Origin of the sequence: Alginatibacterium sediminis, from assembly GCF_003610775.1 — a bacterium.
Taxonomy (GTDB): domain Bacteria; phylum Pseudomonadota; class Gammaproteobacteria; order Enterobacterales; family Celerinatantimonadaceae; genus Alginatibacterium; species Alginatibacterium sediminis.
Map to the genome: position 1 here is coordinate 1 of NZ_RAQO01000004.1, position 57,671 is coordinate 57,671.

Here is a 57,671-nt window from a genome sequence, read left to right on the forward strand (position 1 = left end):
GAGGTGGTGTTGCATCAACTTATTATGGCTGTCTTGTTAATACACTTTGATGGCTGTCTTGTTAATACACCGTCTGTGATTTAGCAAAGCAGCTAAATTCACGGGGAATAACAATTTCATTGTATAAATCTAAGGTAACCAGAGTCGAAAAGGGCGATTGTGTTAGAGGTGGTGTTGTATCAACTTATTATGGCTGTCTTGTTAATACCTGTTAATACACTCCAGCAACTCATTATGGCTGTCTTGTTAATACATGTGATTTAGCAAAGCAGCTAAATTCACGGGGAATAACAATTTCATTGTATAAATCTAAGGTAACCAGAGTCGAAAAGGGTGATTGTGTTAGAGGTGGTGTTGCATCAACTTATTATGGGTGTCTTGTTAATATTATGGCTGTCTTGTTAATACATTAATACTTTCACCAAATCCTACATCAAGACCCACACGAGGTTGAGAACTATGCTCAGCTTACGCCAGTATCATCATATTGATGTTTAATTCATCGATATTTTCAGCTCAAATCCCGTGTATTTCAATGAAAAAACTTTTTAAGGTTTTGTATGATATTTGATCCATAAATGAGATCTAGAGCGAATATCTGCTGTTTGTTTGTTGTTATAGTATTGTAATGCAAATCGGTTATGTCACTAATAACTATGCATATTATATATGTTGTGCTTAGTCGGGCGCGAGTTATAGTCGTGTCTTTAGACATGCTTTTTTGTAGAGGGTTGTCAGAAAAGGAACTAATTGACATCTATCGTAATCGGATTTGTTGACCTTAAATATACGTTTACAAATTTCTTCGATTTAACTTAGTGTCAATTGTATGTTTCTGAAGTTGTAGCTGAACATCACCACATTGCTTACAAGGAACATCGTTAAAAGTACGTACGATAAATTTCCTTTGAAATAACGGATATTCATAGAGAGTGCTTTGCTTATTGCAACACTCAAACTCAAGTTACAAACTTGTAATCTAGTAGGAGTTAACAATGCGTTCTAGTTTTAAAACAGGCCTAGCTACGGCACTTTGTTTGGCGTGGGCATCAACTGCTTCCGCCACTGTTGAATTTAAGCTTGGTCACTTTGGTGCAGAAAATCACCCTTCACACATCGCAGCTATGCAGTTTGCTGAACAAGTTGAAGCGCGAACAAAAGGCGAAGTTGAAGTTGAGTTATATCCTAACAATGCTCTTGGTAGTCCACCAGAAGTACTTGAACAAGTAATCATGGGCGTTATCGACATGAGTCTTTCTGGTCAAGACCAACTGGCTAAACACGTACCTTTATTTGACACAGTAAGTATTCCTTTTTCGCTTAGTAATGCCGAACACGCTGATCGCGTTCTAGATGGACCTTTTAAAGAATGGGCCGCACCTGAACTTGAAAAAGTCGGTTTGGTCTACCTATCGAGTTGGGATTGGGGATTTCGTCAGTTAACAAACTCGGTTCGCCCAATTTTGACTCCTGCAGATGTTAAAGGTTTAAAAATACGTACTCCACCGGCGATGACCTATCAAGCCGCAATGCAAGCGATTGGTGCGAATGTACAGACCATTTCATTTAGCGAGCTGGTTATGGCGATGCGTCAAGGTGTTGTAGATGGCCAAGAAAACCCAATTGGTGTGATTTACAGCTTAAACCTTTATGAATCTCAAAAATATATCTCAATTATTAACTACTTATATAGCTCAATGGTTCATGTAGTTTCAACCGATGCATGGGGCCAGTTAAACGAAGAGCAACAACAAATTGTTCGTGAAGAGTCTGACTCGGCTCGTTTACTTATGCGTAAGTTAATGCGAGAGGAAGAATTGGCGCAAATCGAAGATATGCGTGCCAAAGGAATCGTCATAGATGAACCGGAGCTTGCTCCTTTCCAAGATATGATGGGCCCAGCTTACGAGCAAATTAAGAAAAGAGTGGGTGAGGAAAACTTTGATAAATGGATAGCAATGACTAAAGCGGCTATGTAGCACAGTGCATTAGAAGTTGTATTAAAATTGATTTCGCCCGGAAGGGCGGAATCTTTGTTTTTATTAATGGATTAAGTGACGAAATCTGAATTTGCGGTCTAAGTTTCGTTGGCATTAGTTGAGCTAAAGGCTTTCGTTGCGCTCACTACTTACTGATGTAAGTGAGCGTCAGAAGTGGCTAGAGACAGCTTTTTACGAATGCTCTTAGCACAGCGAATGATGTCGTTAACTCGCAGCGCTGATCATCTAGCTCTAATTCATTTGCCTTAACATTGGGTAATACATTGTATGTTGACCTTAGCTATATTCGGCGTTTTAATTTTCCTGCTTTTAATTAATGTCCCTGTTGTGGTTGCCATTGGCTTAACCTCAGTCGTGTTTTTTGTCGGTCTAGGTGATGCACGCCTTTTAGCCATGTTGCCCCATCGTATGTATTACGGTACAACTGGATTTACCTTGCTCGCCATACCTTTCTTTATTTTGGCTGGTAATTTAATGAACACGGGGGGAATCACCGACCGTATTTTCCGCTTTGCCCAATCGATGGTTGGTCATGTCGCTGGTGGTATTGGCCAGGTCAATATTGTTGCCAGTGTCATTTTTTCAGGTATGTCAGGTTCGGCAGTTGCAGATGCAGCGGGTCTAGGTCAGATCGAACATAAAGCCATGGTTGATCAAGGTTATGATCCAGCTGACTCAGCCACGCTTGTTGCCGCTTCTTCGGTGATTGGACCTGTTATTCCACCGAGTATCCCCTTTGTTCTTTACGGCTCAATAACCAGTGTGTCAGTGGCTCGCTTATTTTTGGCCGGGTTTATACCAGGCATTATGATGGCATTGGGCATGATGATCGCCTTAAGTATTTTGGCGAAGCGGCGCAACTATCCACGTGCTGAACATAAAGCATCAGTTAGAGAGCGATTTTCCGCTTTCAATGGTGCCTTTTGGCCTCTCATGGCTCCGGTCATTATTGTTGGCGGCATCATGAGCGGTTATTTCACACCAACCGAGGCGTCGGTTGTGGTTTGTGTTTATGCTGCAGCGCTTGGCTTTTATTACAAAGATTTGAAGCTAAAACAAATACCTAGCATTATTTATAAATCAATCGCCCAATCAGTTAGCTTGCTGTTCATTATCTCTTCCGCCAACTTTTTTGGATGGTTGATTATTCACCAGAAAATCCCAGATAGTGTGATTGAAACCTTAGTTGGATTTGGTGCAACTCAGTCCATTGTAATGTGGATCGTGATCGGAATCGTATTAACCATGGGCTTATTTCTAGAAGGAAATGCCATTTTCCTTATCACTCTGCCTTTGTTTATGCCAATTGCGACAATGTTTGACATAGATTTAGTTAACTTTGGGGTCGTAATGGTATTGCTCATTATGATAGGAAATCTGACGCCACCGGTCGGCATGTGTTTGTTTGCCGTAGATAGTTTTGCCAAAGTGGGGATGCCCGCTTTAGCCAAAAGAGTATGGCCCTATTTGTTAATGATTCTACTCATCACGCTATTGATCGCCTTTGTGCCAAGTATTTCGCTGTTCCTACCCAATCTCATCATGGGAGAAATGTAATGATTGCTTTGCTTAAAACTATCGATGTTTGGGTTCAAAGAATTTTACGATACATTGCGATGACCATGTTTTCGGCACTGGCAATTCTGCTGATTGCCAATATTTCGTTACGCCTTATTAATGACCTAATCCAGTTTTTAAATGGACAAGGTTTGGAGGGGGTCGCTACCGCAATCCAAAGTGTTGTTACCATAAATTCTTTTTACTGGTTCGATGAAGTGATTGAGCTCTGTTTTGCTGCTCTGGTTTTTTATGGCGCCGCCGGGCTATGGTGTTCAAAGCAGCACTTTTCTGTGGGTGACTGGATAAGTCCGCGCATAAAAAATGAGAATTTAAAACAGTTTTATAAATTGGTGATCGTGCTTATATCTGCGATATTTATGGCTATCCTTTTTTGGTATTCGTTAAAATTGACACTTAAAACGAATCAGGTCACAACCGCATTTCAAATAAAACAATGGATCCTCTATTCGTGCGTGCCAATATCCTCGCTGATCATGCTAATTTACTCGATAGTAGACATCATTGTAGAGAGCAAGAAATTTTTCCAAGAACCGGTTCAACCATAAAAGACTTAGCTGCGGGGCGGGTGATCTGCAGCTAGTTTGGGCTCCCTTGGAATATCTGGCCGGTAAAGGGACTTCGCCGGTATTCCCAAGCGCTCAGCGACTTCATGAACTGAATAGCCGCGCTCAGTGACCTGTTTTACTGCTTCAGTTTTAAACCCTTGGGTATAAGGTTTGCCTTTGTTTATAAACACCTCTCGTTGAAGTATTAAGAAGAAAAAAATCTACGCGAGTGAGAGCGTAGATTTTTATTGAGCAACTCGTGAAATCAAACCGTTATTTGCGAACGATCATTTGCTCTCGTTCTGGCCCAACCGAAACCATGACGATAGGCACGCCCATTAATGCTTCAATGCGATTCACATAATCCTGTGTGCTTTGAGGAAGACTCTCGAATGTACGACAAGTTGTGATGTCTTCATCCCAACCCTGCATTTTTTCGTAAACAGCTTGCAGCTCCGCTGTTTGGGGCCAAATTGGATTCTCGCTGTGCTCTCCTTGGTAAGCAACACAGATCCTAAGGTCCTTCATACCGCTTAAACAGTCAATTTTAGTCAGTGCAATTTCGGTTGCAGCTTGCAGCTCAATCCCATTTCGAGTTGCTACAGCATCAAAGTACCCCATATCTCGTGGCCGGCCTGTAACTGCTCCATACTCATTCGAACTTTCTCGGAAGTTGTCTTGATCTTCCATTGCGGTCACTAAGGTTCCGGTACCCACGGACGAGCTAAATGATTTAGCGACTGCAATAACACGTTCAGGCCTCAATGCGGGTAAACCGCTGCCAATACCGGCATATGCAGCCGTAACATTTGATGAGGTTGTCCAGGGGTACTCGCCATAAACTAGGTCGCGACCAGCGCCTAATTGTGCTTCAAATAGTAGCGTAGCGTTGCTTGCTTGCAGCGCTTTAAGGGGCTCTGTGACATTGCAAATGAATGGGCGCCAAGACTGCGTAATGTCTAGTAACCATGCTGTAAGTTCTGCAGCACTTTGCGTGTAATCACAATCAGGGTATAAGGCTTTTAACTGAGGCATTTTCCAATCGAGCATAAATTGGATTCGCTGCTCGAGTACGTCAGGCTGATTTAACCAACCGACTAAAATTCCTTTCTTCATGACACGATCGCCGTAGGCCGGTGCAATACCTTGACGAGTAGAACCGTAGGCTGCATCACCGAGCCTTTGCTCTTCCAATGTATCTTCAAGTGCATGCAGAGGTAGGCACAAGGTAGCACGATCGGAGATACACAAATTCACATCCACTCCGCTTGCCTTTACGCCTTCGATCTCTTCGGTAAGTGCCGCCGGGCTAATCACCATTCCAGGACCCAGTACAGCAATACAATCCGGATTGAAAATGCCGCTTGGTAGTTGGTGCAGTTTGAACGTACCGAAGTCGTTAACAACGGTATGACCCGCATTATTGCCACCTTGAAAACGAATACTGGCAGAAGCGTCTGAAGCTAAAAAGTCAACAATACGGCCTTTACCTTCATCCCCCCAATTGGCACCCACAACCACAATAGACGACATAATATTTCTCCAAATTGATGAAGGCATCATCCTAGAACTGTCGACCTAATAAGAGAAATTAATTATAGTAATCATCTTGATAAGAATTTCATATACATGTGGTTCGAACCGATTTACTTGGCTCACAGTAAAGGTGAAACGATGCTAGATATTCATTGGCTCAAAACTTTTGTTACGTTGGCACACTACAAACATTTTGGAAAAGCCGCAATCGCCTTGCATATGACACAGCCCAATGTCAGTTTGCACCTTAAACAATTAGAGCAGGCTACCGGCGTTAAGCTCATTGAGCGAAGCCCATTCCACTTAAATCAAGCGGGTGAACGCTTACTTGAGAGTTGCCAGAGAACGCTTCAAGAATTACAGGTTTGCCAAGCGGATCTTAATGCTCTAAATGACTTGGATAAAGGCACGATTACTATCGCGGCCAGCGACATTATTTCTCGTATGTTACTTATTGAGGCATTTAAGCTGTTTAAAGTACAGTACCCAGGCATTGATATTGTGCTATTAAACACGACCTCATCACAAGCGTCTGAACTGGTTAGAAATGCTGAGGCTGACCTAGGCTTTGTCATCTCCCAAAACCAGACGCAACCCTTACATTTTGTCGAACTAGAACAGGTAAAGTGGGTTGCTATAGGTACCGGGATTGAGCTAGACGATGATGAAGATAAAGAGTTAACCCTAATCTTGCTGGGGCATGACACCCGTACTAGAGATCTCATTGATACCGCGTTGCCTATGCTCAATCTCTCAAATTATAGAGTGATGGAGGTGGGGAGTGTCGATGCTCAAATTGATTGGGCTGAAGCAGGTTTTGGGGTGGCGATTGTTCCCGAGTTTGCACTTTCACCAAGGCGTCATCTCTCGTCAAAGGTCACACCTTTACTTGATTTTCCTACGACCGATTTGGGTTACATTGTTCGGCAAAACCAGATTTTATCCAAAGCAACCAAGCAGCTTCTGCATTGGGTGAACCAAAGGATATCCTTACTACAAGAAAACGGATACCGATAATAGAACTGTAGCGGCGTACTACCGACTTTGATCAGCAGATTTGAGTTAACTTGTGTTATTTTGGTTTATCAAATGTCCAAGTAGATAGATTCGCTCAGTGCCTTTTGAAATGGAAATAACTAGAACGGAATAGATAGTTCAGCGCTATCTCATGTTTGCCCATTATTCTGTGATTAAAAAACAGGTATGAATAACAATTTCCAATGTGAAATATGCGAGCCTACAAGAGGGACCCTTGTTCAACTTATTCCCGTTTTATCGCCTATAATCGTCGCAGAAATCTGCTACATTTTTTATGGTTTTTTACTTAAGAAATCGCCATTTTCTCACCACTGTTTTTAACTGATGTCAAGAAATATCGTGACAAACTAACGTTATTGTGCGATATTAATCACACTTAAATCAATTGAGATTCTAGCCACAAACACACATCAGGATGATAAAAATATGACTCGCTACAAAAATCTGCAATACAACCTTACTGACTACAACAAACAAGCAAAACAGAGCCCACTGACGAAAAATGTTAGAGAGTGCATCTTAGCTTCAGCATACGTTTCCGCCTTCGCAGGCACCGTTGTTCTGTTGATGTCTTAGCTTTTTAGATTCTTAGATTTCGTTTAAATTCAAAGCCTTTAATTGAATAAACAACGTGATTGAATCAAATTAGTGCTAGTCCTGTCCCGGTAACAGGGACGACTAACTTAATCAAATAGAATATGAATTCTCTGCGGCATGCTCAGTACGAGTGATTCGGAAATCTAACTAACCCTATGCCTTGTTTCAAATATCTTCAACAGACTAACCACATCTGAACGGCCTTCAATTTGATCGGTTGTTAAAGTTGCCCAACACTCTTTCCAAGTTGCACACTGTGTATTACTCCTGCGTCAACTGCTTGGAATAACAGACTTTATTGAAATTCAATTTCGAGCTTTGTCCGTACATGCATTCGGAAGATAGTTGGTAGAGATCTGAGCGCTATGCTGCCAGATGTATATTAGAAAATAACAAAAATAACCAGACACCCACGATAGTGCTAGCAAGGGATACCAATTCGCCGATTGCAAGTTACTGAATAATCTTCAGCCCATTTGGGTAATAAAGGTTTGATCGTCATCCACAAACGCCACAAATCCGCCGTTATAGATAAACACCCGCCCGCGCCCCTCCACTAAGCAGGCAAGCTGTGGGTTCAAATCTTCTTCGGTGTATTGGCTTTGAAAAGTTCCGGTATCAGTGATTTCGCCGCTGAGTGTCGGCAAAAGTCCATAAGTGCGCTTGGCTTGATCAATCAGGTTTAATTCGCTGTCGGTAGAGAAGCAAGAGGGGATCGCACCAGCGTCTTCGATAAACATAGTTTTCAGTTCTTCAAAAGCTGTAATCACAAGCCAGTCGATGCCGTTAACATGATGGATAAACATAGAGTTTCTCGGTAATTCTGATGCGGAAATTTTACCACGAGCAGGAGCAAAACGTAGTAGGTATTTAGTTGCTAAAGGCGGTAATTCTGTGCCATCTCCGGACATTCGCTAGGCCGACTTGAAATACGTTTTTGCCCCAAAAAATTTTACGCTTTCTAACGAGCAACGCAATCACCCATGTCTCTTTGCATACCAAAACTAATGGTTTTATTAAGTGTTTCTGCATTGCTTTCAAAAGGAACACTTATTAACTTATTATGGGTGTCTTGTTATCCTTAAGCTCGTCTGGGCTAAACAAGTACTTAACTTGGTTCTGTAAGTTAACCAGAGTATGCAGTGCTCCAGAAGACGTTTTCGGTGAGTTCGCTAATCCGACAGTTTTTCTCAAATGAACATAGTTTTCCCAAATGAGTTGATGTTCTTCACTAAATACATGAGGGGCATTGCGACCAAACATGTAAAATGGGATCTCAGTGGTTCGCATTGTTAACTGGCCTTCATACTTTGGATTAACTTTAGACTCGCAGAAGTACTTATACTTCTCTTCCCAAGAATATATGGCGTTAAAGCCTTGGCACCAAGATGTCTCAAATGCGTTCATAAACCCTAGTGAGTAGATAGCCATATCTGGGTGTGTAGGTTCGTCGTAGACAACCTTGGCATCAACGACTTTAACGCAATCGTCGATCAGCTTTTGATTGCGCTTAAGGAAGTTCTGTCTAGCAATAAAGGTTTCATCGTTAGACAACTCAACATTTGCCATCATTGGCGCGACTTTTGGAATGCCATTAAGTTTAATTTTAAATACAGGTTTAGCGCGAGGGTACCCTGCTTCTTCGCGTTGGTCTGCAGTCATCCCGAGAATCGTTTTCAAAGAACTTTCTGATAACTTAATATGGGTGTCTTGTTATCTTCAAGAAGTAGCACGAGTATGTTGATCTATAAAAACGAGCATAATCAACAACGCCTGCATGGCATGGGCGCGGCCAAACGACAACTAAACAGCGCTTAGCTTTTTCTAACTTCAGTCTACTCGAAACTCTAACTAGCTTGAGTCCACTTACTGTAGCTGAGATACAGCAAATGAGGCTAAATTCAGGAAGAGTGACGATTTCCTAGTCCAAATCAGAGGTCTTCATGGTCTAAGAGGACGATTGTTTTTGCGGTAGTGCTGTACTTACTTATCATGGGTGTCTTGTTATTTTATTATTTTATCGCCAGTCTCAGTCGGAGGAAAACCTTTGTCATTTTAGAGCCTTGAAGTCTTTATATTCTTTAGATTCATTACGGTCGTTGACTTCTTTAGGCTTGTGCGTGATAATGCCATAACATCGTAACTTTCGTTATTTAATAAGGAGAAAAAGAATAAATGGCTTACAAAACGTGGATATTCATCTCTGAAACTACTCAAACATTTTTCATGACTACACATGTGAATTTTGAAGGTATGACGATTAAGGCGATACAGCGTGATATTCTTACCTGGAACCGTCAAGAAGACCTTCAAAGTGAGCTTGATGCTCTTTCTGCAGCAAGTGACTTTAGGGTGGAATATGATGAAGTGAAAAACGTCGACGACCTTCACGATATCAAAGCGCGTTACGTTAAAAGTGGTTACGCCTGTCTTAATAGACGCATTGTACTTACAAAGAACAATAAATCGGTCTAGCAAACGCATTGCAATGAACGCCTGAACACCGGCATCGCACAACCTAAGTTAGAAAGTTAACCTCCAACTTTCGAGCTTAGGTTTTATTATGCTTATCTTTGTGTTGATACAGCTAAGAAAATTAGGACCGCACCCGCAGAAATCACAGGAATAATATTCAGAGCTTCAGACTGGCCCATTGAATGATTTCCTAGTTCCGATGTAATCGCCATAGCAAGGAAAAATATTCCAAATACAGACCCGTAGACTAATCCAGCTTTACTGAATAAATTGATGAATTTCATTAGTTTATCGTTCCAGATTTTAATTTTAGAGCATGATAACTTCTTTAAAAACATCATTGAAATTAGCACCTGTCGGTTTTTCGCATACGTTCACAATTCAATACAAACTACACAGCATAAAATAACAAGACACCCACAATAGTGGCACACTCGGGATGATGGTCTAGGCTTAAATGATTACTTAATCAATAAGAGTTCTGTGATGCTAAGGCCACTTAAAGAGCACGTGAGTTTATCGGATACGCCTTACTACCATTGTATTTCGCGCTGTGCGTCGAACGTATCATGGGTGTCTTGTGTCTTGTGTCTTGTGATTTGTGATTTGTGATTTTGGGATTACCAGACCTATGCGAATTCGTAATGGAATGTATTTTTATCTATCTACTCAAATTCAGTAGTATTCGGCAGGTCATTTGATTGTTAGGGGAACTGCTCAATATGAAATATTTAATAAGCTTTATTGTGGATACCGGTATCGTTATTGCACTTGCATTTGTTGGTTTTGAGATAGTGTTTTTCATTACCGGGCTTTGGTTTATAGCCTTGCTACCTGCAGTTAGTTCACTTTTTTGGTGGGTTAGGCGAGGTCGTTCTTACGCAAATCTTTTGCCATATCCAGCGACCAAGTAGTCAAAAAATTTTTCACTTAACCATCGCCTAAAGATAACAGGGTTGTGTTACCGCCAATGGCGGTGATGTTGTTGCTGATGGTCTTTTCGGTGATAAAGCGAGTGAGGTAGTGCGGACCACCTGCTTTGGGGCCGGTGCCCGATAGACCTTGCCCACCAAAAGGCTGCACCCCAACCACTGCTCCAATTTGGTTGCGGTTGATGTAGGCGTTGCCAACATTAACGCTATTGGCAATCTGAAGCGCTAAACTCTCGTTGCGGCTATGGATCCCCAAGGTGAGGCCAAAACCGGTGGCATTGATTTCATCGATGATCAATGGCAATCGATTGGCAGGGTAGGTGATGACATGCAGCACCGGTCCAAAATGCTCCTCTTTAAGCTGCGCAATGCTGTCAATTTTGACCGCTGTTGGGCTTACAAAATGTCCTTTAAGATCGCTTGGTATCATACTTTGGGCGATAAGCTCACCCTCTTTAGTTATCACATCAATATGCGTCTCTAACTTGGCTTTGGCGCTGCTATCTATCACGGGGCCAACATCAGTGCTCAGTAGTGATGGATCGCCGACTGACAGCTGCGCCATTGCGCCTTTGAGTAAGCTGAGCATACGCGGTGCCACGTCTTCTTGTATGTATAACACCCGCAGCGCTGAACAGCGTTGTCCGGCACTTTGAAAAGCGGAGTGAATCACATCGGTGATCACTTGCTCTGGCAGCGAGCTTGAATCAACCAGCATGGCGTTTTGCCCACCCGTTTCGGCTACCAAAGGCACGATTGCGCCGTCGCGAGCGGCGAGGGTGCGGTTAATTTGTTTCGCGGTTGCACTGGAGCCGGTAAAGCAAACGCCATTGATCCGTTCATCAGCACATAAAATGGGGCCAATCTGGCTGCCTATACCGGGCAATAGTTGCAACACATCACAAGGGATCCCAGCTTGATGCGCCAGCTGGGTGGCTCTAAATGCCACTAAGTTGGTTTGCTCTGCGGGTTTGGCTATAACGCAGTTTCCAGTGACTAAGGCGGCAGCAATTTGGCCTAAGAATATGGCTAATGGGAAATTCCAGGGGCTGATACATAAAAAGGTGCCGCGCCCCTGCGTATACAATAGATTAAGCTCGCCAGTGGGTCCGGGTAGGGTTGGATCGCTGGCCATCATAGTGCGAGCTTGCTGTGCGTAGTAGCGACAAAAATCAACTGCCTCGCGCACTTCATCAACGCCATCTGGTATGCTTTTTCCAGCCTCACGGGTACAAAGGCAGATCAGCTCGATTCGATTTAACTCTAGCAGATCGGCAAGCTTCTCCAGTGCTTGGGCACGCAGCTCAACATCGCTGGATCGCCAGGTCACAAAGGCTGCGGTGGCGCGAACCAATGCCTCTTCTATTTGCTTACTGTTGCTGTAAATAACGCTGCCCACAGCACTGCGATCAAAAGGGTTGGTGATCGCAACGGTTTTGTCACCGCTGCGTATTTCACCGCCAATCAGTGGCGCGGCATGCCATTGGGTTTGTGCAAAATGTACGGACTGAGCGAAGAAGGGCGCAGCTTCGCTGTGCAGATTAAAGTTGAGACCGCGCGAGTTGCGTCGGTCGTTAAAGATATGTTCGGGTGTGACAATTTTAGGATTGTTAAGGCTTGGGTATTGCTGCAACAGTGTCAAAGGATGGCTTACTAGGCTCTCTATTGGGGTGTTGGGGTCTAGCAATTTATGCACAAATGAGGTGTTCGCGCCGTTTTCTAGCAAACGGCGTACGAGGTAGGGCAGCAAGTTTTTGTGGGCACCGACCGGGGCGTAAATCCTTACCTTAAGCGCACTGTATTTTGTCAGTAAGGTGTCATAAAGCTCTTGCCCCATGCCATGGAGGCGCTGGAACTCAAAATCGCGATCCGCCGCCATCGCTAATATCGCGGCGCAGGTTTGGGCATTGTGGCTGGCAAACTGAGGGTAAATATTGCCACAAGTTGCGTCACTAAGCAGGTAGCGAGAACATGCCAGATAGCTAACATCTGTGCCGGCTTTACGGGTGAATACCGGATAAGCGCTGCTACCGTTTTGCTGACACCACTTTATTTCGCTGTCCCAGTATGCGCCTTTAACGAGGCGTACGGGGATTAGATCACCTTGCTCCGCGGCAAGGGTATTGATCCAAACCAGTACCGGTAGCGCTCGTTTGGAATAAGCTTGCACGACCAAGCCCAAATCGCCCCAGCCTTGGCAATCGCGGTGGCGGTAAATACGCTCAAAAAGCTCTAGCGACAGCTCTAAACGGTCGGCTTCTTCGGCGTCGATAGAAATGCCCACTTGCAATGCGCGTGCGTGGCGAACCAATTTAAGCACGGTATCGCGCAGCTCAACAAATACGCGGCTGCTATTGGCAAGCTCATAACGTGGATGTAGGGCTGATAGTTTGATTGAAATAGTAGGCGCGGGCGCTTGGCTAAGATTGATGTCTTGCGCACCTAGCGCACTAATAGCCTGGTAGTAGTCGTTAAAATAGTTGTCGGCATCGGCTTGCGTTAACGCCGCCTCGCCCAACATATCATAGCTGTGAGTGTATCCAACGCTACGATTGGCAGTACTGTGTTTGAGCGCCTCGCTAATGTCGCGGCCCAATACAAATTGCCCACCCATAAGCTTCATGGCTGCGTACATTGCTTGTCGAATGACGGGCTCGCCCATCTTGTTGATTAAGCGGCCCAGCATCGGTGCTGGCTTATCCTCGACAGTTTTGTCCAAGCTCACCAGTTTTCCGGTGAGCATCAAACCCCAGGTTGAGGCGTTTACCAGTAAGGAGTCGCTGCCTTTTAAGTGTTTGTTCCAGTCGGCACCCGAGAGTTTGTCTTCAATGAGAGCATCAGCGGTGGCTGCATCGGGAATGCGAAGTAGCGCCTCAGCCAAACACATTAAGATGATTCCCTCTTGGGTTTCGAGGCTGTACTGCTGCAAAAAGGCGTCAATACCAACACTGAGCCCTTTTTTGTCAACTTGGCGCACCTGCATCACTATCTGGTGGGCGTTCTGAGTTATTGCCTCGATATTGTCGCTGGGTACCAGCGCGATCAACTGCTCTAGGTAAGCCGCTTCATCGACACCATAATTGGCGCAGATCTGTTCAAAACACTCGTTTAGGGTAGCGCTGTGATTATTGGACTCAAGTACGCTGCTGGCTTTAAACATGGATTATCCTCAAATAATGGGCTGGCACGGATGCTCATTCATCTTATATTCAATATTGCCTTGATGAGGTAGTGAACTAACAAAATGTGAACCAGACCAGTTATCAGGATCGAGATTTTACTGATCTTGGGATTAAGCCGTCGACCGCGTCTTCGCTGGTTTTTTACCAGCAACTTATAAAGCGTCATGTTGATGTGAAAAATCGGTGATGTTCAACATACACTTCGCGTGATCCGGTCTACGATTGAATTAATTAAGCGTCAATGATTGATACGCTGACCGGGTTCGGACATTTCGTATTATTGAGTTGCTACATTGAAGCATTCTCACCGACGCCTCAGGTTTTAGGATGCAATACGAGTAGGAATAAGAAATGAAAGCAATTGTGTATGATCAATATGGTCCACCAAATGTTCTACGAGTGGCTGATGTACCTAAACCTGAGCCCAGCGACAGTCAAATTTTGGTAAAAATATATGCGCTGTCGATTAATTCCTGGGATTGGGACACCTTAACCGGCAAGCCTTTTGAGTATCGATTTGGCTCGGGTTTATTCAAGCCCAAAAGTTCCTTGATCCATGGCTGCGATATCGCTGGTGTGATTGAAGCGGTGGGCAAAAAAGTCATCCATTTTCAAGTCGGCGACGCGGTATTTGGTGACCTTGGTGAAGGTGGCTGGGGCGCTTTTGCCGAGTTTATTTGTGTCAGTGAGGATCAGCTCAGCATAAAGCCTGCGAGTATGAGCTTTGAGAAGGCTGCTTGTCTCGCCCATGGCGGTAATCTTGCGGTTCAGGGACTTGCCGATTGCGGGCAGATTAAGTCTGGACAAAAAGTACTGATTAATGGTGGAGGGGGCACTACTGGAACCCTTGCAATACAAATTGCTAAGTCCTTCGGCGCTGAGGTTACCGCTGTTGACCATCAGCTGAAGTTGGATTGCATGGTTGAGCTTGGCGCAGACCATGTGATGAATTTTACCAACCACGATTTTACCCAAAGCCCTACTAAGTACGACTTGATCTTTGATATGAAAACGAGTCGCAGACTGTCAAATTATCAATCGGTATTAACCGATAATGGCAACTATGTAACGGTTGGTGGAAAAACCTCTAAAATTCTCCCGATCGTTTTATTCGGAAAGCTTCGGCGTAAATGTAAAATGCATATGCTGGTGTACAAGCCCAATAAAAACAACAGCTATTTGCTTGAACTCTTTGAACAAAACCAACTGATCCCGGTCATTGACCGTTGTTTTTCTTTAGATCAATGCGTAGAAGCGTTTGCGTATTTTGGAAAAGGAGATTTTAAAGGTAATGTGGTGGTCACGGTGGCGGAACACGAGATCTAATCTAAATAGATTTTAACTAAAGCAGAGAAATAGGGCTTGTCGAGTCAATAGTTAAGGGGAACCACGTCGAGCTTTTCACTCTAATCCAGTGTGAGACTCGCTTTATGAATCACTATCATCTAAAGCCACACTGTTTTGCTTTGATCTTGGTTTTATATTACTCGCCGTTGTTACTGGCACAGCGTCTTTAGCTTGATCCCCAAGCTAGCTATAAAAATACCCAATGCACCCAAAGCCAGCCATGTCGACACGTGGAGCTTGCAGCCGACTTAGCCAATCCCGGTGATGAGATAGTACTTAAAGATGGTCAATACTAATTCGGTCATATTGGTTCGATTAATGGTGTGTTGGAGATCCCATTGTCATTTGAGCCACAATTATCTAAAGATTTGCCACACATTGCGCCGCCAGATGCACCTAGAAAAGTTGGGACGATATTAGCTTAACGGGTTGGGAAAACCAGAGCTTAAAGCCTTGCTTATTGGCGACAACAACTACCAACATCAAGCATGCTTTGCTCGCTTAGGCCAAGTTGAGTTTGCTAGCTTAGATGCTTAGCAAAATGTCCTGCCTAAATAGGGTGCTAAATAGCTCCAATTGTTTGGACTTAAGTGCTTGACTTGATGATTTATTCACCAAAACACAAGGCTAGCCCATCTTTAACAATTTATGACGCCAAAACTACCAATTGGAAGCTGTTACCCGCCTGTATTTGTGCTAAAGTTTGGCGCTTATGTTTTACGACTATTAGCTTTACAAGCCCGTAGCGCAGTTTTAAGCAATTTTGACTGTTTATTGGGCAGCCCTAGTGGGATGTAAATCCAAAGCCTAATAGTTGGATTCTTGCTGCTTGTTTGATCACGATAACAACAGCAATGATGAATGCGGCTTTACGCAAATTAAGCTTAATTTTAGCTGAAATATTGAAGGAACTATTCGTCTATGAGCGATCTTGCTAGAGAGATTACGCCCGTTAACATCGAAGACGAGCTTAAAAGCTCGTACCTTGACTATGCGATGAGTGTCATCGTTGGTCGAGCACTACCTGACGTCCGCGATGGTCTGAAACCAGTTCACCGCCGCGTTTTATTCGCGATGAGCGTACTCAACAACGACTGGAACAAGCCCTACAAAAAATCTGCACGTGTGGTCGGCGACGTTATCGGTAAATATCACCCCCACGGTGATAGCGCGGTATACGACACCATCGTTCGTATGGCGCAGCCTTTCTCTTTACGCTACATGCTGGTTGACGGTCAAGGTAACTTTGGTTCAGTTGATGGTGACTCTGCAGCGGCAATGCGTTATACCGAAATTCGCATGGCCAAGTTTGCCCATTCACTACTTGCCGATCTCGATAAAGAAACCGTCGATTTTGTACCTAACTATGATGGTACTGAGCAAATCCCTGAAGTAATGCCAACTCGCATACCAAACTTATTGGTTAACGGTTCATCTGGTATTGCTGTTGGTATGGCAACCAACATTCCTCCGCATAACTTAGTTGAAGTTATTAACGGTTGTTTGGCTCTTATCAATAATCCAGACATCACCATTGATGAACTCATGGAGTTTATTCCAGCGCCAGATTTCCCGACTGCGGGTATCATTAACGGTCGCTCTGGTGTTATCCAAGCCTATAAAACCGGCCGTGGTAAAGTTTCAATTCGCTCTAAAGCCGAAGTTGAAACCGCCGACAATGGCCGCGAAACCATCATTGTTCACGAAATTCCGTACCAGGTGAACAAAGCGCGCTTGATTGAAAAAATCGCCGAGCTGGTTAAAGACAAAAAAATTGAAGGCATTTCAGCGCTTCGCGATGAGTCAGATAAAGACGGCATGCGTATTGTTGTTGAAATTAAGCGTGATGCGGTCGGAGAGGTTGTTCTTAACAACTTGTATTCTCAGACTCAAATGCAAGTGTCTTTTGGTATGAACATGGTGGCCCTGGATCACGGTCAACCTAAGCTGTTTAACCTCTACGACATGCTTGATTGCTTTGTACGTCACCGCCGCGAAGTTGTAACGCGTCGTACCGTATTTGAGCTGCGCAAAGCACGAGACCGTGCCCACATCCTTGAAAGCTTAGCGATTGCGCTGGCTAACATTGATGAAATTATTGAACTGATTAAAAAGTCCGCTAGTCCAAGTGAAGCGAAAGCTGGTTTGATTAGTCGTGGCTGGCCGCTAGGCGACGTTGCGCAAATGCTAGAGCGCGCCGGTGATGATGCAGCTAGACCTGAATGGCTAGAAGATGAGTTCGGTATTCGTGATGGCATGTATCACCTGACCGAAACCCAAGCTCAAGCAATTTTGGACCTACGCCTACATAAATTGACAGGCCTAGAGCACGAGAAAATTCTTGGTGAATATAAAGAGCTGCTTGAACTTATTGCAGAGCTGCTCCTTATATTGAATAACCCTGAGCGTTTGCTCGAAGTGATCCGCGAAGAGCTCGAAGAAATTCGTGACCAGTTCGGTGATGAACGTCGTACTGAGATTTCTGCTCACGCTGATTTGTCGATTGAAGACTTGATCAACGAAGAAGATGTCGTAGTTACCTTGTCGCAAGCGGGCTATGTGAAGTATCAAATCTTGAGCGATTACGAAGCTCAACGTCGTGGTGGTAAAGGTAAAGCTGCAACCAAGATGAAAGAAGAAGACTTCATTGAGAAGCTGCTAGTGGCCAATACCCACGATACTATTTTGTGCTTCTCAACCGCAGGTAAAGTGTACTGGCTTAAAGTGTATCAATTACCGCTCGCCAGTCGCCAAGCTCGTGGTAAACCAATTGTAAATATGTTGCCGCTTGATGCCGGTGAGTCAATCACTGCTATTTTGCCGGTTCGTGAATATGATGAAGATAAGTTTATCTTGTTTGCTACCCAAAACGGTACCGTTAAGAAAACTGCACTAAGTGCCTTTAAACGTCCTTTATCAAGTGGTATTAAAGCCATTAACTTAAGTGACGATAACCGCTTAATCGGTGTTGATATTACCGATGGTACTAACGACATTATGTTGTTCTCGGACGCTGGTAAAGTGGTTCGTTTCAATGAAAAACAACGTGATTCTGAAACCGGTGCGGTGAAACTTGATGCTGAAACAGGTGCTGAGTTACTAGCGCTACGCCCAATGGGCCGCACCGCAGCTGGTGTACGCGGTATTAGCTTAGACGAAGGACAATCGGTTGTATCTTTGATTGTACCTAAGTCGGACGGCGAAATTCTAACGGTTACTCAAAATGGTTATGGTAAACGAACTGCCATTAGCGAGTATCCAGCTAAGAGCCGTGCAACGAAGGGTGTTGTTTCTATCAAAGTTAGTGACCGTAATGGTCCGGTTGTTGGTGCGATTCAAGTGAACGAACTTGATGAGCTCATGATGATTACTGACGCAGGAACCTTAGTCCGTACTCGTGCTAACGAAGTGTCTATTATCGGGCGTAACACTCAAGGTGTAACCTTGATTCGTACTGCTGATGACGAACACGTGGTTGGATTGCAACGCATCGATGAGATTGAAGAAGATCTAACTCAAGACTTAGACGATGAAGCGCAAGGCGAGACCCCTCAAGCAGCTCCAGAGCAAAGTGCTCCAGAGGCTGACAACGAGCAAAGCCCGCAAGCAGATGAGCCAGAGCAACAGGACTAATCATCTTTTGATGTGCTGTTGTAAAGGTTGATCGTTAAAAGGGCGTTTTATACGCCCTTTTTTATTGCTTATTTATTGAGATAAGTAATACCAACCCATTGATGGGATTGGTACAACAAGCAAGACTCCACATGAGCTTTCATAGAAAAGCCTTGGAGATATATTAATACCAACATAGCGTGCTACAAGGAGTCTTATGAAGCCTCAAGTTTACAATTTCTGTGCAGGACCGGCGATGTTACCTACCGCGGTCATGGCTAAGGCACAGGCTGAATTCGTCAATTGGCAAGGCAAAGGCGTTTCAGTTATGGAAGTGAGCCATCGCAGTAAAGAATACATTGCGATAGCTGAAAAAGCTGAACGAGATATTCGTGAATTGCTAAATATTCCTAACAATTATCAGATATTGTTTTGCCAAGGTGGTGGGCGTGGCCAGTTTGCAGCCGCACCACTTAATCTATTAGGCGACAAGCAAAGCATTAGTTACATTGAAACCGGAGAGTGGTCGCGAGCTGCGATCGTTGAAGGTAAGAAGTTTGCATCTGCGTTTGTTCACAAGGCCATGACGCGTGACAGTAATGGCAAGGTTTGCGTAGAGGATAGCTCTCTTTGGAAAACCGACCCTCAGGCTGCATACCTACATTATTGCCCAAACGAAACCATTGAAGGCGTAGCCATCAATGAAGTACCGCAAACTGACTTAGACTTAGTTGCCGACTTTTCGTCAACGATTTTGTCTCAGCCCATCGATGTGAGTAAATTTGCGCTTATTTATGCTGGCGCACAAAAAAACATAGGTCCTTCGGGCTTGGCTATCGCAATCGTACGTGACGATCTGTTAAACAAAGCACATATCGATACACCTTCGATTTTGAATTACACCACTTTGGCCGGAGCGGGTTCAATGTACAACACCCCGCCAACCTATTCTTGGTACTTAGCCGGTTTGGTATTTGAGTGGCTTAAAGACTTAGGCGGTTTAGAAGCAGTAGCAAAACTAAATCAAGCTAAAGCTGCCTTGTTATACGACTATATAGATTCAAGTTCGTTTTATAACAACGATGTTGCGCCAAGCAATCGCTCATTGATGAACGTACCATTTACGCTGCAAAACGACAGTTTAGACGCTGAATTTTTAAAGCAAGCGGAAGAAAATGGATTGGTAACCTTAAAAGGTCACCGTATTGTAGGCGGCATGCGAGCCAGCATTTACAATGCTATGCCGATTGAAGGAGTCCAAGCATTGGTGTCCTTTATGCAAATATTCGCCAAATCACACGAGGTCAAATAGCCACATGCAACAACTTAAACTTGAGCCTATCGCTAAGATTGATGGTGAAATCACCATCCCTGGTTCAAAAAGTGTATCCAATCGTGCCTTGCTGTTAGCCGCATTAGCAAGTGGTACCACAACACTCACCAATTTGCTTGATAGTGACGACATCCGCCATATGCTTTCGGCATTAGAAAGCTTAGGGGTAAAAACTGAGCTGAGCGACGACCGTCGGCAATGTACTGTGTACGGTTTAGGTGGCGCATTTACACCTAGCCAGCCACTTTCCTTGTTCTTAGGCAATGCTGGAACTGCAATGCGCCCGCTTTGTGCAGCACTTTGCCTGGGCAGTGGCGACATTGAACTCACTGGCGAGCCGCGGATGGAAGAGCGACCCATTGGTGCTTTGGTTGATGCATTGCGCCAAGTCGGCGCTGATGTCGAGTACCTTAAGAGCGAAGGCTATCCACCGCTTAGAATTAAGGCTCAAGGCCTAGCTGGCGGTAAAGTGAGTATCGACGGCAGTGTGTCTAGCCAATTTCTTACTGCATTTCTAATGGCTGCACCTTTGGCTAAGTCTGATATTGAGATTGAAATCAGTGGTGAGTTAGTGTCAAAGCCATATATTGATATTACGCTCAAAATGATGTCTGCCTTTGGTGTTGAAGTTGAAAACAACAATTACCAATCGTTTGTAGTCAAAGCGGGTCAGGGTTATAAATCAGTCAGTGAGTTTTTGGTTGAAGGTGATGCCTCGTCAGCTAGTTATTTCTTGGCTGCTGCGGCCATCAAAGGCGGACGCGTTCGTGTCAACGGTGTGGGTCGTCTTTCGATGCAAGGCGATGTTCATTTTGCTGATGTACTTGAGCAAATGGGTGCCAACATTACTTGGGGCGACGATTTTATTGAAGCTCAGGTTGGCAAGCTAAGAGCAGTTGACCTAGATATGAATCACATTCCCGATGCGGCGATGACCATCGCTACCACGGCCTTATTCGCCAAAGGTACTACTGCCATTCGTAATGTTTATAACTGGCGTGTCAAAGAGACCGACCGCCTGTCAGCCATGGCTACAGAGCTTAGAAAAGTTGGCGCTACAGTCGTGGAAGGTGAAGACTTCATTGAAGTCACCCCGCCGCAACAGCTACAACATGCGCAAATAGACACCTACAATGACCATCGCATGGCGATGTGTTTTTCCTTGGTCGCCTTAAGTGATACACCGGTCACGATTAATGATCCCGGTTGTACCTCAAAAACCTTCCCCGATTATTTCGACACCTTACAGTCTTTGGTTGTTGTAAATTAAATCACGCTAAAGCTAAGCCTCGTACTATTTTGTGCGAGGTTTTTGCTGTTCATTTCGATAGTTTCAATCTTGGCAAGCTCCTTGCTTTTACCCTTGTACAAAGGAATAGCAAGACAAGCGTCAGCGCTTTGTCAGTTGGAGTGAAAAATGCGAGTCGAATCTAACAGTTTAATGAGTGAGTTACAGGCACTACAAGGGGAAATGCGTAGTAATATGCAGCGCCCTGTTACTGTCGATCAAGCGCTACAAGAGCTATCAAATGGTCAAGGTGTACAAGAACTAAGCCAAACCAGTAATAACTTTGGTCAGTTGTTTAGTGATGCTCTCAACAAGGTCAATGGTCAGCAACAAGAAGCGAACAGCCTTCGTACCCGCTTTGATTTAGGGGATCGTAGTGTTGGTATCGGTGATGTAATGATTGCCGGACAAAAATCGAGTGTTGCTTTTGAAGCAACTGTTCAAGTGCGCAACAAGTTGGTTGAAGCGTACAAGGAAGTAATGAGTATGCCTGTCTAAGGACAGGGGGATAAAACATGGCTAACGAGTCCAACTCCATCTTAAGTGATGACAATGCAATTCTGGAAGACAACCTTGATGCGAACGAACAACGCAGCAGCGGTACTCTAGACATATTGCGCAATGGCGACATATTGCGCCAAGTGATCATGATTTTGGCCTTGACCATTATTTTGGGGCTTGGCTTATTTATGTTTTTTTGGGCGAAAGCTCCAGAAATGCGACCTCTTGCAACCTTAAATACTGAACAGTTGATAGAGACCTTAGATTTTCTCGATCAAAATAAATACGAATACAAGGTTGACGGTAAAACCGTCAATGTTCTGTCGGAGCAATTTAACACCATTAAGTTACACTTAACCCGTAGTGGCTTGAGCTCAAGTGGTAGCGAGTTAGCCGGAGAAGATATTCTTCTTAAAGATATGGGGTTTGGGGTTAGTCAACGACTTGAAACTGAACGTCTTAAACTGAGCCGAGAACGACAGCTTTCTGAAGCTATTGAAGCGATGCAGTCGGTGCAACGCGCCAAAGTTCTGCTCGCTATACCTAAGACCAATGTTTTTGCTAAACGCGAACAACAACCTTCAGGAACCGTGGTTCTTACCCTTCGCCGCAACAACGGCTTACCTCAAGAAGAAATTGACTCGATTGTCGATATCGTTGCTTCGGCGGTACATGGTTTGGTACCCAGTCGGGTAACGGTGACCGATCATCATGGTCGCTTGCTTAATTCTGGCAGCCAAGACCCTATCTCATCACGTAATCGCCGTGAGTTTGAGCTTGAGCGCCAACGCGAAGACGAATATAAAAATAAAATTGACGCAATATTGATCCCAATTTTAGGTGTTGGAAATTATACCGCCGAAGTTGATGTCACCATGGATTTCACCGCGGTTGAACAAACACAAAAAACCTTTAACCCAGATTTGCCTGCAATTCGCAGTGAATTGTTAGTGGAAGACAATAAAGTCGGTGGCGGTGCTATTGGTATTCCTGGCGCTTTAACGAACCAGCCTCCACTGGATGCTGATATTCCTGAGGTTGCCGACGGCGGCGCTAATGCGCGTAATGCCAATGCCAGCAACCGTAGTGAGTCGACCCGCAACTACGAACTTGATACAACCATTAGCCATACGCGTTCGCAAACTGGAACGGTACAACGAGTAAGCGTGTCAGTGGCTGTCGATCACTTACCTGGCGCTGATGGTGCTCAGGGTGAGCCGCGTAGCGCCGAACAAATTCTCAATATTCGCCGTTTACTGCAAGGTGGCGTTGGTTTTAGTATTAACCGAGGCGATAATCTTGAAGTCGTCAGCGTGCCATTTTCTCGTCCCGACGCGTTTGAAGTTAGTGACCTGCCTATCTGGGAACAAGAATGGTTTTGGCGGGCAGTTCGTACCGCTGGTGCAGTTTTGGTACTCATCGTGCTTATTTTAGCGGTTATCCGACCTATTCTTAATAAGATGTGGAGTAGTGGCGAGACCGAAGAAGAAACGACTGACTTGGATGCAGCACTTGCAGCTTATGAGAATGATGATGAAGTGGACTTATTGGCACTTGATAACTCCGCCGTTGATTTTGGAATTCGCGAAGGTCAGCTTCAGCTGCCAGACTTACATAAAGATGAAGACCTGCTCAAAGCGGTTAGGGCACTTGTGGCTAACGAACCAGACCTTGCAGCAATGGTAATAAAAGATTGGGTGATTAACGATGGCTGATGAACAAGAAACTGGCAACACTGATGCCGTACTAGCTGAAATGACCGGCATAGAGCGTGCTGCGATATTGATGCTGAGTTTGAATGAAGATGATGCGGCGAGTATATTTCGTCACTTGGAGCCTAAACAGGTACAACGCTTGGGTATGGCCATGGCTTCTATGCGTGACTTTGCACATGAAAAAGTTGTTGCTGTACATCGTCAATTTATTGATGACATCCAAAAATTCACCAACATCGGTATTGGTAGTGAAGACTTTGTTCGTAATGCTTTGACAACGGCGTTGGGTGAAGATAGAGCTTCGAGCCTCGTTGACCAAATCATTTTAGGTAGCGGTTCGAAAGGTTTGGATTCATTAAAATGGATGGATGCCCGCCAAGTTGCCAATATTATTCAAAATGAGCACCCGCAAATTCAAACTATTGTATTGTCTTACTTGGAAGCTGAGCAATCGGCTGAAATTATGTCTCAATTCCAAGATAAAGTACGCCTTGATTTGATGATGCGAATCGCCAACCTTGAAGAAGTTCAGCCAGCAGCATTGACCGAGCTAAACGAGATCATGGAGAAACAATTCGCCGGTCAGGCAGGAGCACAAGCAGCCAAGATGGGCGGCTTGAAAGCAGCTGCCAATATTATGAACTTCTTAGATACCAATATCGAAGGCTTGCTTATGGACTCGATTCGCGAAAGCGACGAAGAAATGGCGCAACAAATCCAAGATCTTATGTTTGTCTTTGAAAACCTCATTGATGTTGATGACCGCGGCATTCAAACCTTGCTACGTGATGTACCACAAGATCAATTGCAAGCAGCTCTTAAAGGAACAGACGAAGGACTTAAAGAGAAGATATTTGCCAATATGTCCAAGCGTGCTGCGGATATGCTTAAAGATGATCTTGAAGCCATGGGTCCAATTAAAGTTAGTGAAGTTGAAAGTGCCCAGAAAGAAATTCTATCAATTGCACGTCGACTGTCCGAAGCTGGCGAAATTATGATCGGTAGTGGCGGTGGCGACGAGTTCTTATAATGAGCAATGAGAATCAAGATATTGACGTTGATGCCTTGCTGCAAGATGTAGCGCAGCAAGCGCAACCGGAAACGACAGCCGGTCGTGAAGAAACAAATGAAATTGATGATCTTGTTTCAAGTGTTTCGCACGAGGCCAACTTAGGCAGTGATGGCCTTAATACCGAGCCTGAATCGGAAATCGATGCAACTCCGCCGTGGGATTTACCCGAGTTTGATGACAATTTGGACTCTGAAGCTGCGGCTCAAACCAATGCGCTAAATATGCGTGCAGATTGGTTTGAGAAAGAAGATGAAACTCTCGAGCCAGAAGAGCCCGAGTATGTTCCGATGACTATTGAAGAACTTGAAGCACTTCGACAATCGGCTTATGACGACGGCTTCGCAGAAGGTCGTGAAGCGGGAATCGAGAAAGGTCAACAAGAAGGACATGCACTGGGGCTGGAACAAGGGCAGCAACAAGGCTATGAAGAAGGCCAAGCAAAAGGGATCAGTGAGGGGCAATCCCAAATTGACACGCTTAGTACACAATGGGAAAGCCTCATTGAACAACTCTACACCCCGCAACAGCAACTAGACCAAGCACTTGAACAGCAGGTATTGGACTTAGTGCTTAGCTTGACCCAACAAGTGATTCAAACTGAATTATCGACAAATCCGCAAATTATTTTAGCGACCCTCAAGCAAGCAATTCAAGCCTTACCGGTGCATCAACAACAAACCAGTATTTATTTACACCCTGAAGACTTAACAATTGTTGAAGCTGCATTTCCAAAAGATAGTCAAGAGAAGCAAAAATGGGTCTTGATCGCCGATGGTAGTTTAGGCCAAGGTGATTGCCGGGTTGAAAGTGAATTGAGTTCGGTAAACGTTGATATGTCTGCGATTATTAGTGAAGCGATGGCTCGTTTTATCTCTCAAAATAAGGACTTAAATGACACTAACGAATCGTCTGAGCCAGTATAAGTCCGAGGGCTTACGTGACAAGCCAACCGTAGCTGGCAAGCTAACACGTGTTGTAGGGCTTACACTTGAAACGACTGGCTGTCGTGCGCCTTTAGGTTCGCTATGTGAAGTTGAAACCATTAATGGAAGCTTGCAGGCGGAGGTGGTTGGTTTTGCTCAAGACAAACTATTTCTAATGCCCTCTGACCAACTAACCGGCGTGCTTCCTGGTGCGCGGGTAACTCCCTTAGGCCATAGCTATGGTGTACCCGTTGGACCAGCACTACTGGGAAGAGTTATTGACGGTCTAGGAAAACCCTTGGATGGTCTTGGACCAATCCACAGTAAAAAGACCATCGATTTTAACGCCGCTCCGATTAACCCTATGTCTCGTCAACCAATTAAAAAGCCAATGGATGTTGGTGTTCGTGCAATCAATTCAGTACTCACAGTTGGGCAAGGTCAACGTATGGGCTTGTTTGCAGGCTCTGGTGTCGGTAAGTCAGTTCTACTCGGCATGATGTGTCGAGGGACAACTGCTGATGTGGTGGTCGTCGGCCTAATCGGTGAACGTGGCCGAGAGGTAAAAGAGTTTATTGACGATATTTTAGGTGTGGAAGACCGAGAGCGAGCCGTTGTTGTAGCTGCCCCAGCTGATGCTTCCCCGTTAATGCGACTGAAAGCCTGTGATACTACGATGGCAATAGCTGAACATTTTCGGGATCAGGGCAAAAATGTACTGCTAATGATGGACTCGTTAACGCGTTATGCGCAAGCCCAGCGAGAAGTTGCACTTGCTATTGGAGAGCCGCCTGCGACCAAAGGTTACCCACCTTCAGTTTTTGCAAAACTTCCTCGTTTAGTTGAGCGTGCTGGAAATGGGCCTGAAGGCACCGGTTCTGTGACCGCTTTTTTCACAGTATTAACCGAAGGTGACGATCTACAAGACCCGATTGCGGATGCGTCACGAGCGATTCTAGATGGCCATATTGTATTGTCGCGCAAACTGGCGGATTCAGGCCACTATCCTGCGATTGATATCGAGAAATCAATCAGCCGAGTTATGCCAGCGGTAACCGAAGATGCGCACCAACAACTGGCGCGTGGGTTAAAAATGCTGTATTCAAGCTATGAGCAAAACCAAGATCTTATCGCAATTGGTGCTTATCAACGCGGCGCAGATCCAAAGATTGATTTAGCGATTACGATGAAGCCACAAATGGATCAGTTTTTGCAGCAAGGTATGAAAGAAATCGTTAATTACGACGATAGTTTGGCGCGCATGGAACGTACTATGCAAATGGCCAACATGAATCTACAGCAACAAGCTGGCTGATCTAGAGCTGTTTGTTGCGCGCAAGGAGACTTATGGCAAGGCGCGCTCTTCATTTAATGGAACAACGATTAGCTGAGCAAGAACAACAAGCGGCGCGAGACTATGCCGCGGCTAGACAACAGTTAGATCAGTTTAAAACTCAACTCAATAACCTTGAAGACTATCGTCGCGGTTACCTTAAACAAGCGTTAGCTAAAGGCAAGGACGGTACAACTGCTGATGGCTTTCATCAATATCAGCTTTTTATTCAAAAGCTTGAGTTGGCAGGTCAACAGCAGATGAAAACTGTGTTTCAAATGGAGCAAAACCTTAACAAAGCCCATCAAAACTGGATTGAGCTGCAAACCAAACGCAAAGCTATGTTGCATCTCATTGAACAAGACCGACACCGTGAAGTGATACGCCAAGACAAAATTGAGCAAAAACAACTTGATGAATACGCTCAAATGGCCTTTCAGAGGCGTTTAAGCGAAGTTTAAGCCAACATTTTGGGCAATGATGAGCATTTGGCCTGATATATGCTTATAAAACCTAATACTCTGGTTAGTCGTATGTGTCACAACAATGCCAGTGACTAAAATTACTGTACAATTTTTGATGGAAAGTCGTTCAATCGAGTTGGATTGTCGTCAATTAGTATCGGGATACTGAATATGGAATTCATGTTAGGACAAACATCTTTTACAAAAACGGGACCGATATCAAGCTCTTTAGCTACTGATAATAAAGACTATTTTCTTGAGTCATCGGCAGTTACAGCAACATCACTGGGCACAGATGCGCCACTTGATGAAACCGCGACAGATACCAAACAAGTGTTTGCACAGGCTTTGGAAAAAATTGCATTACTGGTAGAAGATAAATCTTCAAAAACAAGTGAACAAGGTAGCGAACAGCTGCAAGATGTTGCCGCTTTACTTGCTGATGTGAAACAACAGCTACAAGAAAGTGAAGAACATGGGGCTCACGAAAATTGCGAGCGTGATGAATCAACACTTGCTGAGTCTGATATTCAAAACACCGAGGCTTTGCTGCAGCAACTAGAAGCTATCGAAGACTTGGTTGCAGATCTTAATCAGTCTCAAAACAACCCCCAACTTGAACAACGCTTATCGCAGTTAATTGCACAAGATCTCAGTCAAATGAGTTTTCAAAGCGATCCTCTGAGTAAAGCCAGTGACAAAATTGCTGCGAGTGAAGACAACAGTGATTTTGGCTTCAAGCAATCGTGGTTGAATGAGCTTATGGGCTCGAGTGCCAACGCAAAAACAAGCTCAACGACCGCGCAAAACTCTGAGTCTATAGTTTCGGCCCCTTCACTAAAAAACACCGATGCCGAAGATGAATCGACGCAAGCCAAAGTGGTTGATAAATCCGCAATGGCTAGTTCAAGTGAAGCGGAACCATTAAAAACCGAATTGAAATTTGAGCACAAGCCCGACGCAACAGCATCGAGCCTGCAAGCAAAAGTAAACGCTCTCGTAACCCTTGCTAAAGGCGACGAAACTGAAAAAACTAAAAGTTTAAGCGCCGAAGAGGCTAAAAACATAGCTCCCAAGACTGAAGTCGACCTGACGCCAACGACTAAGACTAAGGCGGAAATTGAGGTCAATTTGGGTACAAAAATTCAAAGTGAAAGTGTGGCAATTGACGATGCTAAAGCCGCCAGAGAACTTCAATCGACTCGCAACCCACAACCAGCACAAACCGTTGCTACAGTTATGGGGAATGAAGTGAAACAAAGCGCTAGCACTGTAGGTGTCAGTAATAGTGATGCACAGCCCCAACAAAGCAAAACAGTTGAAATGCAGCTTGCTGACGAAGCTAAAAGTACATCACAAACAAGCAAATCAAATAGTGATGCGCCAGATTCAAAAGTTGTGACATCAGAGCCCAAGTCGGAGTTAAACACCAGCAAAAATCAAAACCAAACTCAGGAAACACCAGATGCTAAACGCGTCAATGCGGAGCAAGAGGCCTTAGCAGCGGCTAGTAACAAACCAGAAGTTTCTTGGAGCGCAACCAAAGCCGATGGTGAGACTAATCCACAGCAAACTGGCGTACAAAACCGTAATGAACGCCAGGATACCGTGTCTAACACTAGCTTTGGGCAGTCTTTTGGCCAATCGTCAGATGGTCAGCAGCAAGCCTCTCAGCAACAATCACAACAGCAGCAGTCTGGTCAGCTCAATTCCAATTTACATCCAAGCTCTGAAACCAAAGAGCAGGGACAATGGTTACAACGGCCGATACCTGCTAATAATATGAATTCTGAACTCAACGAACGGGTCCAGTACATGGCAGCTAAGGGAATGCAAAGCGCTGAAATTCGACTCGATCCCGGTGATTTAGGCAGCTTACAAATTCGTCTTCAAATCACCCAAGAAGGCGCATCGGTGCAAATCCAGGCTCAGAACCCACAAACCAGAGAGCTTCTTGAACAAACGATGCCTCGTCTACGCGAAATGCTCAGTCAACAAGGTATTGAGTTGAATAATGGCAGTGTTGGTAGCGATCAAGGTCGAGGACATCAGCATGCTCATCATGGTGAAGCTGAACGAGGACGCGCTGGAATGGGTAATTCAAGTGGGCAAACTGAAACTCAATCAGATATAGACCAGTCAAATGGAGTCTTACAGCGACAAAATGAACGCTCAGTGATTGATTTTTACGCTTAACTTAAAAATATTGCTAAACAATAGAGATGCTTAGTTGCATGGACGAGGTGGAGCAAGGATAATAATTAGTAATTAACGATTGTTCGTTCAAAAGCTAGGCTATGCTCAATTACTTCAGTAGTGTATAGGCAAGCTTTACAAGACCAGATAATCACTGCAATCAATACAGGACGTACATGGCTGACGATAAAGAACTTCTTGTCGAAGATGGTAAAGAAGGTAAAGGCAAAAAGAAACTCATCATTATCATCGCTGGTGTCGTAGTTTTACTCGCGGTGCTAGCAGGTGTATGGTTTATGTTTTTTAGCTCCGATGACGCCGCACCGGCTGCAAGTGCCGATCCAAATGCTCAACAAGCAACAGCGGTAACCGCGACAGCTCACTACGTTGGCATGCCTCGACCTTTTGTTTTTAATGTCAGAAGTGATATTCGGGACCGATTAGTACAAATTAAAGTACAACTGTTAGTACGCGGAGCAAGTAACGAAGCGCTTACTAAACAGCATATTCCTCTAATTGAAAGCACGTTACTCGATACGTTTAGCTCTGCCAGTGTTAGTGAATTATCAAGCGTCGAGGGTAAAGAGCTCGTTCGTCAGCAGTCCCTAGAAAACGTGCAGAAAAAACTCAATGATTTGACTGGGAGCGTCGTGATTGAAAAAGTCCTGTTCACCGGTTTTGTGATGCAATAAGGACAACAGTGAGCGATTTATTAAGCCAAGACGAAATTGATGCGCTGCTCCACGGTGTTGATGATATCGATGAAGATATTGTTGAAAGTGAAGAGGGCGGAAGTGCACTAGATTTTGACTTCTCGTCGCAAGACAGAATTGTTCGTGGACGCATGCCAACGCTTGAGTTGGTGAACGAACGCTTCGCTCGTCATATGCGTATTAGTCTATTTAATATGATGCGACGCACTGCAGAAGTTTCAATTAATGGCGTTCAGATGATCAAATTTGGTGAGTATGTACACACCCTATTTGTGCCAACTTCCCTGAATATGGTGAGATTTCGTCCGCTAAAAGGCACCGCTTTGGTTACGATGGAAGCGCGATTGGTGTTTATTCTAGTTGAAAACTTTTTTGGTGGTGATGGCCGTTATCACGCCAAAATCGAGGGGCGTGAATTTACCCCAACCGAACGCCGCATTATTCAAATGTTGTTAAAAATAATTTTTGAGGATTATAAAGAAGCTTGGGCTCCAGTAATGGATGTTGGCTTTGACTACCTTGATTCCGAAGTAAACCCAGCAATGGCGAATATCGTTAGTCCAACGGAAGTCATCGTTGTCAGCTCATTTCATATCGAGCTTGATGGTGGTGGTGGTGACTTTCATATTGCAATGCCTTATTCAATGCTTGAGCCAATTCGTGAGTTACTTGATGCGGGCGTTCAAAGTGACAAACAAGATACGGATATGCGCTGGAGTACCGCGCTGCGAGACGAAATTATGGATGTGGGGGTTACGATGAACACTCACCTCCTGAACGTTGATTTAAGCTTGAGAGATTTAATGGAACTCAAAGCCGGCGACGTAATTCCGGTTGATATGCCAGACCACGCGCTGATGCTTATCGAAGATCTTCCAAGCTACCGCGGTAAGTTGGGCAAAAAAGGTGATGGATTAGCGCTAAAAATTACTGAGCAGCTCAAACGACCGGAAACAGTAAAAAGTGATTTAGAAATGGTGGTCGGTCGCCGTCCTCCAGAAGATGAATAGTTAGCACAAGCTTAGATAAATTAAGGAATGGTATGAGCGAAGAAGACGAAATGGCAGCCGAGTGGGCAGCAGCAATGGCGGAAGCTGAACCTGAGCCCGCTCCCTTAGAAGAATTTGAACCACAAATTAGCTCCAAAAACCTTAGCGATGAAGAGCATAGTAAGCTTGACGCGATCCTTGATATACCGGTCACTATTTCAATGGAAGTAGGGCGCAGTCAAATCAGCATTAGAAATCTACTACAGCTAAATCAAGGCTCTGTTGTGGAATTAGACCGGGTTGCGGGCGAACCCTTAGATGTGTTGGTCAACGGTACCTTGATCGCTCACGGCGAAGTGGTTGTGGTCAATGACAAATTCGGTATTCGCCTAACTGATGTAATTAGCCAGACAGAACGCATCAAGAAACTTAAGTAATGCGTATAGCGATAGCCACATTGGTGGCGAAACTTAAGTATACTAGCATCGCCATAGGACTCGCATTGGCACCAGAGTTGGCATTTGCGCAAGTCTCTAGCGCCGTGGCGACGCAATCTTCGCCATCGGTTGGGGTGGCGGCTGGTAGTTCAATTCAAAGCGCAGACTTGCTCTCTTGGATACTCTCAACCGGACTGGTATTACTTAGTATCTTTATTCTTGCGTGGTTAGTAAAAAAGAGTCGTTTCTCACCCGGTTCAAATCAACAAATCCAAGTGATCGCTAGCACCGCAATTGGCACTCGAGAACGCTTGTGCGTCGTAAGTGTTGCAGATCAGCAATATCTATTGGCTGTGACCGCACAAAACATCAGCTTAATTGACAAACTTGAGCCAGGGTTGGAGCCACGTCAACATTCTGGCAAAAATGTCGGCCTAGACTTTGCTTCTTTGCTTAAACTAAATTCAAAATCAAAACAGAATCCAGCTGAATGAAAACTGTTTTAACGCTGTTTATCGGCACTATTGCGTTACTGGCTTGGCCTGCAATGGCTCAAGATCCGTTTTTACCTGCAATAACGATGAGTACGAATCCTGACGGTGGTCAAGAGTATTCAGTTACATTGCAGGTGTTGATGTTTATGACGGCACTGAGCTTCTTACCTGCCGTTGTCATCATGATGACCTCATTTACCCGTATAGTGGTGGTGATGTCGATTCTAAGACAAGCAATGGGGCTACAACAAAGTCCGTCAAATCAAGTAATTATTGGCATATCATTATTTTTAACCTTTTTTATTATGTCGCCGGTACTTAATGAAATTAACGAGCGAGCACTACAGCCTTATTTTAACGAAGAACTGACATCCATCGAGGCTTTTGACTTAGCTAAACAACCGATGCATGAATTTATGCTGGCACAAACTCGGCTCACAGACCTTGAAACCTTCGTGCGTATTGCGAAAATTGAAGTAGAAAATCCGGAAGATGTCCCTTTTTCGGTGCTGGTTCCGTCGTTTATTACCTCTGAATTGAAAACGGCCTTCCAGATAGGCTTCATGCTATTTATTCCGTTTTTGGTCATCGATTTAGTCGTCGCGAGTATCCTGATGGCAATGGGTATGATGATGTTGTCGCCAATGATTGTCTCTTTGCCATTTAAACTGATGCTATTCGTTCTAGTCGACGGCTGGAGTTTGGTAATGGGTACGCTCGCTGGTAGTTTTGGACTCTAGGAGAGGCTTATGGAACCGGAAGTCTTTGTAGACGTGTTTCGCATTGCGCTCGGACAGGTTGTTGTCTTAGTGAGCGCCGCTATCTTACCGAGTCTTTTCGTTGGTTTGACGGTTGCGGTTTTCCAAGCAGCAACATCTATTAACGAACAAACCTTGAGCTTTTTGCCCCGTTTATTGGTGACACTTGCGTCGCTGATGTTTGCAGGACACTGGTTTGTAGAACGTTTAACCGGACTGTTTTATACAATGATAGACCTGATCCCACAGGTGATTGGTTAGTCATGAACTTAGACTCTGGGCTGATCATGCAATGGATTGGCGAATACGTGTGGGCTTTAGCGCGTATTAGTGGGTTGATGCTCAGTATTGCTGTCTACAGCGGTAAAACGGTACCAACCCGGGTTCGAATGCTGTTTTCGGTTGCGATTACCTTTGTGGTGGTCCCGGTTCTACCTCCGGTTACAGGCATTGAGTTGTTCTCCTTAGAAGCAGCACTAGTTATTGCACAGCAAATATTGATTGGCGCAGCAGCTGGTTTTTGCACAAGCTTATTACTACAAACCTTTGTCGTAGCAGGGCAAGTGATTGCAATGCAAACTTCCTTGGGGTTTGCATCGATGGTCGATCCGATCAATGGTCAAAATACCCCGGTAGTCGGACAAATATATTTGTTGTTGGCAACTTTGCTGTTTTTAGCTGTGGATGGTCATGGCCAGCTTATCACCTTAGTCGTTATGAGCTTTGAAACCATCCCTGTTGGCTTAACCGGCCTAAGTGTCGTAAGTTACCAATCGTTAGCTGCGTGGTTTAGTCAAATATTTTTTGCTGCACTGACCATGTCTATATCACCGATTGTGGCGATGCTGTTGGTAAACTTTAGCTTCGGTGTCATGACTCGCGCCGCGCCGCAGTTGAATATCTTTAGTATTGGTTTTGCAGTGGGTATGCTATTTGGTCTTCTGATTTTATGGCTGACCATTGGTGGATTTATGGTTCATTTTAACACCCAATGGGAAAACTCCCGACAATTGGCGTGTCAGATTTTGGAGGTAGGCTGTTAAATGGCTGATACCGACCAGGAACGCACAGAAGACCCCACGGAGAAAAAACTTGCAGACGCTCGCAAGGAAGGGCAGATTGCGCGTTCCAAAGAACTTGGAACGGCCGCAGTATTAATCTCAGCTGCGATTGCAATGATGATGTTTGGTTCCGGATTAGGTAAAGGCTTAGCTGAAGTTATGCGTCTTGGTTTTAGTCTGGAACGCGAGCAGCTCTATGACGTAAACCTACTGTTTGCCACTATTAAAAACATGGTCTCTGGTTTAGTTGCACCTTTAATCGGTATTATGGCTGTTATTTTATTTGCTGCTGTAGCTGGAAACATTGCCTTAGGCGGCATGAATTTCAGTTGGAAAGCTGCGGCACCTAAACCGAGTAAAATGTCTCCGCTTAAAGGTCTCAAACGTATGTTTGGGATACAGTCATTGGTGGAACTGATTAAAAGCATTATGAAGGTATTTATCATTGCCGGTGTGGTTTGGTGGATTCTGGATTGGCAGTTTAAGTCAATTTTGACCTTAAGCTTACAAAGCCTTCCTGGCTCGGTTTATAACGCACTTGATATGCTGTCGTGGATGTTTCTAGCGCTTGTTTGCAGCTTGTTATTGATTACATTGGTTGATGTTCCGTACCAAATTTGGAATCACGCTAAACAACTGAAAATGACCAAACAAGAAATAAAAGATGAGCACAAGAATAGCGAAGGTAATCCCGAAGTAAAAGGGCGGATCCGTCGCTTGCAAATGGAGATGGCTGCACGTCGAATGATGTCAGATATTCCAACTGCTGACGTCATTGTGACCAACCCAACTCACTACGCTGTTGCCATTCGTTACGACCAAAAAGGAACTGGAGCACCCATGGTCGTTGCAAAAGGTGTCGACGAAGTGGCGATGAAAATCCAGGAAATTGCTCGTCATTATGATGTCCCAATCATGGCGGCGCCACCGCTAGCTCGTTCAATCTATCACACTAGTAAAATCGGCCAAGAAATTCCAGAAGGGCTTTATATTGCGGTGGCTCAAATTCTGGCTTACGTTTATCAGTTGGCTCAGTTTAAAAAGGGTCGCGCTGGCAGACCTAAAAAAATCGACCAAAATTTCCCAATTCCAGATGAGCTTAAATACTAAGCAAACTTACCATATTTATCTGATCTACTTGCTTTGATACTGCTGTTGGTGCGATCGTTGCATTACTAGCTATCATCAGCCGCCGTCAGCTAATTGTCACTTATGGAATTTATCAATCGTCTTAGCAGCTTAAAGTTTAGTGATTTAAGTAAACTTAATGCTTCTGTTCTAAAAGGGGTCGGAACCCCGCTGCTAGTGTTAGCTGCTTTAGGTATGGTTATCCTACCTATTCCCGCATGGCTGCTCGATCTTCTATTTACCTTTAATATTGCCTTAGCCATGGTCGTACTTTTAGTATCTATCTACACTAAACGACCTCTAGATTTTGCAGTTTTTCCAACCATTTTGTTAGTAGCGACATTAATGCGCTTGGCACTAAATGTGGCTTCAACGCGTGTGGTCTTGCTTGAAGGTCATAATGGAGGGAATGCGGCTGGTAACGTAATTGAAGCCTTTGGTTCGGTTGTGATCGGTGGTAATTATGCAGTTGGTTTAGTCGTCTTTGCGATTCTTTTGATTATCAACTTCATGGTTGTCACTAAGGGTGCCGGTAGGGTGTCTGAAGTCAGCGCTCGATTCACTCTTGATGCGATGCCTGGTAAGCAAATGGCGATTGATGCGGATTTAAATGCTGGGATTATTGACCAAGACCAAGCACGTATTCGTCGTGAGGACGTAACCAAGGAAGCAGATTTCTACGGTTCGATGGATGGTGCGAGTAAGTTTGTTAAAGGTGATGCCATCGCCGGTTTGTTGATTCTAATGATCAACATTATTGGTGGTCTTATTATTGGTGTCGCTCAGCATGACTTAAGCTTTGCCGAGGCTGGGGAGATCTATAGCCTACTCACCATTGGTGATGGATTGGTTGCGCAAATACCGTCTTTGCTACTCTCGATCGGAACCGCGATTATTGTAACTCGCCAAAATACCTCCGAAGAACTCTCTGAATTGATGGTTGGTCAACTGTTTGACCAACCTCGAGTGTTATATATTACAGCTGGAATTCTAGCCGTAATGGGCTTAGTACCAGGTATGCCACATATGGCATTTTTGGGGTGTGCGGCGTTAGCAGCTGGTGCGTCATGGTGGATGCAACGCAACGCCAAGAAAGTAATAGCGCAAGAACAAGCCAAAACGCAATTGGCACCACGCGATGATGCTCAGCCTAATAATTCCAAAGAATTGGATTGGGACGATGTGCAACCTGTTGACGTAGTCGGTCTTGAAGTGGGTTACCGTTTGATCCCTCTAGTTGATAAAAGCCAAGGTGGTGAACTATTAGCGCGTATTAAGGGTGTACGTAAGAAACTCTCTCAAGATCTCGGTTTTTTAGTCCCTGCAGTGCATATCCGTGACAACCTGGACTTAGGACCTAACCAGTATCGAGTGTCGGTGATGGGGGTTGTTAATGGCGAGTCAGAAGTATTTCATGACCGCGAAATGGCAATCAATCCAGGGCAAGTTTTTGGTGAAATTCCAGGCCAAGAGACCATTGATCCAGCCTTTGGCCTCGAAGCAAAATGGATAGGACAAGAACAGCGCCAGCATGCGCAAACACTTGGCTATACGGTGGTCGACTCGGCTACGGTTATCGCAACTCATTTAAGCCAACTACTGAGTAATTATGCCTCGCAGCTTTTAGGGCATGAGGAAGTTCAGAACTTACTTGATATGCTAGCGAAGAGTCACCCGCGATTAGTTGAAGGCTTAGTTCCTGACGTCATGAGCTTGTCATCGATTGTGAAAGTGTTGCAAAACCTGTTGCAAGAAGGAGTTCCAATTCGTGATATTCGCACCATTGTTCAAACCTTGGTTGAATACGCGCCTAAGAGCCAAGATACCGATGTACTAACCGCTGCATGCCGAATAAATCTGAAACGACTTATTGTACAAGAGCTCATTGGAAGTGAACCAGAACTGCCAGTCATAACTTTGTCACCAGATTTGGAGCAAATATTGCATAAGTCAATGCAAGCCGCTGGAAACGATGGTTCGGGAATGGAACCTGGACTTGCTGAGAAGCTTCAAGTTTCGCTCTCGCAAGCTGCGCAGAACCAAGAAATGCAAGGGCAACCAGCAATCTTGCTAACTTCTGGAATTTTACGCAGCAGCTTGTCTAGATATGTGAAGACGTCTATTCCAGCTCTACGGGTACTTTCTTATCAAGAAATACCAGAAGATAAACAAATTAAGATTATAAGTTCAGTGGGTCAGTAACTGAGCACTGAAAACTAAAATGGGACTAACGCCGTGAAAATTAAACGTTTTTTTGCCAAAGACATGCGTACAGCACTGACCGAAGTGAAGGAAACCTTGGGTAGCGATGCGGTTATTATGTCTAACAAAAAAGTTACCGGTGGCATTGAAATTGTAGCTGCTATTGACGTGAAAAACACGGCTAACGCTGCGCCGACACCAAGCGAAACTAAGCGCAGTCTTGCTGATGATAGCGTTAGCATATCAACGGCACCTAGAATGCAAAGCAAGCCTCAAGCAAGAACGCCGGTTGCTAAAGAGAATGTCAATAATACGGCGAACGTTGAACGTCATTTTGATGACAACGCCAGCTTAAAAGATAATTTAGCGTCATTTATGCGACGCCACCAAAAGAACATGGGCGAAGCAGTTGCCAGTGCTAAACAAAATCAAACCCCTGTTCAAGCTCCAAAACATCCAAGTTCTGCTCAGGTAGCCCCGGGCCCTAGTCCTTTAATGAAGCAGCAGACTTGGAATGCAGCTAATAGCCGTGCTAATCCTGCAAGCAGTCCTACACGTAACCCCAATTTATTCTCAAAGCCGTCTCCTTCTAGCCCTAATAGTCCGACAGCAAATCCTGAATTAGAAGCACTTAAAGGCGAAATGGCATCAATGCGTAAGTTACTTGAGCATCAGGTTTCAGGGTTGATGTGGCAAGAAATGGATCGCCAAGAACCGCAACGAGCAGTGTTGATTAAAATTTTACGAAAAGTAGGTTTAAGCGATGATATGGCGGACCAGATTGCCAGTTATGTACCTGACACTGATGATCTCGCTCAAGCTATTAATGACGCAAAGTCACTTATTTGTCAGCAGCTACAAACTGATGACGACGAAATTCTAAAGCAGGGTGGGGCTGTTGCTCTTGTTGGAGCCACTGGAGTCGGGAAAACTACTACTATAGCGAAGTTGGCAGCGCAATTTGCATCTCGATATGGCGCAGAAAGTGTGGCCCTAATTACGACGGATACCTACCGCATTGGTGCTCACGAACAATTGGCAACTTATGGCAAAATTATGGGCTGTTCAGTCCGAGTTGCTCAAGATGAGAACGAACTGTCAGAATTGCTCTACCAAATGCGTGACAAAAAACTTGTCCTCATCGATACTGCAGGTATGAGCCAACGCGATATCCGACTTCAGGAGCAACTCGATAAATTGATTGCTACAAGTCAGGTGTCAATTCGCAATTACTTGGTTCTACCCGCAAATGCCCAAAGAAAAGTAGTTGAAGAGACGGTACAGCAGTTTAAGAGAATCCCACTCGCTGGTACTATACTGACAAAATTGGATGAAAGCCTGTCATTAGGTGAAGTTCTTGATGTTAGCTTGTGTCATGCAATTCCCGTCAGTTATGTGACGGATGGGCAACGTGTACCCGAAGATATTTCAGTAGCACATGCTGATGACTTGTTAGAACGTGCTTTTGATCAAGCTCAAAACGATCACGGCGAGCATTTTTGGTTTAGTGAATCCGTGACCCAACAGGTATCCGATGCATACAGATAATAGTGTTCGATTTGACCAAGCGAGTGGCTTACGCAAAATGCAACAACAACGAAATCATGTCAAAGTAATCGCCGTAACTGGTGGCAAAGGGGGCGTTGGTAAAACTAACGTCACTCTGAATATGGCTGTTGCAATGGGAGCCCAAGGCAAGCGTGTCATGGTATTGGACGCCGATTTAGGCTTGGCCAACTGTGATGTTTTACTAGGTTTGCGCGTGACCAAAAATTTGAGCCATGTGATATCTGGTGAATGTAGCCTTGATGAGGTTCTAGTCCGAGGTCCTAACGGGATATATATTGCCCCCGCGACTTCCGGTACCCAGTCGATGGTCGAGTTAAAACCAACCGAACATGCGGCATTAATTCGCGCATTTTCTACCATGCAAACTCAAATTGATGTTTTAATCGTAGATACGGCTGCTGGTATCTCAGATATGGTATTGAGTTTTGCTAAGGCAGCCCAAGACATTGTGGTTGTGGTATGCGATGAACCAACCTCCATTACCGATGCCTACGCCTTAATAAAGTTACTGTCTAATAAGTATGGTGTTTATAAATTTAAAGTCGTTGCAAATATGGTTCGTAGTTTACGTGAAGGCCAAGAGTTATTTGCTAAACTTACCCGCGTCACCGACCGATTTCTGGATGCAACATTGGAGCTAGTCACCTGCATTCCCTATGACAACAATGTTCGGATGGCAGTACGTAAACAGCGCGTAGTTGTTGAAGCTTTTCCTAAATCTCCAGCTTCGATGGCTTTTCGCTCTTTAGCAAGTAAAGCTGGTTCATGGCCAATTCCCACTCAAGTTGGCGGACACTTAGAATTCTTTATTGAAAATATTCTAGAGTTCGCACAAAACAAAAAGAGAGAGAATGTGAGTGAGTAAAGTTGCAGCATACGCAAATCAGGTAGATAGCAATGCGCTGGTGTATCAGCATTCAGTTCTGGTAAAGCGTATTGCTCACCATTTAGTCGCTCGCTTGCCAGCGAGCGTTATAGTGGATGATTTAATCCAATCAGGCATGATAGGACTCATTGAAGCGGCAAGAAATTTTGATGGCAGTAAAGGTGCAAGTTTCGAAACCTATGCCGGGATTCGAATCCGTGGCGCGATGTTAGATGAAATTCGTCGTGGGGACTGGGTTCCTCGCTCTGTGCATAAAAATAGCCGTGCCATTAGTGCTGCAATCAATGAAGTTGAAAAACGAACCGGACGCGATGCTCGGGACCAAGAAGTAGCCGCTGAGTTAGAGGTTAGTCTTGACGAATACCACCGCATGCTGACCGATGTAAATAGCGGCAAAGTTCTCGGCATAGACGATCTCGGTGTGAGCGAAGATGTTATTAGTACCGATGACAGTCGTGCTCAAAACCGCCCTGCAGAGGGATACACCAATCAACGTTTCCAGTCAGCATTAGCCAGTTGTATAAAAACCTTACCAGAACGCGAATCCCTCGTTTTATCACTCTATTATGATGAAGAACTAAACTTAAAAGAAATAGGTGAAATATTAAGCGTGAGTGAGTCAAGAGTAAGTCAAATTCATAGCCAAGCTTTGGCTAGAGTTAAAACCAGAATGCAAGATTGGGTCAATTAAATGTGAAATTAGATGAAATGGCTTCTTCAATAGACGCTTTTCTTTTACTATTACTAATTGAAACGAATTTACTACACTAATTCAAAGAACTATTGGGTTAGCACACGGATTACTAACCCTAGGAGACTACCTTGGATAAAAACATGAAAATTCTCATTGTTGATGATTTTTCAACGATGCGTCGTATTATTAAGAATCTTTTGCGAGATCTAGGCTTCAACAATACCCATGAAGCTGATGATGGCAGCACAGCATTACCGATGCTTAAGAATGGCGATTTTGAGTTTGTTGTCACAGATTGGAACATGCCTGGCATGGAAGGTATCGATCTTCTAAAACATATTCGTGCTGATGCGAGTCTATCGCATTTACCTGTCCTAATGGTGACTGCGGAAGCCAAGCGAGAACAAATTATTGAAGCGGCACAAGCCGGTGTGAACGGTTATATTGTGAAACCATTTACCGCTGGCACGCTAAAAGAAAAACTCGATAAGATATTTGAACGTCTGCAATAAGGACTATCTATGAGTAGTGTACAAGCTTTGATTTCACTCGAAGATGCACAACGTTTAGTCGAGTTGCTTCAGCAAGATGAAATTGAACAGGCTAATCAGTGGCTCAAAGATAAGACTGTAAGTGAATCAGCCGCTTTATTCGATAAAGTAGGCAACCTCACTCGGCAATTACACGATTCTTTAGAAGACTTTAAGTCGGATTCACGTTTGCCAGAACTTGCAAATCAAGAAATCCCCGATGCGCGTGACCGACTCAATTATGTCATTGAGATGACCGACCAAGCAGCCAACAAAACCATGGACGCGGTAGACGCTGTTATTCCACTTGCAGATAGCCTGCTCAATCGAATAGAAAGCCTAATGCCAACTTGGGATGGTTTGATGCACCGAAACATTTCTTTGACTCAATTTAAAGAAATGTGTCATCAAATAGATAGCATGCTTAAGGAAACGGTTAAAGATGCCGATAGCATAAAGGCGAAGTCAACAGAAATACTAATGGCGCAGGAATTTCAAGATCTTACTGGCCAGTTAATTCGCAAAGTTATTACCTTAGTCCAAGAAGTCGAGGACCGATTGGTCGAGATGCTGACCTTGTTTAGCGATGACTCGCCAAGTGCTAAAACCGTTGTAAAAAACTCGGAACCAAGCGCTGCAACAACCCGAGAGCAGGCAATTGCCTCTGAAGGGCCGATTATCAATAAGGAAGAACGTAGCGATGTCGTTCAAGACCAAGACGATGTTGATGACTTGCTTTCAAGTTTAGGTTTTTAGGAGTTACGAATGAGCTTTGATTTAGATGAAGATATCCTCCAAGATTTCTTGGTAGAAGCATCTGAAATCCTTGAACAGTTATCTGAACAACTCGTGGATTTGGAAAATAATCCCGAAGATAAAGATCTTCTAAATGCTATCTTTCGAGGCTTTCACACCGTAAAAGGTGGCGCCGGATTTTTGTCGTTAACAGCGCTAGTTGACTGCTGTCACGGTGCGGAAAACGTGTTTGACGTGTTACGTAATGGTGGCCGAAGTATTACTCCAGAGCTTATGGATACTATTTTAGCAGCGCTAGATAGCGTGAATGACATGTTTGTCCAAGTGCAAGCCCGAGAGGAACTAACACCTGCACCGGCAGAGATAATTGAAAAGCTGCATTATTATTGTACTCCAGAATCAGAAACCGCGGCCGAGCCCGAACCAGAGCCAGTGATTGAGACACCTGTAGCTACGCCTGCTCAAACACCAACCACTAGTGCGGCGGGTGTCGACGAAATAACCGACGACGAATTCGAGCGTCTGCTTGATGAACTACATTCAGGATCTGCACCTAAGGTTGCAGCTCCAGCGGCCCCTGCTGCACCAGCGTCTAGTTCAAATGAAATGACAGACGACGAGTTCGATAAACTGCTTGATGATTTACATGGAGCGGGTAGTAAAGCTCAAGCACCAGCAGCTGCAGCGCCATCTTCAGGATCAATTGATGATGATGAATTTGAAAAATTACTTGACGACTTACATGGTAGCGGTAAATCACCTGTAGTCGCACCGCCAACAACACCAGCTGCAGCCCCAGTCGCTAAGCCTGCGGCAAAGCCAGCCGCTCCAGCTGCTGTAAAAAAACCAGAAGCGAAGAAAGCTGAAACCAAAGCCGCGGCTCCCGCAAAGGCACCTCCTCAAGGCGAAACTACAGTGCGTGTTGACACGCGGACCCTTGACGAAATCATGAACATGGTTGGTGAGTTGGTTTTGGTACGAAATCGACTTGTGAGTTTAGGTCTTACCAGCAACGATGAAGAAATGTCGAAAGCGACTGCCAATTTAGATGTGGTTACTGCAGACTTGCAAGGCGCGGTCATGAAGACCCGCATGCAACCCATCAAGAAAGTATTTGGTCGTTTTCCTCGAGTTGTTCGAGATTTAGCTCGGACCTTGAAAAAAGATATCAATTTGGAATTGGTTGGTGAAGACACTGATCTAGATAAAAACCTAGTGGAAGCACTTGCCGACCCGCTTGTTCACTTGGTTCGAAATTCAGTCGATCACGGTATTGAAATGCCAGATGATCGAGAAAGCTCAGGCAAGAAACGCACCGGCACAATTCGCCTGTCAGCCTCTCAAGAAGGTGACCATATTTTACTGACCATCGAGGATGATGGTGCAGGTATGGATGCCGATAAACTTAAGAAAATTGCGATTACTCGGGGCGTATTAGATAACGACGCTGCAGAACGGATGTCTAACAAAGAAGCATACGCACTGATTTTTGCTCCTGGCTTTTCGACCAAAACTGAAATCTCAGATATCTCAGGTCGCGGAGTTGGTATGGATGTGGTTAAAACCTCAATCACCCAACTCAACGGAACTGTGGATATTGACTCGGCGATGGGCGAGGGCACTACGCTTCAAATTAAAGTTCCGCTCACGCTCGCTATTTTGCAAACCTTGATGGTAGACGTAGGTAATCAAACCTTCGCATTCCCACTGACCAGCGTGAACGAAATATTCCATTTGGACTTAAGTAAAACCAACGTTGTTGATGGACAAGAAACAGTAATTGTTCGCAGTAAAGCAATACCACTGTTTTATTTACAAGACTGGTTAAATCGCAATGGTCAAATGGGTGAACGAAACAAACAAGGCCACGTCGTAATTGTTCAAATTGGCCTTAAACAAGTTGGCTTTGTTGTAAATAATCTGATTGGTCAAGAAGAAGTAGTGATAAAAGCACTTGATGAGCTACTTACCGGGACACCGGGAATGGCAGGCGCAACGATCACGAGTGATGGCCGCATAGCATTAATATTGGATATTCCAAACTTGCTTAATCATTACGCTCGCCGCGTCTAACTACCTAAATTAAAGGGTTCTTTTTATTAAATGGCAATCACTGTATTAGTTGTAGATGACTCTAGTTTTTTCAGACGTCGAGTGAGTGAAATTATAAACTCAGACCCTGGAATGCATGTTATTGATACAGCCGTAAATGGCAAAGACGCACTGGATAAAGTGATTAAACTTAAGCCCGATGTTGTAACCATGGACATCGAGATGCCGGTAATGGATGGTATTAGCGCTGTTAAAGCGATAATGGCTCAACAACCGACACCAATTCTTATGTTTTCTTCGCTCTCTCATGAAGGGGCGCAATCTACTTTAGATGCACTAGAAGCAGGTGCTTGCGATTTTTTACCTAAAAAGTTTGAAGATATAGCACGTGATCGCGAAGAAGCTGTGTCCTTGCTGCAACAACGTGTTAAGGCAATTAGCCGACGCCGATTACATCGCCCGGTGCTTCGAACCGCGCCGAGTGAAGTCCCAAGCAGTCGAACAAATGTCGTTAGCAATAACCCACGTAGCGCGCTAGGTAGTAGTCCGACGCGTTCAGTTGTACCTAATCAAGCTCGCAATATAGCGAACACCCAAACTAGCGCAGTAAGCACCGCACGACCAGCGGCGATCAACCATCGTGCCAGTGGCAAGCGCTATAAACTAGTAGCTATCGGTACCTCTACCGGCGGACCTGTTGCTCTGCAAACTATTTTGACAAAATTACCACGGAACTTTCCACATCCAATTTTGTTGGTTCAACATATGCCGGCAACATTTACACAAGCTTTTGCTACTCGGTTAAATAGTTTGTGCCAAATTAACGTCAAGCAAGCGGAAGATGGCGACATACTGCAAGCCGGTTGTGCCTATTTAGCACCCGGTGGTAAGCAAATGATCGCTGAAGGTCGCGGGCGTATTCGCATCGTTGATGGAAATGACAAAGTTAACTATAAGCCATGTGTTGATATTACTTTTGCATCCTTAGCTAAAAGCCATGGCGACTCAGTTTTAGCAATGATATTGACAGGAATGGGAGCTGACGGTCGAGATGGCGCGAAGCTTTTAAAAGATAAGGGTTCAATCATTTGGGCTCAAGACGAGGCTAGTTGCGTGGTTTACGGAATGCCACAAGCAATTGCAGCTGCAGGTTTAGCCAGCAAGCAAATGCCGCTGGACCGATTTGCAGAGTCAATCATAGCTGAAGTAGGCTTATCCTAGAAAACAGACAAATTGGCTACTTACGAACTGATTTTACTAAAGAATATTGAACATGAGTCGATATAACGTTTAGTAGAATATTTTGCTTAGCCTGAGGGAGGCTTGACGTGATCACTTGGACTGTCGCCAATCAAAAAGGCGGGGTTGGTAAAACCACAACGGTGATTACACTTGCGGGTTTATTGGCTCAGCAAGGCAAACGCGTGTTACTGGTAGATACCGATCCACATGCATCGCTTACTGCCTATTTGGGTTTTGATGTTGATACCTTACATGGCTCACTTTACGAGTTATTTCAAAAACCAAACCTGAGTGATAGTGAGTTACGTAAAAGCATTTATGCCACTGATTTCGAAAATCTTAGCTTGATTCCTTCGAGCATGGCCCTGGCAACACTCGACAAAGCGCTTGGAAGTCGTGAAGGTATGGGGCTTATTCTCAAACGTCTGATCGAACGACTCAAAGACGAATACGACTACGTTTTAATTGATTGTCCACCTGTTCTTGGGGTAATGATGGTCAACGCATTAGCTGCAAGCCAAAGGGTTTTGGTGCCTGTTCAAACCGAGTTTCTAGCGCTCAAAGGCCTTGAACGAATGGTAAAGACCTTCCACATTATGCAGCGCTCATGTCCTGACCCACTTCGTTATACGGTTGTCCCTACGATGTATGACAAACGAACTAGGGCTTCGTTGACATCTCTAAAGAGTTTACTTGATCAACATCCGCTACATGCTTGGAATTCGGTTATTCCAATTGACACCAAATTTAGAGATGCAAGTCTAAAACATATGCCACCGTCATTTTATCTGCGCAAATGCCGAGGCGTTTTTGCTTACGAAACCTTGTTAAATTATTTACAGAGACTCAATGATAAGGCTGGAATGCTATGAGCCAAAAGACATTGATGGATCAGGCTTTAGGGGATTACTTTGATTCTCTGTTCGGTGATGAAGTGTTAGAAACATCGGCTATAGCAGCGAGTGAAACGGCAGTAGAACACGCGCCTCAATCCGATAGCTATCGTGATAAAATTCGTCAACAACGCGAGCTACAGCCATTAAAAACACAGCCTCAGCCCTTAGAAAAACTATTTGAACAAGCCCAGAAGCCGAGCAAGTTAGCTGAAGAAACTAGTTTGCCTCAAGTACTGCCCGTTTTTAAAACGCAAGTAGAACCGGTTCCTGAACCGGCGGTAGAAATCGCTCCAGTTGATGAAAAAGCTCAGTTAGAAGAGCTAGTTGTAGAAACGCAAGAACAACTAGAACCCGAGCCAGCGGAGCAAAAGCCGCAGTGGTCCAATGTTGAAACCGAAGATAGCTTCCAAACTCTCTTCTTTGAAGTGGCTGGCGTGGTCTTTGGTGTCCCGCTGACAGAGCTAGGCGGTATTCATCGTATTACTGAAGTGAGCCCTTTATTTGGTAAACCTGATTGGTTTGGCGGAATTATGCTCGATAGAGAGCAAAAGCTCAGCGTTGTGGATACGGTAAAATGGGTCATGCCCGGTCAAAACATTGAGGCTGAGTATCAGTATTTAGTGATGCTAGGAGAAAGCGCATGGGGTCTTCAATGCGAACAACTGCGCGGTACAGAATGGCTAAATAGAGATGATGTTAAATGGCGAGCTAAAGCAGGAACCAGACCTTGGTTAGCTGGCATGGTTAAAAATAAAATGTGCGCGTTGCTGCACGTATCACAGATGGTAGAAATGCTAGATGCTGGAATTAATATCGAGGGACAATAGAGTAATTTGATTTCAGCATGTACTCATTCGGTGATACTTTGTCGGCTTAAGTCGTGGCTTCAAAGTTTCGCCAAAAGTGAGTACACATAAACGATAAACTACTGTAAAAACAAACTGGAAAGATTAACTGGAACTAGCAAGTTAAGCGAGTTTGAGTATACTTAAACGCATACGCAACAGAACTGCGATTATGATGATATTGACATCATGAAATCGATATTTAATTAACCGCATTTTTGACGGTGATAAAAGGATAAGGTATGAGCGAACATAGAAACATCGCAGAGTCAGTCTCAGAAGATGAAATCTTACAATGGGTAACGTTTCAACTTGAACAAGAGACTTACGGTATAAATGTTATGCAGGTACAAGAGGTTTTACGTTATACCGAAATAGCACCAGTACCGGGCGCGCCAAGCTATGTTCTTGGCATTATCAATCTTCGTGGTAATGTTGTAACCGTCATCGATACCCGCTCTCGTTTTGGGCTACCATCAGCTGAAATTACAGATAATAGCCGAATTGTTATTATCGAAGCTGAAAAGCAGGTGATAGGTATTCTTGTTGATAGTGTTGCCGAAGTTGTTTACTTACGTGGATCTGATATCGATATGGCACCAAATGTCGGTACCGAAGAAAGTGCTAAGTTTATCCAAGGTGTAAGTAATCGCGAAGGACAACTATTGATTTTGGTTGATCTTAACCGCTTGCTCTCAGATGACGAATGGGACGAGTTAAGCTCCATATAGATGCTGATCGCTGACCAGATAATCCTATTCGTTTTATGTGTGTTGATTGTATCGTTAGCAATTTTTTGTTGGCGATTACATCAGCGACAATTGTCGATCTTAAAAAAGCTTTCAAGTTTTGAATTAATCGTCAAACAAGTCAATAAGCAGCAACACAACATTGACTTACAATTTCGTGAAGTTCATCAGGCCAATGCCAGCCAAACTCAAGAGCTATCCCGCCAAGAACAGTTGCTGGGTGCGTTGAGCGATGAGCAAGAGAAATTCCGCTTCGCACAACAAGAGCAACCCGAAAGTAAGTTGTATTCTCGGGCAATGAAACTTATTGAACTTGGTGCTGATATTGATGAGCTGGTGCGTGAATGCGAATTACCGCGTGCTGAAGCCGAGCTTATCTTCAATCTGCACAAAAAGACGCCTTCTTGATCGGTACCTTTCCTATCCCAACATTCCTTTACGTTTATGCGAGATAAGCCTTGAGTAGCGCTGTTTTTGAAGCTAAAGACCTGTCTTGCGTTCGAGATGAACGTTTGCTTTTTGAAAATTTGTCTTTCGCATTATCGAAGGGGGAAATTATTCAGGTTGCTGGGCCTAATGGGGTAGGTAAGAGTAGTTTGCTGCGCATTCTTGCAGGCTTAAGCCGCGCAGAATCAGGACAACTATTTTGGAAGCAATCTCTGTGTCGTGACGCGCTTGATCTGTTTAACCAAGATACTCTATATCTTGGGCATCATGCGGGTGTAAAGGATGAGCTTAGCGTCGCGGAGAACCTTCGTTTTTATCAAGCGCTTCAGTCAAATACAAATCAGTTAAGTAACCAAAAAATTTCGGAATTGCTGGCGCAAGTAGGCCTCGACTTTTATGAAGATCAATTAGCCTCACAGCTTAGTGCTGGTCAACATCGACGCATTGCTTTAGCAAGACTGTGGATGCTAAACAAAAGCCTTTGGATCTTAGACGAACCTTTCACCTCAATTGATATTGCTGGTGTTGAGCATATTCAAAATCGCATGTTAGAGCATTGCGATAATGGGGGAATGATCATTGTGACCACTCATCAGCCCTTGGCAATACCTCAACAGCGGTTTTCAGTATTAGACATTAGCGACTTTCAGGTTTATGCCGATGAGGAACTCTTTGGTGTTTAGAGCTATTGTTCGTCGCGAATTGATAAGTGCCATGCGCCGTAACGCCGAGGTGATTAATCCGCTTTGGTTTGTGTTGATCGTGGTGACTTTATTTCCTATTGCCTTAGGACCCGAGCCGCAATTATTGGCTAAGGTAGCTCCAGGTGTTTTTTGGGTTACAGCAATTTTGTCTTGCTTGTTGTCTTTAGAGCGACTGTTTCGGGATGATTTTAGCGATGGCTCATTAGAACAAATGTTAATGAGTTCCCACTCGTTAGTTGGTATTGCTTTGGCGAAGGTATTTGCCCATTGGCTACTCACTGGGATCCCTTTATTACTCATTTCACCTTTAGTTGCAGTACTTCTTTCAATGGAGTGGCAGGTCTATAAAGCCTGTTTTCTAACGCTCGCGATCGGTACCCCTGTTTTAAGTCTAATCGGTGCCGTTGGCGTGGCGCTAACGGTTGGACTGCGCAAGGGTGGAGTACTATTAAGCCTACTGGTATTGCCGCTTTATATTCCAATTCTCATTTTTGCGACGTCAGCAATCGAAAGTGCTGCGTTTAGCTTGCCTTATGATGGTCCATTGGCGATCATGGCAGCAATTTTAGCGTTGTGCGCAAGTTTATGTCCGTTTGCAATTAGTGCAGCGCTACGTGTAAGTTTGAATTAACCTCACCTCAAAGGAATCACAATAGATGTGGAAGTGGTTACATCCTTGGGCAAAACCTGAAAAAAGCTATGCCTTAGCGGGTACCTTATTACCATGGTTTTCTTGGCTCGCATTACTAGCGATATCCGTCGGAAGTGTATGGGGGTTGGCTTACGCCCCTGCCGATTATCAACAAGGTGATAGCTTCCGTATTATCTATCTTCATGTACCCAGCGCCATGCTTTCAATGGGTGGGTATCTTTCAATGGCAATCGCTGCCTTAGTTGGCTTAGTCTGGCAAATACGCCAGGCCGATATGTATGTTGCTGCGACAGCTCCTGTTGGAGCCGTTTTTACCTTTATCGCATTAATCACCGGTGCCGCATGGGGGAAACCAATGTGGGGCGCGTGGTGGGTTTGGGATGCACGTTTGACCTCGGAACTAATACTATTATTTCTATATTTAGGTGTAATTGGGCTCTATAACGCTTTTTCTGACAAAGTGATGGCTGGCCGCGCCGCTGGAATTTTAAGCATAGTCGGCGTGATTAATTTGCCTATCATTCATTATTCCGTCGAATGGTGGAATACCTTGCATCAAGGAGCAACTATTTCTAAATTTGATAAACCATCCATGGACACAAGCATGCTTTGGCCTTTGCTTATCAATATTGTTGGTTATGGTGCGCTACTGGGTGCGGTAAGTTTATATCGTTTTAGAACCGAGCTTATCAAACGAGAGCGACAGCGTCCTTGGGTGAAGGCTATGGTTACAGCTAAGGTTTCTGGTGGTGTTTAATATGCATTTCGATTCTTTTTCAGACTTTCTAGCCATGGGGGGCTATGCCTTTTATGTATGGCTTGCTTACGGTATTAGTGCCGCATCTCTCATAGTATTAATTATCAATAGCGTGGTGTCTCGTCGTCAACTTTTCCGATCCATCGCAACTCAAAATCGTCGCCAACAACGACAAGTTAACGCTTCAGCAAAGGAATCTTAGAACATGACACCGCGGCGTAAAAAACGTTTAACCATCGTAGTAGCTGTTGTAGCTGGCCTGAGTTTGTCCATAGGGCTTTTGCTATATGCGCTTGGCCAGAATATTGATTTATTTTATACGCCAACAGAGTTGGTACAAGGTAAAGGAAAAGACAAAATTCGTCCCGAAGTCGGACAACGCCTGCGCATCGGTGGACTCGTTGTTCCTGGAACCCTTGAACGCTCAGAAACTAGTTTAGAAGTTCGTTTTGGATTAATTGATGCTGGAGGTGAGCTGGTAACTGTTAGCTATGACGGAATTCTTCCAGACCTTTTCCGAGAAGGACAGGGTATTGTTGCCAATGGTGAACTTGTTTCAGCCCGTGAAATCAAAGCTCATGAAGTATTGGCAAAGCACGACGAAGAATATATGCCACCTGAAGTCGCTGAAGCGCTTAAAGGGATGGATCATCTCAAGCTAGACTATTCGGCTGAACAGCTTGAAGGTTCTATGGGGTCTAAGGGATAACTTTTATGATTATTGAATTAGGCCACTACGCGCTGATACTAGCGACGGCTCTAGCAGTTATCCAAAGTATTTACCCGCTTATTGGCGCGCAAACGGGTAATTTAAAACTAATGCGAATGGCTCGGCCCTTAGCCTTAAGCCAGTTTCTTTTTGTATTGTTTTCTTTTGTCGTGCTGTCTTATGCTTTTTATAACAACGACTTTTCGGTGGCTTATGTCGCCAACAACTCAAATAGCTTTTTACCTTGGTATTTTAGGTTATCTGCCGTTTGGGGAGCTCACGAAGGATCCCTTCTGCTATGGGCGTTAATCCTAGCTGGGTGGGCTGGAGCTGTAGCTATTTTTAGTCGAGGTTTGCCTATTGACGCCGTCGCACGAGTACTTGCCGTTATGGGCATGATCTGTATTGGCTTCTATTTGTTTATCTTGCTGACCTCGAATCCTTTTGACCGCATCTTACCGATATTTCCGATTGACGGTCGAGATTTGAACCCCTTATTGCAAGACTTTGGTTTAATCGTACATCCACCGTTATTGTACATGGGTTATGTTGGATTTTCGGTTGCGTTTGCTTTCGCAATTGCAGCATTAATCGCTGGCCGTCTTGATTCAACCTGGGCTCGCTGGTCTCGTCCATGGACAACTGCCGCGTGGGTATTTTTAACCGTCGGTATCGCGTTGGGTAGTTGGTGGGCTTACTATGAACTTGGCTGGGGAGGTTGGTGGTTCTGGGATCCAGTTGAAAATGCTTCATTTATGCCTTGGCTTGTCGGTACTGCGCTATTGCATTCTCTGGCTGTGACAGAGAAACGCGGAGTATTCAAAAGTTGGACCGTATTACTAGCAATCTCAGCATTTTCATTAAGCTTGCTTGGTACCTTTTTAGTTCGCTCTGGGGTATTGGTATCTGTGCATGCCTTTGCCAGCGACCCTGCCCGTGGTTTGTTTATTTTAGGTTTTCTTTTAGCTGTGATTGGTGGTTCTCTGCTCTTGTTTGCAGTGCGAGCGTCACAAGTGAAAAGCCGCGGCCGTTACGAATTTTGGTCTCGCGAAACCTTTTTGCTTATCAATAATGTGTTGCTCATCGCAGCCTTGCTAGTTGTCCTCTTAGGTACCTTGTTGCCTTTAGTTCATAAAGAGATTGGTTTGGGGAGTATTTCCATCGGCGAAGCTTTCTTTAATCGGATGTTTTCTTGGTTAATTGTTCCCTTTGGTATCGCGATGGGAGTGGGGCCTTTATTACGTTGGAAACGTGAAAAATTTGATAGTTTAAAGAAACCACTAATAATCTTGGCTGTTGTGAGTATTGCATTACCGAGTTTGTGCTTGTTGCTTCTAGCACCTGAGTATTACTTGCTGGCTAATGTTGCGTTGGCACTGGCAACTTGGATCATCTCCTGTAGTTGCTATGAAGTATATTTAAGGGCAACCCATAGGCATAGCTTAGTCAAAGGTTTGTCACATTTGGGCCGCTCTCATTGGGCGATGGTTCTTGGGCACATTGGTCTTGCGGTTTCAATTATCGGCATAGCCGTGACTTCTCATTACAGTATCGAGCGCGACGTACGTATGCAGGCCGGTGAGTCGGTTCAGTTTGCAGATTATCGTTTTCACTTCACCCAAGTTGTACCGATTCAAGGCCCTAACTATAGCGGGCATCAAGGCATTTTAGATGTCTACCAAGGTGAAAAACAAGTTGCAACATTACAACCTGAGAAACGCGTATATCGAGTTCAACGTAGCATGATGACTGAAGCAGCCATTGATGCTGGATTATGGCGAGATTTGTATTCAGCATTAGGTGAGGAACTACCGGGTGATGCTTGGGCTTTGCGTATTTACTACAAACCTTTCATTCGATGGATTTGGCTAGGTTCAATTATTATGGGCTTTGCAGGCTTACTTGCAGTAAGTGATCGCCGTTATCGGATGGCAATTAAAAAGCAGCCTGACGCTAATGCCAAATCTACGGAGGCTACTACATGAACCGTCGAATACTGATATTTTTGATTCCGTTTGCAGCCTTTCTAGCACTTAGCGTTTTCCTATTTAGGGGATTGTATAGTGATGCTACAGAATTGGAATCGGTGTTGATTGGTAAACCTGTACCCGAGTTTTTATTGCAAGATATTTTTTCTGATGACGTTCAGTATCAGCAAGACATATTTAAGGGCGAGCCATTGTTGCTCAATGTATGGGCAACTTGGTGTCCAACCTGCAGGGCTGAGCATGATTTTCTAAACACACTGTCCGAGCAAGGGATCAAAATTATAGGTTTAAATTATAAAGATGAGCGTCCCAAGGCTATTCGTTGGTTACAGCAACTTGGTGACCCTTATCAAATTAACTTATTTGATGAGAAAGGGATGCTCGGTTTAGATTTAGGAGTTTATGGCGCCCCTGAAACTTATTTTATCGACAGCAATGGGATTATTCGATATCGCCATGTTGGGGATGTAAACCCACGAAACTGGAGCGGTGAGTTGGCAGCTCAATTCGCTAAGTTGGATTAAGAGGCCTCTATGATGACGATTAATAGCAAAATGTTGTGGATGAACGCGCGAAAACGAGGCGTTTTATTACTGCTATCTAGTTTCGTTCTCACACTGAGTCTTGCGGCAATGAACCAGGCCTTTGCTGCGATAGATGTGTATGAATTTAGCTCAGAGCAGCAAGAGGACGAATTTCGCGAGCTGATCAAAGAATTGCGCTGTCCCAAGTGTCAAAACAATAATATTTCAGATTCAAACGCTCCACTGGCGCAAGATCTGCGCGATAAAACCTATGAAATGATTGTTGAAGGTCAATCAAAGCAGCAAATTCTTGATTATATGGTTGCTCGGTACGGCAATTTTGTACGTTACGACCCGCCGCTTACGCCTGCAGTATTAATGCTTTGGATTATTCCATTAAGCTGCATTGCTCTCGGGTTTGTCCTGGTGTGGCGACGTTCAGGAAGTAAAGCTAAAACAGATGAACTAAGTGAGGCGGAACGCCAACGCTTAGCTAAAATAATTGAAGAGGAAAAATCGCAATCATGATTAGCCTTTGGATAGCCATTGCGGTTCTGACCTTAATCGCCATTGTTTGTGTCGCTGCGCCATATATTGCAGCAGCGAAAGATGATTCGCCGAGTCAATCACAACTCAACAAAAAATTGTATCAACAACGTCTTGGCGAAATCGAAAATGACGACTCTCAAGGCCTAATTGATAATAAGTCAGCGCTACAACAAGAACTCCAGCACAATTTACTTGAAGATATCCCTGAAACAGAAATCAAGCGCAATAGTAGTCAAACATGGTTAATGTTGGCACCAGCTCTTGCTTTAGTACTGTTTGGTTCATTGTTTTTGTATAAGCAGATCGGTTTTGCACCTGATGTTGCCTATCAGCTCAAAGTGATAGAGCGATTGCCGGAATTAAGCATGAAGGTCATGAACAACGATGTTGAGGTAAGCGCTCAAGAAGTTGAAGAATTTAGTATTGGTTTGCGAAGTAAACTAGCAGAACAACCTGATGATGCACGCGGTTGGTTTATTATGGCAAAGCTAGCTCAGGCTAACCAAGATCTCGGTATGATGACTGACGCAGCCGAAAAAGCCTATGCAATCGACCCTAGCAATCCAAGCGTGGTGATGGTGTATGCGCAAGCCTTGATGGCTACAGAGGATCCTAGTGCTGGAATTCAAGCTGAACATATGCTAGTTAAACTGCTGAGTTCTCAACCTGAGAATCTTGATGCTTGGTCTTTGTATGCGTTTATCGCATTCGAGCAAGAGCAATATCCATTAGCAATTGAGCGTTGGAAAAAGATGATGGACTATGTAGACGCTGATAGCGAGCGGTACACCATGATACAGCGCAGTATTGATTTTGCTAATGAGCAAATTGAAGCTAATGGTGGTGATGCCCTGGCAGACACTGCACAACAAAGCATTGACCTAGAAAATCTGGCCGAAGGTGAGTATGCAATTTCCATCGATCTTGCTCAAGGAGTAGAGCTGCCAAGCAACGCCTACTTGTTCGTGTTCGCAAAAGCGGTAAATGGACCGCCAATGCCATTAGCCGCGCGCAAACTACCTTTCCCAAGTTTTCCATTGCAGGTGCGCTTGTCAGATGAGCACAGCATGTTAGAGGGCCTAAAGCTATCAAGCCTGCCTGAGTTCAAAGTGATTGCTCGCTTAAGCTATGACGACAACGTACAAACCACCGACGGTGATTGGCAAGGCGAACAAATAGTCAGTAAAGGTTTTGCCGAACTGATCACAATTAAAATCGACAAGCAGCTTTAAGTAAAAGTGTCATTTGAGCCAAGCTAGCTTGGTTCAATTGGCACTATCATTTCTTTTCTTCTTCGTACTAGCAAAGTAGCGCTAACTTGAAAGCAGTATTTGTTCGGGTATACCCATTCATTGCTTAAGAAATTTGTAGTGTTCTGTTTTGCATACACACAACTGCTTGCTTCTACGTTTGCATAATATTTCTTCTATCTTTGGCAATTAGCGGAACTGCGCTCAACACCCTGTGTATTACGAATAAGAAACCTTGCCGTAAGCATAAAGCCGTCACTCTAAACTGGAATGTATCATTGGGTTGGATAGGTAAATAATAGATTATTAATAGCAGCAATCGGCCACGGGTAATTAGCTATAATGGTCGAATAGTTCGGCCACTATTCCGTATTTGTATGCTGTAACGGATACCCAGAAATAGTATCGGTGGGTCATTGAACTTAGTTTAAGACGATAATTTTTGACCAAACGCTGAGGCGCCAACGATGAGAACCATATCTGCTAAGATTATGTCGTGTCTGTATTTGATAATCTTTAACGTGCATGCAAGTACCGAGATAGATTTCGCAAAACGTATCGCGACCGGCGAGCAGTGGCTCTCACATATGGAAAATGGGCTAAGTCCGTATTGGATGGCTCCGAGTGCGTACGGCGAACCGGTAGGAAATTTCCCGACCTTTCGCTGCGACGATGGTCAAGTTTTAGAGCTATCCAATCCTTGTCCAGAGTTAGCTAATCAAAGATGGATCGCTCAAGAGTTTGGCCGCGATTTCACCCGTATGAAGTCGCGTCAAATATATGCCTACGGAGTACGTTATCATCTAACGGGTGACCCTAAAGCACTTTCACTAGCAAAAGCAGGCGTTGATTACCTATTAACGCAGCTGCGAGACACTAAGAATGGCGGGATGATCAGTGTACGAGAAGGCCAGCAAGCCAAGTTTAAATGGCAGCAACGCACCTCGCAAGACCAAGCATATGCCATTGTTGGCCTAGCATTCTACTATTATTTAACCCGTGATCCTGAGGTCGAAAAAGCCTTAGTCGAACAGCAGCATTTTATTTTTGAGCACTATAAAAGTACCACCAAAAATCAGTTGCTGTGGGTGATTGAAGATAGTCATGAGCATTTCCACCAACAACTTGAACTAGTCGCACAGCTTGATCAAATTAATGCGTATTTGTTATTAGTGACGCCACTGTTGCCAAAACAGCATCAACTTAAGTGGCGAGCAGATCTAGAGTGGTTAACGGAACAAATGTTGGCTCAATATCATAATGTTGAGCAGTGGCGTTTTTACGGGGCGATACACCACCGAGCTGTCATGCGAGAGACAGCAAAACACAACGATTTTGGTCATACTATAAAAGCCTATTGGATGACCTATTTGGTTGGGCAACAACTCAATCGAGATGATTGGGTTGATTTAGCACTTAAGGGAATGAAAAGCACCATCGCTAAAGCCGCCTACCAATACTCAAAATCCTATCTTAAAGATATCCTTTCAACAGATCAGCTTGCAGCCATAGAGTATAGCCATTTATATAGCTGGCGAGAGAGTAACTATAGCGATTGGATATCATCTTGGCAGTGGGCGGAATTAGACCAAGCACTAATGACCTTAAGCATCCGTGAGGGAAATAACTTAAGTCCGCAGCTAGTGCGCCAGTTATATTTTACGACGACTAGTTTTCAACAGTTTTGGGTTGACGAAAGCTACGGGGGTGTTGGTTTAATGCCTAAAACTTTAAAGCAATTTCATTGGGGCAATGCTTATCATCAATTTGAGCACGCACTGGTAGGATACCTCTCAGCCCAAGCTTGGTATGACAAGCCCGCAACCTTGTATTACGCGCTTCCACCTTTAGCTGATGTTACGCTACAACCTTATTACTTTTCAGGCGAGGTGTTGTCACATCAAATCACAAGTATAGCTTTAGATATACCAATGCTTGAGCAAGTTGAGGTTAGTTTTAGGATTACACCGGGCAACTAGTACTGGCATGGCATTGCACTGGGCGCTAGCGGTGAGCATGCTCAGCACTGGTGACTATCGTACAAAGCAGGTGGACTAGTTTGGATATTTGTCTCGAATGGCTAGAAAATCACTCAAATTTTCGGTTAATAAATCAACTAGATTAGGGTCAAAGTGTTGACCTTGCTGCTCGTGGAACAGTGTCATAACTTGTTCAATCGGCCAGGCTTCTTTATAAACTCGACTGCTGCCAAGCGCATCAAATACGTCAGCGACCGCTGTAATTCGACCATAAATATGGATGTTATCTCCGGATAATCCCTGTGGATAACCAGAGCCATTCCATTTCTCATGATGTTGACCTGCAATTGTAGCCGCAGCTTTTAAAATGGGACGTGTAGAGTGTTTCATCAAATCATAGCCAATCTGGGCATGGGTTTTCATTACTTCAAATTCATCGGC

General features: G+C 44.4%; 52 protein-coding genes and 1 pseudogene (1 of these 53 running past the window's edge). 47 read left to right on the top strand and 6 right to left on the bottom strand.

The features are described 5' to 3' along the window. Positions 1–995: 995 nt before the first annotated feature. The 3 genes from DBZ36_RS03080 to DBZ36_RS03090 all read left to right on the top strand — a co-directional run bounded on the left by DBZ36_RS03080 (position 996) and on the right by DBZ36_RS03090 (position 4,126). Entirely contained in the window at positions 996–1,979 is a 984-nt protein-coding gene (locus DBZ36_RS03080) for a TRAP transporter substrate-binding protein (RefSeq protein WP_120353472.1), read from the top strand. Positions 1,980–2,267: 288 nt separating this feature from the next. Then, positions 2,268–3,557, top strand: coding sequence for a TRAP transporter large permease (locus DBZ36_RS03085; protein WP_120353473.1), 1,290 nt, complete (start codon positions 2,268–2,270; stop codon positions 3,555–3,557). Continuing rightward, the gene (locus DBZ36_RS03090; protein ID WP_158589018.1) at positions 3,557–4,126 is read left to right on the top strand and encodes a TRAP transporter small permease; all 570 of its coding nucleotides are present in this window, start codon (positions 3,557–3,559) and stop codon (positions 4,124–4,126) included. Before DBZ36_RS03085 ends, DBZ36_RS03090 begins: the two co-directional genes overlap by 1 nt. A gap of 59 nt (positions 4,127–4,185) precedes the next feature. Here the strand turns inward: DBZ36_RS03090 and DBZ36_RS03095 are convergent. Both DBZ36_RS03095 and DBZ36_RS03100 read right to left on the bottom strand, forming a co-directional pair. Then, a pseudogene (locus tag DBZ36_RS03095) lies at positions 4,186–4,311 on the bottom strand (transposase); the annotation flags it as partial. An 88-nt stretch (positions 4,312–4,399) separates the two neighbouring features. Then, positions 4,400–5,659: an adenylosuccinate synthase gene (locus DBZ36_RS03100; protein ID WP_120353475.1), complete on the bottom strand. Its 1,260-nt coding sequence runs from the start codon at positions 5,657–5,659 to the stop codon at positions 4,400–4,402. Between the two features lie 141 nt (positions 5,660–5,800). Here DBZ36_RS03100 and DBZ36_RS03105 point away from each other — a divergent pair, with 141 nt between their 5' ends. Beyond that, positions 5,801–6,679, top strand: a complete 879-nt coding sequence (locus DBZ36_RS03105) for a LysR family transcriptional regulator (RefSeq protein ID WP_120354447.1) — start codon at positions 5,801–5,803, stop codon at positions 6,677–6,679. Positions 6,680–7,764: 1,085 nt separating this feature from the next. Here DBZ36_RS03105 and DBZ36_RS03110 read toward each other — a convergent pair. Beyond that, positions 7,765–8,103, bottom strand: a complete 339-nt coding sequence (locus DBZ36_RS03110) for a cytosolic protein (protein WP_120354448.1) — start codon at positions 8,101–8,103, stop codon at positions 7,765–7,767. Positions 8,104–8,350: 247 nt separating this feature from the next. Continuing rightward, entirely contained in the window at positions 8,351–8,977 is a 627-nt protein-coding gene (locus DBZ36_RS03115) for a hypothetical protein (RefSeq protein ID WP_147394990.1), read from the bottom strand. Between the two features lie 495 nt (positions 8,978–9,472). On the opposite strand from DBZ36_RS03115, the gene DBZ36_RS03120 reads away from it, so the two are divergent. Beyond that, positions 9,473–9,772: a hypothetical protein gene (locus tag DBZ36_RS03120; RefSeq protein ID WP_120353477.1), complete on the top strand. Its 300-nt coding sequence runs from the start codon at positions 9,473–9,475 to the stop codon at positions 9,770–9,772. 722 nt (positions 9,773–10,494) lie between these two features. Continuing rightward, positions 10,495–10,686: a hypothetical protein gene (locus DBZ36_RS03130; RefSeq protein WP_120353479.1), complete on the top strand. Its 192-nt coding sequence runs from the start codon at positions 10,495–10,497 to the stop codon at positions 10,684–10,686. Between the two features lie 16 nt (positions 10,687–10,702). On the opposite strand, the gene putA is transcribed toward DBZ36_RS03130, so the two are convergent. Then, positions 10,703–13,864 (bottom strand): bifunctional proline dehydrogenase/L-glutamate gamma-semialdehyde dehydrogenase PutA, encoded by a 3,162-nt coding sequence (gene putA / locus DBZ36_RS03135; RefSeq protein ID WP_120353480.1) that lies wholly within the window; start codon positions 13,862–13,864, stop codon positions 10,703–10,705. Between the two features lie 373 nt (positions 13,865–14,237). Here putA and DBZ36_RS03140 point away from each other — a divergent pair, with 373 nt between their 5' ends. From DBZ36_RS03140 to DBZ36_RS03340, 41 genes are all read left to right on the top strand, one after another. Then, the gene (locus DBZ36_RS03140) at positions 14,238–15,212 is read left to right on the top strand and encodes an NAD(P)-dependent alcohol dehydrogenase (protein WP_120353481.1); all 975 of its coding nucleotides are present in this window, start codon (positions 14,238–14,240) and stop codon (positions 15,210–15,212) included. Between the two features lie 942 nt (positions 15,213–16,154). Next, positions 16,155–18,866, top strand: coding sequence for a DNA topoisomerase (ATP-hydrolyzing) subunit A (gene gyrA / locus DBZ36_RS03145; protein WP_120353482.1), 2,712 nt, complete (start codon positions 16,155–16,157; stop codon positions 18,864–18,866). Positions 18,867–19,062: 196 nt separating this feature from the next. Further along, complete coding sequence (gene serC, locus DBZ36_RS03150; RefSeq protein WP_120353483.1) at positions 19,063–20,157, top strand: 3-phosphoserine/phosphohydroxythreonine transaminase; 1,095 nt, start codon at positions 19,063–19,065, stop codon at positions 20,155–20,157. A 4-nt stretch (positions 20,158–20,161) separates the two neighbouring features. Further along, positions 20,162–21,448, top strand: a complete 1,287-nt coding sequence (aroA, locus tag DBZ36_RS03155) for a 3-phosphoshikimate 1-carboxyvinyltransferase (RefSeq protein ID WP_120353484.1) — start codon at positions 20,162–20,164, stop codon at positions 21,446–21,448. Between the two features lie 147 nt (positions 21,449–21,595). Continuing rightward, entirely contained in the window at positions 21,596–21,964 is a 369-nt protein-coding gene (gene fliE / locus DBZ36_RS03160) for a flagellar hook-basal body complex protein FliE (RefSeq protein WP_120353485.1), read from the top strand. Positions 21,965–21,981: 17 nt separating this feature from the next. Beyond that, positions 21,982–23,682, top strand: a complete 1,701-nt coding sequence (fliF, locus tag DBZ36_RS03165; protein WP_120353486.1) for a flagellar basal-body MS-ring/collar protein FliF — start codon at positions 21,982–21,984, stop codon at positions 23,680–23,682. After that, positions 23,675–24,712, top strand: coding sequence for a flagellar motor switch protein FliG (fliG, locus tag DBZ36_RS03170; RefSeq protein ID WP_120353487.1), 1,038 nt, complete (start codon positions 23,675–23,677; stop codon positions 24,710–24,712). Before fliF ends, fliG begins: the two co-directional genes overlap by 8 nt. After that, positions 24,712–25,677 carry a flagellar assembly protein FliH gene (gene fliH, locus DBZ36_RS03175; RefSeq protein WP_120353488.1) on the top strand — a complete coding sequence of 322 codons (966 nt, stop codon included), beginning with the start codon at positions 24,712–24,714 and terminating at the stop codon, positions 25,675–25,677. The genes fliG and fliH overlap by 1 nt, the downstream gene beginning before the upstream one ends. Further along, positions 25,646–26,992: a flagellar protein export ATPase FliI gene (fliI, locus tag DBZ36_RS03180; RefSeq protein WP_120353489.1), complete on the top strand. Its 1,347-nt coding sequence runs from the start codon at positions 25,646–25,648 to the stop codon at positions 26,990–26,992. Before fliH ends, fliI begins: the two co-directional genes overlap by 32 nt. Before the next feature lie 32 nt (positions 26,993–27,024). After that, positions 27,025–27,471 (top strand): flagellar export protein FliJ, encoded by a 447-nt coding sequence (gene fliJ, locus DBZ36_RS03185; protein ID WP_120353490.1) that lies wholly within the window; start codon positions 27,025–27,027, stop codon positions 27,469–27,471. A 174-nt stretch (positions 27,472–27,645) separates the two neighbouring features. Next, positions 27,646–29,670, top strand: a complete 2,025-nt coding sequence (locus tag DBZ36_RS03190) for a flagellar hook-length control protein FliK (protein WP_120353491.1) — start codon at positions 27,646–27,648, stop codon at positions 29,668–29,670. Between the two features lie 176 nt (positions 29,671–29,846). Continuing rightward, positions 29,847–30,362 carry a flagellar basal body-associated protein FliL gene (fliL, locus tag DBZ36_RS03195; protein ID WP_120353492.1) on the top strand — a complete coding sequence of 172 codons (516 nt, stop codon included), beginning with the start codon at positions 29,847–29,849 and terminating at the stop codon, positions 30,360–30,362. 8 nt (positions 30,363–30,370) lie between these two features. Further along, complete coding sequence (gene fliM, locus DBZ36_RS03200) at positions 30,371–31,393, top strand: flagellar motor switch protein FliM (RefSeq protein ID WP_120353493.1); 1,023 nt, start codon at positions 30,371–30,373, stop codon at positions 31,391–31,393. Positions 31,394–31,425: 32 nt separating this feature from the next. After that, positions 31,426–31,809, top strand: a complete 384-nt coding sequence (gene fliN, locus DBZ36_RS03205; protein ID WP_120353494.1) for a flagellar motor switch protein FliN — start codon at positions 31,426–31,428, stop codon at positions 31,807–31,809. After that, positions 31,809–32,303 (top strand): flagellar biosynthetic protein FliO, encoded by a 495-nt coding sequence (gene fliO / locus DBZ36_RS03210; RefSeq protein WP_120353495.1) that lies wholly within the window; start codon positions 31,809–31,811, stop codon positions 32,301–32,303. The genes fliN and fliO overlap by 1 nt, the downstream gene beginning before the upstream one ends. After that, positions 32,300–33,043, top strand: a complete 744-nt coding sequence (fliP, locus tag DBZ36_RS03215; protein WP_120353496.1) for a flagellar type III secretion system pore protein FliP — start codon at positions 32,300–32,302, stop codon at positions 33,041–33,043. The genes fliO and fliP overlap by 4 nt, the downstream gene beginning before the upstream one ends. Positions 33,044–33,052: 9 nt before the next feature. After that, positions 33,053–33,322 (top strand): flagellar biosynthetic protein FliQ, encoded by a 270-nt coding sequence (locus DBZ36_RS03220; protein ID WP_120353497.1) that lies wholly within the window; start codon positions 33,053–33,055, stop codon positions 33,320–33,322. A 2-nt stretch (positions 33,323–33,324) separates the two neighbouring features. Beyond that, the gene (fliR, locus tag DBZ36_RS03225) at positions 33,325–34,104 is read left to right on the top strand and encodes a flagellar biosynthetic protein FliR (protein ID WP_120353498.1); all 780 of its coding nucleotides are present in this window, start codon (positions 33,325–33,327) and stop codon (positions 34,102–34,104) included. Then, entirely contained in the window at positions 34,105–35,232 is a 1,128-nt protein-coding gene (flhB, locus tag DBZ36_RS03230; protein ID WP_120353499.1) for a flagellar biosynthesis protein FlhB, read from the top strand. It begins immediately after the preceding gene. A gap of 102 nt (positions 35,233–35,334) precedes the next feature. Continuing rightward, positions 35,335–37,452: a flagellar biosynthesis protein FlhA gene (gene flhA / locus DBZ36_RS03235; RefSeq protein WP_120353500.1), complete on the top strand. Its 2,118-nt coding sequence runs from the start codon at positions 35,335–35,337 to the stop codon at positions 37,450–37,452. 33 nt (positions 37,453–37,485) lie between these two features. Next, positions 37,486–39,000, top strand: coding sequence for a flagellar biosynthesis protein FlhF (gene flhF / locus DBZ36_RS03240; RefSeq protein WP_120353501.1), 1,515 nt, complete (start codon positions 37,486–37,488; stop codon positions 38,998–39,000). Further along, entirely contained in the window at positions 38,987–39,886 is a 900-nt protein-coding gene (locus tag DBZ36_RS03245; protein WP_120353502.1) for a MinD/ParA family ATP-binding protein, read from the top strand. The genes flhF and DBZ36_RS03245 overlap by 14 nt, the downstream gene beginning before the upstream one ends. Next, on the top strand, positions 39,879–40,598 hold the full coding sequence (locus tag DBZ36_RS03250) for an RNA polymerase sigma factor FliA (RefSeq protein ID WP_120353503.1): 720 nt from the start codon (positions 39,879–39,881) through the stop codon (positions 40,596–40,598). Before DBZ36_RS03245 ends, DBZ36_RS03250 begins: the two co-directional genes overlap by 8 nt. Before the next feature lie 131 nt (positions 40,599–40,729). Continuing rightward, the gene (gene cheY / locus DBZ36_RS03255; protein ID WP_120353504.1) at positions 40,730–41,113 is read left to right on the top strand and encodes a chemotaxis response regulator CheY; all 384 of its coding nucleotides are present in this window, start codon (positions 40,730–40,732) and stop codon (positions 41,111–41,113) included. A gap of 9 nt (positions 41,114–41,122) precedes the next feature. Then, a complete protein-coding gene (locus DBZ36_RS03260; protein ID WP_120353505.1) occupies positions 41,123–41,887 on the top strand; it encodes a protein phosphatase CheZ in 765 nt (254 codons plus the stop codon). 9 nt (positions 41,888–41,896) lie between these two features. After that, positions 41,897–43,960: a chemotaxis protein CheA gene (locus DBZ36_RS03265; RefSeq protein ID WP_120353506.1), complete on the top strand. Its 2,064-nt coding sequence runs from the start codon at positions 41,897–41,899 to the stop codon at positions 43,958–43,960. Positions 43,961–43,990: 30 nt separating this feature from the next. After that, complete coding sequence (locus DBZ36_RS03270; RefSeq protein ID WP_120353507.1) at positions 43,991–45,160, top strand: protein-glutamate methylesterase/protein-glutamine glutaminase; 1,170 nt, start codon at positions 43,991–43,993, stop codon at positions 45,158–45,160. 107 nt (positions 45,161–45,267) lie between these two features. Continuing rightward, a complete protein-coding gene (locus DBZ36_RS03275) occupies positions 45,268–46,053 on the top strand; it encodes a ParA family protein (RefSeq protein WP_120353508.1) in 786 nt (261 codons plus the stop codon). Further along, on the top strand, positions 46,050–46,904 hold the full coding sequence (locus tag DBZ36_RS03280) for a chemotaxis protein CheW (RefSeq protein WP_120353509.1): 855 nt from the start codon (positions 46,050–46,052) through the stop codon (positions 46,902–46,904). Before DBZ36_RS03275 ends, DBZ36_RS03280 begins: the two co-directional genes overlap by 4 nt. Before the next feature lie 260 nt (positions 46,905–47,164). After that, positions 47,165–47,653 carry a chemotaxis protein CheW gene (locus DBZ36_RS03285; RefSeq protein ID WP_120353510.1) on the top strand — a complete coding sequence of 163 codons (489 nt, stop codon included), beginning with the start codon at positions 47,165–47,167 and terminating at the stop codon, positions 47,651–47,653. Continuing rightward, the gene (locus DBZ36_RS03290; protein WP_120353511.1) at positions 47,654–48,079 is read left to right on the top strand and encodes a DUF2802 domain-containing protein; all 426 of its coding nucleotides are present in this window, start codon (positions 47,654–47,656) and stop codon (positions 48,077–48,079) included. A 50-nt stretch (positions 48,080–48,129) separates the two neighbouring features. Further along, positions 48,130–48,801 (top strand): cytochrome c biogenesis heme-transporting ATPase CcmA, encoded by a 672-nt coding sequence (gene ccmA / locus DBZ36_RS03295; protein ID WP_120353512.1) that lies wholly within the window; start codon positions 48,130–48,132, stop codon positions 48,799–48,801. Then, on the top strand, positions 48,773–49,453 hold the full coding sequence (gene ccmB, locus DBZ36_RS03300; protein ID WP_407641479.1) for a heme exporter protein CcmB: 681 nt from the start codon (positions 48,773–48,775) through the stop codon (positions 49,451–49,453). Before ccmA ends, ccmB begins: the two co-directional genes overlap by 29 nt. A 25-nt stretch (positions 49,454–49,478) precedes the next feature. Next, positions 49,479–50,231, top strand: coding sequence for a heme ABC transporter permease (locus DBZ36_RS03305; RefSeq protein ID WP_120353514.1), 753 nt, complete (start codon positions 49,479–49,481; stop codon positions 50,229–50,231). A 1-nt stretch (position 50,232) separates the two neighbouring features. Next, the gene (ccmD, locus tag DBZ36_RS03310; RefSeq protein ID WP_120354449.1) at positions 50,233–50,433 is read left to right on the top strand and encodes a heme exporter protein CcmD; all 201 of its coding nucleotides are present in this window, start codon (positions 50,233–50,235) and stop codon (positions 50,431–50,433) included. A 3-nt stretch (positions 50,434–50,436) separates the two neighbouring features. Continuing rightward, complete coding sequence (gene ccmE / locus DBZ36_RS03315) at positions 50,437–50,940, top strand: cytochrome c maturation protein CcmE (RefSeq protein ID WP_120353515.1); 504 nt, start codon at positions 50,437–50,439, stop codon at positions 50,938–50,940. A 5-nt stretch (positions 50,941–50,945) separates the two neighbouring features. Further along, positions 50,946–52,925 carry a heme lyase CcmF/NrfE family subunit gene (locus DBZ36_RS03320; RefSeq protein WP_120353516.1) on the top strand — a complete coding sequence of 660 codons (1,980 nt, stop codon included), beginning with the start codon at positions 50,946–50,948 and terminating at the stop codon, positions 52,923–52,925. Beyond that, positions 52,922–53,452, top strand: a complete 531-nt coding sequence (locus DBZ36_RS03325) for a DsbE family thiol:disulfide interchange protein (protein WP_120353517.1) — start codon at positions 52,922–52,924, stop codon at positions 53,450–53,452. The genes DBZ36_RS03320 and DBZ36_RS03325 overlap by 4 nt, the downstream gene beginning before the upstream one ends. Positions 53,453–53,461: 9 nt before the next feature. Further along, a complete protein-coding gene (locus DBZ36_RS03330) occupies positions 53,462–53,980 on the top strand; it encodes a cytochrome c-type biogenesis protein (RefSeq protein ID WP_233558085.1) in 519 nt (172 codons plus the stop codon). Further along, entirely contained in the window at positions 53,977–55,233 is a 1,257-nt protein-coding gene (ccmI, locus tag DBZ36_RS03335) for a c-type cytochrome biogenesis protein CcmI (RefSeq protein WP_120353518.1), read from the top strand. The genes DBZ36_RS03330 and ccmI overlap by 4 nt, the downstream gene beginning before the upstream one ends. Before the next feature lie 485 nt (positions 55,234–55,718). Beyond that, a complete protein-coding gene (locus DBZ36_RS03340) occupies positions 55,719–57,230 on the top strand; it encodes an AGE family epimerase/isomerase (RefSeq protein ID WP_120353519.1) in 1,512 nt (503 codons plus the stop codon). 75 nt (positions 57,231–57,305) lie between these two features. Here DBZ36_RS03340 and DBZ36_RS03345 read toward each other — a convergent pair whose 3' ends face one another. Beyond that, a protein-coding gene (locus tag DBZ36_RS03345; protein ID WP_120353520.1) for an HD domain-containing phosphohydrolase crosses the window boundary here: on the bottom strand, positions 57,306–57,671 show its 3' portion. Its footprint extends 720 nt past the window's final position; 366 of the gene's 1,086 nt are visible here — the last part of the coding sequence; its start codon lies beyond the right edge, outside the window; the stop codon is at positions 57,306–57,308.

Coding starts and splice junctions, on each gene's coding strand:
- fliL (WP_120353492.1), top strand. CDS start 29,847: ATGGCTGACGATAAAGAACTTCTTGTCGAAGATGGTAAAGAAGGTAAA.
- DBZ36_RS03220 (WP_120353497.1), top strand. CDS start 33,053: ATGGAACCGGAAGTCTTTGTAGACGTGTTTCGCATTGCGCTCGGACAG.
- fliF (WP_120353486.1), top strand. CDS start 21,982: ATGGCTAACGAGTCCAACTCCATCTTAAGTGATGACAATGCAATTCTG.
- DBZ36_RS03245 (WP_120353502.1), top strand. CDS start 38,987: ATGCATACAGATAATAGTGTTCGATTTGACCAAGCGAGTGGCTTACGC.
- DBZ36_RS03140 (WP_120353481.1), top strand. CDS start 14,238: ATGAAAGCAATTGTGTATGATCAATATGGTCCACCAAATGTTCTACGA.
- DBZ36_RS03090 (WP_158589018.1), top strand. CDS start 3,557: ATGATTGCTTTGCTTAAAACTATCGATGTTTGGGTTCAAAGAATTTTA.
- flhB (WP_120353499.1), top strand. CDS start 34,105: ATGGCTGATACCGACCAGGAACGCACAGAAGACCCCACGGAGAAAAAA.
- ccmI (WP_120353518.1), top strand. CDS start 53,977: ATGATTAGCCTTTGGATAGCCATTGCGGTTCTGACCTTAATCGCCATT.
- putA (WP_120353480.1), bottom strand. CDS start 13,864: ATGTTTAAAGCCAGCAGCGTACTTGAGTCCAATAATCACAGCGCTACC.
- ccmE (WP_120353515.1), top strand. CDS start 50,437: ATGACACCGCGGCGTAAAAAACGTTTAACCATCGTAGTAGCTGTTGTA.
- fliR (WP_120353498.1), top strand. CDS start 33,325: ATGAACTTAGACTCTGGGCTGATCATGCAATGGATTGGCGAATACGTG.
- fliN (WP_120353494.1), top strand. CDS start 31,426: ATGAGCGAAGAAGACGAAATGGCAGCCGAGTGGGCAGCAGCAATGGCG.
- DBZ36_RS03280 (WP_120353509.1), top strand. CDS start 46,050: ATGAGCCAAAAGACATTGATGGATCAGGCTTTAGGGGATTACTTTGAT.
- DBZ36_RS03080 (WP_120353472.1), top strand. CDS start 996: ATGCGTTCTAGTTTTAAAACAGGCCTAGCTACGGCACTTTGTTTGGCG.
- ccmB (WP_407641479.1), top strand. CDS start 48,773: ATGCCGATGAGGAACTCTTTGGTGTTTAGAGCTATTGTTCGTCGCGAA.
- DBZ36_RS03270 (WP_120353507.1), top strand. CDS start 43,991: ATGGCAATCACTGTATTAGTTGTAGATGACTCTAGTTTTTTCAGACGT.
- DBZ36_RS03285 (WP_120353510.1), top strand. CDS start 47,165: ATGAGCGAACATAGAAACATCGCAGAGTCAGTCTCAGAAGATGAAATC.
- DBZ36_RS03085 (WP_120353473.1), top strand. CDS start 2,268: ATGTTGACCTTAGCTATATTCGGCGTTTTAATTTTCCTGCTTTTAATT.
- DBZ36_RS03260 (WP_120353505.1), top strand. CDS start 41,123: ATGAGTAGTGTACAAGCTTTGATTTCACTCGAAGATGCACAACGTTTA.
- DBZ36_RS03340 (WP_120353519.1), top strand. CDS start 55,719: ATGAGAACCATATCTGCTAAGATTATGTCGTGTCTGTATTTGATAATC.
- ccmD (WP_120354449.1), top strand. CDS start 50,233: ATGCATTTCGATTCTTTTTCAGACTTTCTAGCCATGGGGGGCTATGCC.
- fliG (WP_120353487.1), top strand. CDS start 23,675: ATGGCTGATGAACAAGAAACTGGCAACACTGATGCCGTACTAGCTGAA.
- DBZ36_RS03265 (WP_120353506.1), top strand. CDS start 41,897: ATGAGCTTTGATTTAGATGAAGATATCCTCCAAGATTTCTTGGTAGAA.
- DBZ36_RS03325 (WP_120353517.1), top strand. CDS start 52,922: ATGAACCGTCGAATACTGATATTTTTGATTCCGTTTGCAGCCTTTCTA.
- fliH (WP_120353488.1), top strand. CDS start 24,712: ATGAGCAATGAGAATCAAGATATTGACGTTGATGCCTTGCTGCAAGAT.
- DBZ36_RS03330 (WP_233558085.1), top strand. CDS start 53,462: ATGATGACGATTAATAGCAAAATGTTGTGGATGAACGCGCGAAAACGA.
- DBZ36_RS03110 (WP_120354448.1), bottom strand. CDS start 8,103: ATGTTTATCCATCATGTTAACGGCATCGACTGGCTTGTGATTACAGCT.
- fliI (WP_120353489.1), top strand. CDS start 25,646: ATGACACTAACGAATCGTCTGAGCCAGTATAAGTCCGAGGGCTTACGT.
- gyrA (WP_120353482.1), top strand. CDS start 16,155: ATGAGCGATCTTGCTAGAGAGATTACGCCCGTTAACATCGAAGACGAG.
- DBZ36_RS03290 (WP_120353511.1), top strand. CDS start 47,654: ATGCTGATCGCTGACCAGATAATCCTATTCGTTTTATGTGTGTTGATT.
- DBZ36_RS03320 (WP_120353516.1), top strand. CDS start 50,946: ATGATTATTGAATTAGGCCACTACGCGCTGATACTAGCGACGGCTCTA.
- fliO (WP_120353495.1), top strand. CDS start 31,809: ATGCGTATAGCGATAGCCACATTGGTGGCGAAACTTAAGTATACTAGC.
- DBZ36_RS03105 (WP_120354447.1), top strand. CDS start 5,801: ATGCTAGATATTCATTGGCTCAAAACTTTTGTTACGTTGGCACACTAC.
- aroA (WP_120353484.1), top strand. CDS start 20,162: ATGCAACAACTTAAACTTGAGCCTATCGCTAAGATTGATGGTGAAATC.
- DBZ36_RS03190 (WP_120353491.1), top strand. CDS start 27,646: ATGGAATTCATGTTAGGACAAACATCTTTTACAAAAACGGGACCGATA.
- DBZ36_RS03130 (WP_120353479.1), top strand. CDS start 10,495: ATGAAATATTTAATAAGCTTTATTGTGGATACCGGTATCGTTATTGCA.
- DBZ36_RS03305 (WP_120353514.1), top strand. CDS start 49,479: ATGTGGAAGTGGTTACATCCTTGGGCAAAACCTGAAAAAAGCTATGCC.
- serC (WP_120353483.1), top strand. CDS start 19,063: ATGAAGCCTCAAGTTTACAATTTCTGTGCAGGACCGGCGATGTTACCT.
- flhA (WP_120353500.1), top strand. CDS start 35,335: ATGGAATTTATCAATCGTCTTAGCAGCTTAAAGTTTAGTGATTTAAGT.
- DBZ36_RS03120 (WP_120353477.1), top strand. CDS start 9,473: ATGGCTTACAAAACGTGGATATTCATCTCTGAAACTACTCAAACATTT.
- fliP (WP_120353496.1), top strand. CDS start 32,300: ATGAAAACTGTTTTAACGCTGTTTATCGGCACTATTGCGTTACTGGCT.
- fliJ (WP_120353490.1), top strand. CDS start 27,025: ATGGCAAGGCGCGCTCTTCATTTAATGGAACAACGATTAGCTGAGCAA.
- DBZ36_RS03100 (WP_120353475.1), bottom strand. CDS start 5,659: ATGTCGTCTATTGTGGTTGTGGGTGCCAATTGGGGGGATGAAGGTAAA.
- fliE (WP_120353485.1), top strand. CDS start 21,596: ATGCGAGTCGAATCTAACAGTTTAATGAGTGAGTTACAGGCACTACAA.